The sequence below is a fragment of the Sphingopyxis sp. L1A2A genome, from assembly GCF_005502465.1.
GTDB lineage: Bacteria > Pseudomonadota > Alphaproteobacteria > Sphingomonadales > Sphingomonadaceae > Sphingopyxis.
Genome location: NZ_SCOT01000020.1, coordinates 1 through 52,419, shown reverse-complemented (window position 1 = coordinate 52,419; position 52,419 = coordinate 1). Strand labels below are relative to the sequence as shown.

At 65.4% G+C, this 52,419-nt stretch carries 59 protein-coding genes and 1 riboswitch; of the genes, 25 read left to right on the top strand and 34 right to left on the bottom strand.

Features of this window, described 5'->3' with window-relative positions:
• Positions 1-190: 190 nt before the first annotated feature.
• The 7 genes from FFS68_RS17920 to FFS68_RS12210 all read right to left on the bottom strand — a co-directional run bounded on the left by FFS68_RS17920 (position 191) and on the right by FFS68_RS12210 (position 5,448).
• Positions 191-331, bottom strand: a complete 141-nt coding sequence (locus tag FFS68_RS17920; RefSeq protein WP_171003858.1) for a hypothetical protein — start codon at positions 329-331, stop codon at positions 191-193.
• Positions 328-1,014: a Fic family protein gene (locus tag FFS68_RS12230; protein WP_137753485.1), complete on the bottom strand. Its 687-nt coding sequence runs from the start codon at positions 1,012-1,014 to the stop codon at positions 328-330. Before FFS68_RS12230 ends, FFS68_RS17920 begins: the two co-directional genes overlap by 4 nt.
• A gap of 3 nt (positions 1,015-1,017) precedes the next feature.
• Positions 1,018-1,191 (bottom strand): hypothetical protein, encoded by a 174-nt coding sequence (locus FFS68_RS17915; RefSeq protein WP_171003857.1) that lies wholly within the window; start codon positions 1,189-1,191, stop codon positions 1,018-1,020.
• A 137-nt stretch (positions 1,192-1,328) separates the two neighbouring features.
• Positions 1,329-1,856 (bottom strand): DUF2199 domain-containing protein, encoded by a 528-nt coding sequence (locus FFS68_RS12225; protein ID WP_283214604.1) that lies wholly within the window; start codon positions 1,854-1,856, stop codon positions 1,329-1,331.
• A 61-nt stretch (positions 1,857-1,917) separates the two neighbouring features.
• On the bottom strand, positions 1,918-2,427 hold the full coding sequence (locus FFS68_RS12220) for a hypothetical protein (protein WP_137753483.1): 510 nt from the start codon (positions 2,425-2,427) through the stop codon (positions 1,918-1,920).
• Between the two features lie 17 nt (positions 2,428-2,444).
• On the bottom strand, positions 2,445-4,346 hold the full coding sequence (thiC, locus tag FFS68_RS12215; RefSeq protein ID WP_137753482.1) for a phosphomethylpyrimidine synthase ThiC: 1,902 nt from the start codon (positions 4,344-4,346) through the stop codon (positions 2,445-2,447).
• 40 nt (positions 4,347-4,386) lie between these two features.
• A riboswitch (TPP riboswitch) is annotated at positions 4,387-4,498 on the bottom strand.
• Positions 4,499-4,542: 44 nt separating this feature from the next.
• The gene (locus tag FFS68_RS12210) at positions 4,543-5,448 is read right to left on the bottom strand and encodes a DUF4189 domain-containing protein (RefSeq protein WP_137753481.1); all 906 of its coding nucleotides are present in this window, start codon (positions 5,446-5,448) and stop codon (positions 4,543-4,545) included.
• A gap of 220 nt (positions 5,449-5,668) precedes the next feature.
• Between FFS68_RS12210 and FFS68_RS12205 the strand changes: the two genes are divergently transcribed.
• Positions 5,669-7,975 carry a TonB-dependent receptor gene (locus FFS68_RS12205; RefSeq protein WP_137753480.1) on the top strand — a complete coding sequence of 769 codons (2,307 nt, stop codon included), beginning with the start codon at positions 5,669-5,671 and terminating at the stop codon, positions 7,973-7,975.
• A gap of 9 nt (positions 7,976-7,984) precedes the next feature.
• Here FFS68_RS12205 and FFS68_RS12200 read toward each other — a convergent pair whose 3' ends face one another.
• On the bottom strand, positions 7,985-8,671 hold the full coding sequence (locus FFS68_RS12200; protein WP_137753479.1) for a helix-turn-helix domain-containing protein: 687 nt from the start codon (positions 8,669-8,671) through the stop codon (positions 7,985-7,987).
• Between the two features lie 99 nt (positions 8,672-8,770).
• On the opposite strand from FFS68_RS12200, the gene FFS68_RS12195 reads away from it, so the two are divergent.
• The 3 genes from FFS68_RS12195 (at position 8,771) to FFS68_RS12185 (ending at position 10,436) form a co-directional block, all read left to right on the top strand.
• Positions 8,771-9,214, top strand: coding sequence for a DUF6265 family protein (locus FFS68_RS12195; protein ID WP_137753478.1), 444 nt, complete (start codon positions 8,771-8,773; stop codon positions 9,212-9,214).
• A 45-nt stretch (positions 9,215-9,259) separates the two neighbouring features.
• Positions 9,260-9,952, top strand: coding sequence for a YafY family protein (locus FFS68_RS12190; protein ID WP_137753477.1), 693 nt, complete (start codon positions 9,260-9,262; stop codon positions 9,950-9,952).
• 79 nt (positions 9,953-10,031) lie between these two features.
• The gene (locus FFS68_RS12185; protein ID WP_137753476.1) at positions 10,032-10,436 is read left to right on the top strand and encodes a GFA family protein; all 405 of its coding nucleotides are present in this window, start codon (positions 10,032-10,034) and stop codon (positions 10,434-10,436) included.
• 190 nt (positions 10,437-10,626) lie between these two features.
• Here FFS68_RS12185 and FFS68_RS12180 read toward each other — a convergent pair whose 3' ends face one another.
• Genes FFS68_RS12180 through FFS68_RS12165 form a run of 4 tightly spaced genes read right to left on the bottom strand, consistent with a single transcriptional unit; the run spans position 10,627 to position 12,540 of the window.
• Positions 10,627-11,082, bottom strand: coding sequence for a DMT family transporter (locus FFS68_RS12180; protein WP_137753475.1), 456 nt, complete (start codon positions 11,080-11,082; stop codon positions 10,627-10,629).
• Positions 11,079-11,300, bottom strand: coding sequence for a 4-oxalocrotonate tautomerase family protein (locus FFS68_RS12175; protein ID WP_137753474.1), 222 nt, complete (start codon positions 11,298-11,300; stop codon positions 11,079-11,081). The genes FFS68_RS12180 and FFS68_RS12175 overlap by 4 nt, the downstream gene beginning before the upstream one ends.
• Positions 11,300-11,911 carry a glutathione S-transferase N-terminal domain-containing protein gene (locus tag FFS68_RS12170; RefSeq protein ID WP_171003856.1) on the bottom strand — a complete coding sequence of 204 codons (612 nt, stop codon included), beginning with the start codon at positions 11,909-11,911 and terminating at the stop codon, positions 11,300-11,302. The genes FFS68_RS12175 and FFS68_RS12170 overlap by 1 nt, the downstream gene beginning before the upstream one ends.
• Positions 11,912-11,913: 2 nt before the next feature.
• Positions 11,914-12,540: a pyridoxamine 5'-phosphate oxidase family protein gene (locus FFS68_RS12165; protein ID WP_137753472.1), complete on the bottom strand. Its 627-nt coding sequence runs from the start codon at positions 12,538-12,540 to the stop codon at positions 11,914-11,916.
• 136 nt (positions 12,541-12,676) lie between these two features.
• On the opposite strand from FFS68_RS12165, the gene FFS68_RS12160 reads away from it, so the two are divergent.
• A complete protein-coding gene (locus FFS68_RS12160; protein ID WP_137753471.1) occupies positions 12,677-13,567 on the top strand; it encodes a LysR substrate-binding domain-containing protein in 891 nt (296 codons plus the stop codon).
• A 139-nt stretch (positions 13,568-13,706) separates the two neighbouring features.
• Here FFS68_RS12160 and FFS68_RS12155 read toward each other — a convergent pair whose 3' ends face one another.
• The gene (locus FFS68_RS12155) at positions 13,707-14,726 is read right to left on the bottom strand and encodes a MipA/OmpV family protein (protein WP_171003855.1); all 1,020 of its coding nucleotides are present in this window, start codon (positions 14,724-14,726) and stop codon (positions 13,707-13,709) included.
• 204 nt (positions 14,727-14,930) lie between these two features.
• On the opposite strand from FFS68_RS12155, the gene FFS68_RS12150 reads away from it, so the two are divergent.
• Genes FFS68_RS12150 through dxs form a run of 3 tightly spaced genes read left to right on the top strand, consistent with a single transcriptional unit; the run spans position 14,931 to position 17,678 of the window.
• Positions 14,931-15,194 (top strand): hypothetical protein, encoded by a 264-nt coding sequence (locus FFS68_RS12150; RefSeq protein ID WP_137753469.1) that lies wholly within the window; start codon positions 14,931-14,933, stop codon positions 15,192-15,194.
• A complete protein-coding gene (locus FFS68_RS12145; RefSeq protein WP_137753468.1) occupies positions 15,181-15,693 on the top strand; it encodes a hypothetical protein in 513 nt (170 codons plus the stop codon). Before FFS68_RS12150 ends, FFS68_RS12145 begins: the two co-directional genes overlap by 14 nt.
• A 56-nt stretch (positions 15,694-15,749) precedes the next feature.
• Positions 15,750-17,678, top strand: a complete 1,929-nt coding sequence (gene dxs / locus FFS68_RS12140; protein WP_137753467.1) for a 1-deoxy-D-xylulose-5-phosphate synthase — start codon at positions 15,750-15,752, stop codon at positions 17,676-17,678.
• Here the strand turns inward: dxs and FFS68_RS12135 are convergent.
• The 13 genes from FFS68_RS12135 to purE form a co-directional block, all read right to left on the bottom strand.
• On the bottom strand, positions 17,675-17,953 hold the full coding sequence (locus FFS68_RS12135) for a hypothetical protein (protein WP_137753466.1): 279 nt from the start codon (positions 17,951-17,953) through the stop codon (positions 17,675-17,677). The two genes, dxs and FFS68_RS12135, sit on opposite strands and share 4 nt — an antisense overlap.
• Positions 17,937-18,455: a hypothetical protein gene (locus FFS68_RS12130; RefSeq protein WP_137753465.1), complete on the bottom strand. Its 519-nt coding sequence runs from the start codon at positions 18,453-18,455 to the stop codon at positions 17,937-17,939. Before FFS68_RS12130 ends, FFS68_RS12135 begins: the two co-directional genes overlap by 17 nt.
• The gene (locus tag FFS68_RS12125) at positions 18,452-18,715 is read right to left on the bottom strand and encodes a type II toxin-antitoxin system RelE/ParE family toxin (protein ID WP_137753464.1); all 264 of its coding nucleotides are present in this window, start codon (positions 18,713-18,715) and stop codon (positions 18,452-18,454) included. Before FFS68_RS12125 ends, FFS68_RS12130 begins: the two co-directional genes overlap by 4 nt.
• Entirely contained in the window at positions 18,699-18,917 is a 219-nt protein-coding gene (locus FFS68_RS12120) for a DUF6290 family protein (RefSeq protein ID WP_137753463.1), read from the bottom strand. Before FFS68_RS12120 ends, FFS68_RS12125 begins: the two co-directional genes overlap by 17 nt.
• Positions 18,918-18,980: 63 nt before the next feature.
• A complete protein-coding gene (locus FFS68_RS12115) occupies positions 18,981-19,400 on the bottom strand; it encodes a DUF3035 domain-containing protein (RefSeq protein ID WP_137753462.1) in 420 nt (139 codons plus the stop codon).
• 23 nt (positions 19,401-19,423) lie between these two features.
• Positions 19,424-19,945, bottom strand: coding sequence for a signal peptidase II (lspA, locus tag FFS68_RS12110; RefSeq protein ID WP_137753461.1), 522 nt, complete (start codon positions 19,943-19,945; stop codon positions 19,424-19,426).
• Positions 19,942-22,893 (bottom strand): isoleucine--tRNA ligase, encoded by a 2,952-nt coding sequence (gene ileS / locus FFS68_RS12105; RefSeq protein ID WP_137753460.1) that lies wholly within the window; start codon positions 22,891-22,893, stop codon positions 19,942-19,944. Before ileS ends, lspA begins: the two co-directional genes overlap by 4 nt.
• Positions 22,894-23,103: 210 nt before the next feature.
• On the bottom strand, positions 23,104-24,150 hold the full coding sequence (locus tag FFS68_RS12100; RefSeq protein ID WP_171003854.1) for a glycerophosphodiester phosphodiesterase family protein: 1,047 nt from the start codon (positions 24,148-24,150) through the stop codon (positions 23,104-23,106).
• A gap of 91 nt (positions 24,151-24,241) precedes the next feature.
• On the bottom strand, positions 24,242-25,171 hold the full coding sequence (locus tag FFS68_RS12095; RefSeq protein ID WP_137753458.1) for a bifunctional riboflavin kinase/FAD synthetase: 930 nt from the start codon (positions 25,169-25,171) through the stop codon (positions 24,242-24,244).
• Complete coding sequence (locus FFS68_RS12090) at positions 25,168-26,349, bottom strand: dipeptidase (protein ID WP_137753457.1); 1,182 nt, start codon at positions 26,347-26,349, stop codon at positions 25,168-25,170. Before FFS68_RS12090 ends, FFS68_RS12095 begins: the two co-directional genes overlap by 4 nt.
• Positions 26,350-26,351: 2 nt before the next feature.
• A complete protein-coding gene (locus tag FFS68_RS12085; protein WP_137753456.1) occupies positions 26,352-26,843 on the bottom strand; it encodes a dihydrofolate reductase in 492 nt (163 codons plus the stop codon).
• On the bottom strand, positions 26,840-27,913 hold the full coding sequence (locus FFS68_RS12080; RefSeq protein WP_283214603.1) for a 5-(carboxyamino)imidazole ribonucleotide synthase: 1,074 nt from the start codon (positions 27,911-27,913) through the stop codon (positions 26,840-26,842). The genes FFS68_RS12085 and FFS68_RS12080 overlap by 4 nt, the downstream gene beginning before the upstream one ends.
• A gap of 4 nt (positions 27,914-27,917) precedes the next feature.
• Positions 27,918-28,415 carry a 5-(carboxyamino)imidazole ribonucleotide mutase gene (purE, locus tag FFS68_RS12075; protein WP_137753454.1) on the bottom strand — a complete coding sequence of 166 codons (498 nt, stop codon included), beginning with the start codon at positions 28,413-28,415 and terminating at the stop codon, positions 27,918-27,920.
• Positions 28,416-28,824: 409 nt separating this feature from the next.
• Here purE and FFS68_RS12070 point away from each other — a divergent pair, with 409 nt between their 5' ends.
• From FFS68_RS12070 to FFS68_RS12055, 4 genes are all read left to right on the top strand, one after another.
• Positions 28,825-29,469 carry a GGDEF domain-containing protein gene (locus tag FFS68_RS12070; protein WP_137753453.1) on the top strand — a complete coding sequence of 215 codons (645 nt, stop codon included), beginning with the start codon at positions 28,825-28,827 and terminating at the stop codon, positions 29,467-29,469.
• 63 nt (positions 29,470-29,532) lie between these two features.
• Complete coding sequence (locus FFS68_RS12065; protein ID WP_137753452.1) at positions 29,533-29,862, top strand: hypothetical protein; 330 nt, start codon at positions 29,533-29,535, stop codon at positions 29,860-29,862.
• Between the two features lie 43 nt (positions 29,863-29,905).
• Positions 29,906-30,463, top strand: coding sequence for a hypothetical protein (locus FFS68_RS12060; protein WP_249340141.1), 558 nt, complete (start codon positions 29,906-29,908; stop codon positions 30,461-30,463).
• 114 nt (positions 30,464-30,577) lie between these two features.
• Positions 30,578-31,039 (top strand): DNA starvation/stationary phase protection protein, encoded by a 462-nt coding sequence (locus FFS68_RS12055; RefSeq protein WP_137753450.1) that lies wholly within the window; start codon positions 30,578-30,580, stop codon positions 31,037-31,039.
• Positions 31,040-31,229: 190 nt separating this feature from the next.
• On the opposite strand, the gene FFS68_RS18210 is transcribed toward FFS68_RS12055, so the two are convergent.
• Positions 31,230-32,027, bottom strand: coding sequence for a cold-shock protein (locus FFS68_RS18210; protein ID WP_137753449.1), 798 nt, complete (start codon positions 32,025-32,027; stop codon positions 31,230-31,232).
• Positions 32,028-32,290: 263 nt separating this feature from the next.
• Between FFS68_RS18210 and FFS68_RS12045 the strand changes: the two genes are divergently transcribed.
• The 4 genes from FFS68_RS12045 (at position 32,291) to FFS68_RS17910 (ending at position 34,395) form a co-directional block, all read left to right on the top strand.
• Positions 32,291-32,908, top strand: coding sequence for a ribonuclease H-like domain-containing protein (locus FFS68_RS12045; RefSeq protein WP_137753448.1), 618 nt, complete (start codon positions 32,291-32,293; stop codon positions 32,906-32,908).
• Between the two features lie 18 nt (positions 32,909-32,926).
• Positions 32,927-33,565, top strand: a complete 639-nt coding sequence (gene lptC / locus FFS68_RS12040) for an LPS export ABC transporter periplasmic protein LptC (protein ID WP_137753447.1) — start codon at positions 32,927-32,929, stop codon at positions 33,563-33,565.
• Positions 33,562-34,140: an LptA/OstA family protein gene (locus tag FFS68_RS12035; protein WP_137753446.1), complete on the top strand. Its 579-nt coding sequence runs from the start codon at positions 33,562-33,564 to the stop codon at positions 34,138-34,140. The genes lptC and FFS68_RS12035 overlap by 4 nt, the downstream gene beginning before the upstream one ends.
• A gap of 105 nt (positions 34,141-34,245) precedes the next feature.
• Positions 34,246-34,395: a hypothetical protein gene (locus tag FFS68_RS17910; protein WP_171003853.1), complete on the top strand. Its 150-nt coding sequence runs from the start codon at positions 34,246-34,248 to the stop codon at positions 34,393-34,395.
• A gap of 195 nt (positions 34,396-34,590) precedes the next feature.
• Here FFS68_RS17910 and purH read toward each other — a convergent pair whose 3' ends face one another.
• Together purH and FFS68_RS12025 are read right to left on the bottom strand one after the other, a co-directional pair.
• The gene (purH, locus tag FFS68_RS12030; protein WP_137753445.1) at positions 34,591-36,183 is read right to left on the bottom strand and encodes a bifunctional phosphoribosylaminoimidazolecarboxamide formyltransferase/IMP cyclohydrolase; all 1,593 of its coding nucleotides are present in this window, start codon (positions 36,181-36,183) and stop codon (positions 34,591-34,593) included.
• Between the two features lie 178 nt (positions 36,184-36,361).
• Complete coding sequence (locus tag FFS68_RS12025) at positions 36,362-37,387, bottom strand: phytase (protein WP_137753444.1); 1,026 nt, start codon at positions 37,385-37,387, stop codon at positions 36,362-36,364.
• A gap of 183 nt (positions 37,388-37,570) precedes the next feature.
• Here FFS68_RS12025 and FFS68_RS12020 point away from each other — a divergent pair, with 183 nt between their 5' ends.
• Entirely contained in the window at positions 37,571-39,928 is a 2,358-nt protein-coding gene (locus FFS68_RS12020; RefSeq protein WP_137753443.1) for a TonB-dependent receptor, read from the top strand.
• A gap of 111 nt (positions 39,929-40,039) precedes the next feature.
• On the opposite strand, the gene FFS68_RS12015 is transcribed toward FFS68_RS12020, so the two are convergent.
• The 4 genes from FFS68_RS12015 to FFS68_RS12000 form a co-directional block, all read right to left on the bottom strand.
• Positions 40,040-41,818: a heparinase II/III family protein gene (locus tag FFS68_RS12015; protein WP_137753442.1), complete on the bottom strand. Its 1,779-nt coding sequence runs from the start codon at positions 41,816-41,818 to the stop codon at positions 40,040-40,042.
• A 3-nt stretch (positions 41,819-41,821) separates the two neighbouring features.
• Positions 41,822-42,493: a ribulose-phosphate 3-epimerase gene (rpe, locus tag FFS68_RS12010; RefSeq protein ID WP_137753441.1), complete on the bottom strand. Its 672-nt coding sequence runs from the start codon at positions 42,491-42,493 to the stop codon at positions 41,822-41,824.
• 225 nt (positions 42,494-42,718) lie between these two features.
• A complete protein-coding gene (locus FFS68_RS12005) occupies positions 42,719-42,922 on the bottom strand; it encodes a toxin-antitoxin system HicB family antitoxin (protein WP_137753440.1) in 204 nt (67 codons plus the stop codon).
• A 20-nt stretch (positions 42,923-42,942) separates the two neighbouring features.
• On the bottom strand, positions 42,943-43,845 hold the full coding sequence (locus tag FFS68_RS12000; RefSeq protein WP_137753439.1) for an SPFH domain-containing protein: 903 nt from the start codon (positions 43,843-43,845) through the stop codon (positions 42,943-42,945).
• Positions 43,846-44,303: 458 nt separating this feature from the next.
• Here FFS68_RS12000 and FFS68_RS11995 point away from each other — a divergent pair, with 458 nt between their 5' ends.
• The 5 genes from FFS68_RS11995 (at position 44,304) to FFS68_RS11975 (ending at position 48,304) form a co-directional block, all read left to right on the top strand.
• Positions 44,304-46,118 (top strand): ABC transporter ATP-binding protein/permease, encoded by a 1,815-nt coding sequence (locus FFS68_RS11995; protein WP_137753438.1) that lies wholly within the window; start codon positions 44,304-44,306, stop codon positions 46,116-46,118.
• A gap of 198 nt (positions 46,119-46,316) precedes the next feature.
• Positions 46,317-46,664 carry a metalloregulator ArsR/SmtB family transcription factor gene (locus tag FFS68_RS11990; RefSeq protein WP_171003852.1) on the top strand — a complete coding sequence of 116 codons (348 nt, stop codon included), beginning with the start codon at positions 46,317-46,319 and terminating at the stop codon, positions 46,662-46,664.
• A complete protein-coding gene (locus FFS68_RS11985; RefSeq protein WP_137753436.1) occupies positions 46,661-47,140 on the top strand; it encodes an ArsI/CadI family heavy metal resistance metalloenzyme in 480 nt (159 codons plus the stop codon). The genes FFS68_RS11990 and FFS68_RS11985 overlap by 4 nt, the downstream gene beginning before the upstream one ends.
• 1 nt (position 47,141) lies before the next feature.
• Positions 47,142-47,648, top strand: coding sequence for an arsenate reductase ArsC (locus tag FFS68_RS11980; protein ID WP_137753435.1), 507 nt, complete (start codon positions 47,142-47,144; stop codon positions 47,646-47,648).
• Complete coding sequence (locus FFS68_RS11975; protein ID WP_137753434.1) at positions 47,645-48,304, top strand: MIP/aquaporin family protein; 660 nt, start codon at positions 47,645-47,647, stop codon at positions 48,302-48,304. Before FFS68_RS11980 ends, FFS68_RS11975 begins: the two co-directional genes overlap by 4 nt.
• A 10-nt stretch (positions 48,305-48,314) precedes the next feature.
• Here FFS68_RS11975 and FFS68_RS11970 read toward each other — a convergent pair whose 3' ends face one another.
• Complete coding sequence (locus FFS68_RS11970) at positions 48,315-49,223, bottom strand: LysR family transcriptional regulator (RefSeq protein ID WP_137753433.1); 909 nt, start codon at positions 49,221-49,223, stop codon at positions 48,315-48,317.
• Positions 49,224-49,342: 119 nt separating this feature from the next.
• Here FFS68_RS11970 and FFS68_RS11965 point away from each other — a divergent pair, with 119 nt between their 5' ends.
• The 3 genes from FFS68_RS11965 to FFS68_RS11955 form a co-directional block, all read left to right on the top strand.
• Positions 49,343-50,107: an SDR family oxidoreductase gene (locus tag FFS68_RS11965; RefSeq protein ID WP_137753432.1), complete on the top strand. Its 765-nt coding sequence runs from the start codon at positions 49,343-49,345 to the stop codon at positions 50,105-50,107.
• Between the two features lie 162 nt (positions 50,108-50,269).
• Entirely contained in the window at positions 50,270-52,054 is a 1,785-nt protein-coding gene (recQ, locus tag FFS68_RS11960; RefSeq protein WP_137753431.1) for a DNA helicase RecQ, read from the top strand.
• Between the two features lie 66 nt (positions 52,055-52,120).
• Positions 52,121-52,419 (top strand): sulfur transferase domain-containing protein (locus FFS68_RS11955; RefSeq protein WP_249340140.1); only part of this gene is annotated, 299 nt, incomplete at its 3' end.

The following is a 52,419-nucleotide window of genomic DNA, read 5'->3' as shown; positions in this document are numbered from 1 at the left end:
ATGATCAAATCGGAATGGTGCGCAGCTTCAAATCGGAATGCTGCGCGAGATCACGTCGGAATGCTGCGCACGATCAAATCGGAACACTGCGCGTGATGACCTCGGAATCCGCAGTAGGAGTCAAATCCAAGAGAATCCGAAGAGGCTAAAACTGGCAGCTCTAAAATTCCGTGACGGGTGCAACGATCCCTTAGCCTAACTCCCTATCCGGGCGCTCGCGGTCGAACCAATATTTCTTGTCGCCCAATATCTGGCGCAGGCGCGGCGGATCGTCCAGCGCCTCGGCATGAATTACGGTGACAGGTGCAACAACCCCCAAACCCTCGATCAATGTAGCTTCTTGTCCCTCGGCATTCCGGCCTCTGGATTGTTAGCGTCATCGTAGGCTGACAGGAGCTGCGTCGCGAGGCAGGCATCGAGGAGTTTTTCCAGCGCCGTCAAATCCAGCTGATCGGCAAGCCAATGCTCGTCGGCCTGTTCCAAGGCCTCGTAGTACGGGGCCTTGTCCGCAGCAATCTGCTCGGGAAGCGTCTGGTGGCCGGGCAGGCGATAGCCGACTTTGGCGCAGAGGACGAAATAGGCGAGCGCGCGGGATGTCCGACCGTTGCCGTCGGTGAACGGGTGGATCCAGTTCAGGCGCCACATGACATAGGCGCAGAGATGGAGCGCCTTCGCCTCGGCGAAATTGTCCATTACGAAATCGCACATCTCCTCGATCAACGATGGCACGAGATGCGCGGGTGGCGGCGTATGCTTGCTCTGCCCGATCGATACATTGGCGGGCCGGAAATTGCCGGCATGGCTGGACAATCCGTCGAGCGCGATGCGATGCAGGTCGAGGATCATTGACGTGCGCAACCGGAACGGGCGAGTGTCGCGCACGACTTCGTCAATCAGGTCGAGCACCCGGTCGAATTGCGCGACGGCGTTTTCCGATTCGCGCTTCGCTTCCTCGATCGGGTCGTCGATGAGCGACGGTTGTTCAGCGATGCTGTGGCGGTCCCCGTCGCTCATCGATCAGTGCGATTTGCCGATTTTTTCGGCGGCTTCATCGACCATCTCGCGCGTCACGCGATCATTTTCGATGTGGGCATTGCCATAGGCAAAGCTCCGCCGTTGCGCCTCTTTTTCGGCATCCGACATCGGGCGTCCGCGCGAGGCATCGATCAGCTTTTGCAAGTCTTCGCTCATGATGGCCTCCTTCTTATTTGAACATCTGCCGATCGGCCCGGCAGGTCAACCGGGTAGCGGCAAATGATGGCAGCATTGGGCCGGGTTAGCCCTGCCGAGGAAATTCATTTCACCAAATGTGGGTGGATCGATCAACGCTACTCCGATGGCCGATGGCCATAGTGGCCATAAATCTCCAGCACCCGCTCGGGCGAAATGCCGTTGTCCTGGTCGATCGCCAAGGGATGATTGTCGTCCTGCACATAGAGCCGTGGACGCTGCCGGCCGGCTTGCGGGACGAGCCAGATGGCGAGCGGGTCGTTGCCGATGTAATGTTCGATCCTGTTGCAGAGCCAGCCCGACCAGGGACCCATGTCCGGATAGTCGCCGTCGTCGAAACCGACCAGATATTTGTCGAAATTGTCGCGCGACAGCGTCGACCAGACCCCGAAACTGAGTACCTCGTGGGTTCCGAGGACGGGTATTTCGAGGCAGGCACGGACCATGAAATATTTGCCGTCGAGGACGCAGAAATCTTCGGACAAGAAGTCGCCTTCGAGGCGGATGGCGCCGTTGGGCTCATATCTTTCGGCGCCGGGCCAGGGATCGGGGGCGAAGGAGGCCAGCGCGAACATGCCTTGGTGCGCCTCATCGCAGCTCCCGCAGCGCCACTGCGCCGAAGACAAGAGCTCCAGAGCGGTGGGCTTTCGGCCGCCCTTCAGGATTTTCGGAATCCACGACAAAGGGCTACTCCCGATCGGGTCGCTTGCGGTCGAACCAATATTGCTTTTCGCCCAATATCTGACGCAAGCGGGGCTGATCGTCTAGCGCTTCGGCATGCGGTAGCCGGTCGAACTTGTGCGACGCATAATAGCCGTCGAACTGCACATCGGTCGAGTCGACCGTCCAGTAGGCGCCGTCGAGATAAACGACGATGTCGCCGACCTCGAACTTATCCAGTGTTTCGGCCATGCCTTCGGCCCATTCCGCAATGTCTCGTTCGGTCACCGTCTTGAGGCCTCTCGCCGCGGCTTCGCGGCGGCCGAGTTCGATGAGCGGAATGTCGGTTTCGCGCACCTCGGCGAAGACGAACGACTTGGTGCATTTGGAGCAGGCGATCATCCAGCCGCAGCCGCACCATGGGCAATCGAGTTGCGCTTCGGACATCGCCGGCGCATTCTCGCACTGGCAGAAGGAGAGGACGTCATCGTTCGCCTTGAAGAAGAATTTCTGCTTCTTCTTTTTGCGCCAGAACATCCGCCCCTCCTGTTTCGTCAATCATGCTCGCGGCCGCCAGCGCCCATATACAGCTCGCTGCCGGTTTCCCTGAACAGCTCGCTCATCTCTTCCATCCCCTTTTGCGCTTCGGCGGGGGCGAGGGTGTCGCCGCTGCCCAAGATACTGTTGGGGTTGTTCGCCGCGAACTCCCGCACCTCCTGGCTGATCTTCATCGAACAGAACTTAGGCCCGCACATGCTGCAGAAATGCGCGGTCTTGGCGCCTTCCGCTGGCAAGGTCTGGTCGTGATATTGCTCCGCCGTGTCGGGGTCGAGCGACAGGTTGAACTGGTCGCGCCAGCGGAATTCGAAGCGGGCTTTCGATAGCGCGTCGTCGCGGACCTGCGCCGCGGGGTGGCCCTTGGCGAGGTCGGCGGCGTGGGCGGCGAGCTTGTAAGTGACGACGCCGACCTTCACATCGTCGCGGTCGGGGAGGCCGAGATGCTCCTTGGGCGTGACGTAGCAAAGCATCGCGGTGCCGTACCAGCCGATCTGCGCGGCGCCGATGCCGCTGGTGATATGGTCGTAGCCGGGCGCGATGTCGGTGGTGAGCGGCCCGAGCGTGTAGAAGGGCGCCTCGCCGCACGCCTCCAGCTGCTTTTCCATATTCTCCTTGATCTTGTGCATCGGGACGTGGCCCGGACCCTCGATCATCACCTGAACATCCTGTGCCCAGGCGCGCTTGGTGAGCTCGCCCAGCGTGTAGAGCTCGGCGAACTGCGCCTCGTCGTTCGCGTCATAGATGCTGCCGGGGCGCAGGCCGTCGCCGAGGCTGTAGGCGACGTCATAGGCCTTCATGATCTCGGTAATCTCGTCGAAGCGTTCGTAGAGGAAGCTTTCCTTGTGATGCGCGAGGCACCATTTCGCCATGATGCTGCCGCCGCGCGACACGATGCCGGTCATGCGCTTTGCGGCGAGGGGGACGTAAGGCAGGCGGACCCCGGCGTGGATGGTGAAATAATCGACGCCCTGTTCGGCCTGCTCGATCAGCGTGTCGGCGAAGATTTCCCAGGTCAGATCCTCGGCGACGCCGCCGACTTTCTCCAGCGCCTGATAGATGGGGACGGTGCCGATCGGGACGGGCGAGTTGCGGATGATCCATTCGCGCGTGTCGTGGATGTTGCGCCCGGTCGACAGGTCCATGACGGTGTCGGCGCCCCAGCGGATCGACCAGACCATCTTGTCGACCTCGGCCGCGACGTCGCTGGCGACCGCGCTGTTGCCGATATTGGCGTTGATCTTGACGAGGAAATTGCGGCCGATCGCCATCGGCTCGCTCTCGGGGTGGTTGATGTTGCTGGGGATGATCGCGCGGCCCCTTGCCACTTCATCACGAACAAATTCGGGGGTGACATAGTCGGGGATGCTGGCGCCGAAGCTTTCGCCGTCGCGCTTATATTCGGACAGGCGCGCGCGGCCGAGATTTTCGCGCTCGGCGACATATTCCATTTCGGGGGTGATGATGCCGCGGCGGGCGTAGTGCATCTGGCTGACGTTCTGGCCCGGCTTGGCGCGCAGGACGGTGCGGCGGACGTTGGGGAAGGCGGGGACGCCGCCGCTGCGGTCGGGGCCGAGCTGGCCGTTATCCTCGGGGCGAACCTCGCGCTGGGTGACATCGACGACGTCGCCGCGGCCGCGGATCCACTGGCTGCGGATTTCGGGGAGGCCGGCGTTGATGTCGATCGTCGCATTGACGTCGGTGTAGGGGCCGCTGGTGTCATAGACGCGGACGGGGGGCTCGCCCGAATGCGGGTCGAGGTCGATCTCGCGCATCGCGACGCGGATGCCGCTGCCGGTCTGGGTCGCGACGTGGATCTTGCGGCTGCCGCGGATCGGGCCGGTGGTGACGCCGATGGGGGTCGCGGCGCCCTTGTCGAGGCGGGAATCGATGTCGGCCATTGTCGTCGCTCCAAAATGTCGGAGCGAAGACGGTTCCCACGCGGTGAAAGCCGACCCTCCCTCCGCCGGTATTAGCCGGATCAGGTTCAACGGGTCGCGGTCTATTCCGCTCTCAACCGGCCATTACAGACGCGGCTCCCCGGGGATGCGCAGACTATAGGCGGCGGCGCGCGCGCTGTCCATCGGCGCAGCGCGGCTATTTCGCCGCGGCGCCCATGAAGTCGTGGACGAATTCGCCGGGGGTGCGGCTGTCATAGGCGCGTTGCAGCGTGCACACTTGCGCGCGCTTCTTGCAGTTCACCTTTGCCGCCTGGGCGGCGCGCTTGGCGCTGGTTTCGACCGTCGCGCTCTGGTCATTGGTGCCGAGGCGATAGGTCTGGATAAAGCCGTTGCCGGCGAAGGCGAGAATTTCGCAGCGCCGCGCGGTTGCCTTGGCGCATGCTTCGAGCGCCAGACGTTCGGCGACGCGGGGATCACGCTGGCCGCTGGCGATATAGAGACGGCTGTCAAAACCCTCGGTCCCCTCGACCCACGCGCCGACGGCGTAGAGCTTGCGCGCGGTGGCAAGATCGGGCGCATGGCGACGCTTGCCCGACGAAAAGGTGGCGAGGACTTCGCAGGGGACATGTTGTTTGGCGCTGCATTCGGCGAGCGTGCGTTTGCGCGCCGCGCCGCCGTTGCCGGTCCAGGCGTTCCACAGCACGCCGGAGCGATCGCGGATGATCGCCATCGACGAATTATGCCATTCGCCGATCGAGCTGCAGCCGCCGCCCATCGCGCCGTTGCACGCCGCCAGTGCCTCGCGCTCGGCGATATAGGGCGCGTCGTAGCTGCCGATCATCCAGACATCGTCGGCGTCGGGGTGCCAGGCGATCGAGCCATAGATATAATAGACGCCGCCGCCGTCGCTGTCGCCGCCGCCCTGGGCGCGATCGCACACCGGGATCGCGGCCACGCCGTGGCTGCCCCCCGTCACGCCGACCTGTACTTCGCCCGGGCCGGGGCCACCGGGGCAGGGATAGGCGGCAGCGGCCGGCTGCGACAGCATGAACAAGGCAAAGGCGAAAACGGCGACGAGGCCAAGAACAAGACGCGCGATCATGGCGATGATATATCAGCGGCTTCGCGCCCCGCACAATCGGTTGGTGTACTAGTGCAGCCGCGCCGCGCCGACGTCGCGCCCGCGCTGTCACAATCGCGCGCGCAACCGTCATCGCTGTGTCGCCGCGCCGACGCGGAAACGACGCCGTGAGGCGCCAAAGGGCAGGCGACGTCCGCCGTTTCGTTTCCGAACAAAACCCAAAACAAAAAAGGTCTCTCTCATGGCTCGCTCCGTTCGTGCGCTTACCCTGTTGCTGCTCGCCGCCTCCGCCACCCCCGCGCTCGCGCAGGCCGATACGGCGCCCGTCGCCGACGATACGGCGGCATCTGGCGGCGACATCGTTGTCACCGCGCAAAAGATCGAGCAGCGGTCGATCGACGTGCCGATCACCATTTCGGCGACCAGCGGCGCGCAGCTGCGCAATCTGGGGGTCGGCGACCTCGACGAGCTGTCGAACTATGTCCCCGGGCTCAACATCCAGGAACAGAGCGCCAACAATCCGGGGGTGGTCATCCGCGGCATCACGTCGGACAGCGGGTCGGCGCAGCAGGCGGCGCGCGTGACGCTCTATTATAACGGCACCGATATCTCGCGCTCGCGCGGGTCGTATCAGGCGATTTACGACGTCGACCGGATCGAGGTGATCAAGGGGCCGCAGGCGACGCTGTTCGGTACCGCGTCGGCAGTCGGCGCAATCAGCATCATTTCGGCGCGGCCCAAACCGGGCGTTTCGGGCGAAGTCAGCGCCAGTTACGGCAATTATGACGCGATGACGCTGGCCGGGTTCATCAACCTGGGGTCGGACAAGATTGCCGGGCGCGTCGCCGCCGAATGGAAAAAGCGCGATGGTTATGTGCGTAACCTCGCCGCGGGGCAGGAGGATCTCTACGCGCAGGATCAGCTGGGCGTGCGCGGCTCGTTGCGGCTGACCCCGACCGAGATTTTCACCGCCGACCTGATCCTGACCTATGACCGCCAGCGCCACAGCGGCACGCCGTTCATTTCGGGCACCTATCCGACCGCGTCGGGGCCGGCGAACCCGTTCGGCGATGCGGCGCTGGGCGGTTCGCCGGTGTCGCAGGCGGTGCTGGGGCTCGCGAAGCTGGGGCTGCGCCGCGACGTTTACGACGCCAATCTGACGCTGGGTTGGGAGGTCGCCGACGATTGGACGATCACGATGATCAACAGCTATCGCGATTTCGATTCGCTCGAGATTTTCGACGCCGACGGCAGCGCCGCCTGGTATCTGGAATTCGCCGAGGATGCTAAGGGGTGGCAATATAATCACGAGACGCGCTTTTCGTACAACAGCGACGCGTTTCGCGGTTCGTTCGGGTGGAACGGCTTTGTCGAGGATGGCTCGCAGGTCGTGCCTTTCTCCAGCGAAGAGGGCATTTTCCTGCAATGCGCGGCGCGGCTGGTGCCGAACCTGCCGTGCATCGCCCCCGACGGCAGCGTCGCGGCGGCGGCGGCGACCGCGATCCTGACCCGCGGCGCGGCGACCGCGATCCCCTACAGTTCGACCTTTGGCAATATCGGCAAGAATCAGAGCTATTCAGTGTTCGCCGACGGGACGTGGATCGCCAGCGCGGCGCTGGAAGTGACCGCCGGGGTGCGCGCGCTGATCGAAAAGCGCCGCTCGGGCTTTTTCGCGGTGGTGCCGCGGTCGGTGATCACCGGCGGCGCGTCGCTGATCCCGGGGCAGGTCGATACCGGCGGCCAGACCTATTATAGCGAGGATAGTTTTCAGGCGTTTTTGCCGCGCTTCAACATCCTCTATCGGTTCGGCGACGGCTTCAATGCGTTCGCCACCGTGTCGAAGGGGCGCCGGTCGCCCACCGTCAATCTGGGCGCGCGCAGCACGCCGACCGGTCCGGTGCCGAACCGCAGCCAGATCGCTGAAGAGAATGTGTGGAATTACGAGGTCGGGTTGAAAGCGTCGCGCGGGGCGTTCGCGGGCTCGCTGGGGGTCTATTACCAGACCTATGACAATTTTCAGGTGTCGGTGACCCAGCCCAATGGCACGACGATCACGCAGAGCGCGGGGACCGCGAGCAATCTGGGGGTCGAGGCCGAGGCGAGCTTTGCGGTGGCCGACTGGTTCCGGCTGTTCGGCAACGTCGGCTATATCGACGGCGGCATCGACGACAAGGCCGCCAACGGCGTGTTCGCGGGCAACCGCTTCCGCCTTCAGCCCGAATGGCAGGCGGCAGCGGGCTTTACGATCAATGCCGATCTGGGCGGCGGGATGCGGCTGTTCGCGACCCCGACGGTCACCTATCGCAGCAAGATCTTCTTTGAAGTGCCGAACCGCGAGGCGATCAGCCAGGATGCGGTGACGTTGGTCAATGCGCGCGCCGGGGTGAGCTTTGCCGACGAGCGGTTCGAGATCGCCGGGTTCATCCGCAACGCGGGCGATGAGGATTATCTGCTCGACGCGGGCAACACCGGCGGCGCGTTCGGCATCCCGACCTTCATCCCCGCCGAACCGCGGCTTTATGGGGTGCAGGTCGTCGGGCGCTTCTAGGTCAGGGTTTTAGGTCAGGAATGGGCCGCGCGCGCGGCGGCGCGCGGTCCCGGCAGGGACGCCCGCGAGGGTGCGAAAGGTGCGCGCCATATGCGCCTGGTCGGCAAAGCCCTGCGCCGCGGCATGGTCGGCCAGGCTGGCTTCGCCGGGCAGGGTTTCGAACGCGCCCTGAAAACGCAGCAGTTGCAGGTAGCGGCGCGGCGCCATCCCGACGTGGCGCGCGAACCAGCGTTGCAGCGCGCGCGGACCCATGCCGGTGGCGGCGCTCATCGCCGCGACGCTCGGTGCGGCGATGAGCGCGGTGCCGATCCGCCTCATTTCGGTCGCGGCGGACAGGCGGGTTTCGATCGCGGCGAAATCGGCGCCGGGCAAGGCCCGCCAGCGTCCGTGGAGCGCGCTAAGCGGAATGTCGCTGATCAGACGCCACGCCCAAGGCCAGAGCCGCAGCGCCGCAAACGCCGCGTCGCCGCTGATCGCGAACGGCTGTGGGCGGTCGACCAGTCCGACGACAAAGCTGGCGGGCTGCTCGCCGTCCCAGCGCGAGCGCCCGCGGGTGCGGTGAATGATCTCGATACAGCCGTCGGGGGTTGCCTGTTGTTCGGCCCACCGATCTGCCGCGCCATCGCCGGTCAGCGTCCAGCGGGTCTTGACCAGCCCGGCGAGATGCGGCGGCGGCAAAGTTTCGCGATAGTCCATCGGATCGGTTAGACGATGATTGTCGCGTCGGTGCAAGACAGCGGGCGCGGCGACCGGCACAGCGGGGACGCCAGCGTGGCAAGGTTGGGAGAGGCACCGATGAAGGCATGGATCGCAGCGGGGATGGGGATGTTGCTGGTCGCAGCCAGTCCGGCGGCGAAGGTCGACGATCTTGGCTGGCTGGCGGGGCAATGGGTGCGCGAGGCGGACGATCGCTGGACCGAGGAAAGCTGGACGCCGCCGCGCGGCGGAGTGATGCTGGGGCACAGCCGGTCGGGGCGCGGCGACAGCTTGCGCGAGTTCGAGTTTTTGCGGGTGCAGGCGGGTGCCGACGGCGTCCCCGCTTATGTTGCGCAGCCGGGGGGTGGTGCGCCGGTCGTGTTCCCGCTGGTCGAGCGCGACGCGACAAGCGCGACGTTCGAGAATGCGGCGCATGATTATCCGCAGCGCATCCACTATGCCCGCGACGGCGACGCGATGACTGCGACGATTTCGCTGATCGACGGGTCAAAGTCGATGCGCTGGACCTTTCGCCGCCGCTGATCCCGCCTTATGCCGGTCCGACGACGCGGCAGGCGAGAGGATGGCATGGACAAGACGGGGCGGCTCTTTGCGATCATCGACAGCCTGCGCCGCCGCCGGCGGCCGGTGACCGCCGAGATATTGGCCGACGAGCAGCGCGTGTCGGTGCGCACGCTGTACCGCGACATCCAGGCGCTGATCGCGCTGGGCGCGCCGATCGACGGCGAGGCGGGGGTCGGTTATGTGCTGCGCCCGGGATTTTTCCTGCCGCCGTTGATGTTCACCGCCGACGAGCTGGAGGCGCTGGTGCTCGGCGCGCGCTGGGTCGAGGGGCGGCAGGACGGGTCGCTGTCGCGCGCTGCGGGGCTGGCGCTGGCGAAGATCGCGGCGGCGAGCCCCGACGAGCTCAAGCGGCGGATCGACGAAGCGGGGCTGTGGCCGGTGAGCAGCCGCTGGCGCGAAACCAACGCGCCGCTGCTGGCGACGGTGCGCGAGGCGATGCGCGCCGAAAAAGTGCTGCACATCGCCTATGCCGACGAACGGGGGACGGTCACCGAACGCGCGATCTGGCCCGCGGCGCTTGCCTATTATGAAGAGAAGCAGGTGATCGCCGCGTGGTGCCTGCTGCGCCAGGATTTCCGCAGTTTTCGCATCGATCGGATCGGCGCGGCGCGGATCGGCGACACCGGCTTTGGGCGGCGGCGGGCGGTGCTGATGGCCGATTTCTGGCGGCACAGCGGCTATGACGCATCCTCCTGACAGGATCTGTCAGGGGGGCGGGCTAATCCCGCCGGGTGAGCGGCGCCGGTGGGCGGCGCGCCAGACCGGAGGATTTTCGATGCTCAAGACCCATCATGGTTCGTGCCATTGCGGCGCGGTCAAATTCGAAGCTGACATTGATCTGGAAGCCGGGACGGGCAAGTGCAATTGCTCGATCTGTACCAAGAAGCGCGGCTGGAGCGCGCAGATCAAGCCCGACGCCTTTCGCCTGCTGACCGACCCCGCCGCGCTGTCCGACTATCAGTTCGGATCGTCGAGCGTGCATCACCTGTTCTGCACGAAGTGCGGCGTGGCGCCCTATGGCCATGGCTATGTCGAGGAGATCGGCGGCGCCTATGTGTCGGTGGCGATCGCGTGCCTCGACGATCTGGATCACGCCGCGATGGCGGCGCTGCCGGTTCAGCATATGGACGGCGCGGGGAATAATTGGTGGAACCCGCCCGCCGTTACCGCGCATATGTGAGCGGCGGGGTGGCTTTAGGGTGAGGAATTGCTCACATGTCTTCGCCACCCCGGACCCTTCGACAAGCTCAGGACAGGCTTGATCCGGGGTCCATGATCCCTTGCATCGCCCTAAGCTGCGAGGGCGGATGGATCCCGGATCAAGTCCGGGATGACGAAATTGTGGGTCGCCAACCGCCGGAAAATGGCTTTCAGCCCGTCCGCCGCGCCAGATACACCCCGGCGACCATCAGCGCGATGCCCGCGAAGCGCTTGGCGTCGATCGGAAAGCGCGCGGCGCCGAACAGTGCGAAATGGTCGATCACCGCGGCGCTGATGAGCTGGCCGACGAGGACGAAAAAGATCGCGTTGCCGACCCCGAATTTGGGCGCGATGAAGGTCACCGCGATCACGTAGAACGCAACGAACAGCCCGCCGAAGTAGAAATGAAACGGGATGTCGGACGAAAAGCGGATCTGGCCGACCGACCCGGTCGCCAGCGCGCCGGTGGTGGCGATCAGGAAGGCGACGCCGAACAGGATCATCGACGCCGCCAGCGGGCTGCCGAGCCGCGCACCGAGCCCGCCGTTGAGCGCGGCAAGGATCGGGATGCCGATGCCGGTCAGCAGCATGATGATCGCGAACGTCGGGGCGTTGCTGCTGGTCATTGCGGCGGGGCTTTTGCGGCTTGGGCAGCGCGAAATTCGGTGACCGGCAGGCCGCCGATGCCCCAATTGTCGAGCTCGACCTCGTCGATCGTGACCACCGTGGTCGCGGGGTTCTTGCCGAGGATGCGCTGGAGCAATTCGGTGACCCCGCCGATCAGTTCGGCCTTTTGTGCGGGCGTCGCGCCCTCGCGGGTAATCTTGATGTTCACATAAGGCATCAGTCGGCTCCTTTGGCGGCGGGCCAGCCCGGCATTGCCGGAAAGCCGGGCAGCGCCGCGATCCGGTCTGTCCATTCGCCGATTGCCGGCCAGTCGGCAAGGTCGATGTCGGCCTCGCCCGCCAGCGCCAGATAGGGGCTGACGGCGAGGTCGGCGATGGTCAGCCGGTCGCCGACGAGCCAGCGGCGCTGCGCCAGATGCGCCTCGATGACGGGCAGGAACCGCGCGGTGACCGCCTGCGCGTGCGCTTCGGCGATCAGGATATCGAACTGGCGTGCAAGGCGCAGCGTCGCCGGACCATTGGCGATTTCATTGGCGGCGTGCGACAGCCAGACGCCAATCTCGCCGCGCTCCTCGGCGGTGTAGCCGTCCCAGTCGCCGGGGCGGTGGCGCGCCGCCAGATAGGCGAGGATCGCCTGGCTGTCGCGCAGGTGAAAATCACCGTCGATGAAGAAGGGAATCTGTGCCATCGGGGTCAGGGCGCGAAAGGCGTCCGATTTCCGCGCCGCAGCGTCGGTCGGCTGCTCGTTCCACGGCAGGCCGAGGAAGGTCAGCGCCATGCGGACCTTGTGGGTGTTGCCCGACCGCGGGGTACCGTGAAGCTGGATCATCGTCATTCTCCTGATGAAGGGGCGCGCAGCGCCGCGAGTTCGGCGCGGAGCTGGGTAAGTTCGGCCGCCATCGGTTTGATCGCGGCGGCGATTTCGGCTTCGGTGAAGCGCGGGGTGATATGCTGCGAACAATTCCACTCCCACCCGATCACGTCGATCAGGAAGGCGCGTTCGGGGGTAGCGCGATAGCCCGCGGGCATCAGCGAGGTCACCAGTGCGGGATCATCGGCGAGCTCGATGCTGTGCGCATGACCGACCAGCTTCAGCCGGTCCTTGTTCGGATAGTCCATCAGGAACAGCGAGACGCGGTCGTTGCCCGCGAGGTTGGCGGTGCTGATATATTGCCGGTTGCCGCGATAGTCGGCGAAGCCGATGCGGTTGCCGTCGATGGGACGGAGGAAACCCGCGGGGCCGCCGCGGTGCTGCATATAGGGCCAGCCATCGGCGGTGACGCTGGCCATGTAGAAGCTGTCGCGGAGCGCGATATAGTCCAGTTCCTTGGCGGTCAGCGCATCGGGAGTGCCGTCGGCGCCGGCGTCGAGCTTGAGATAGGCGGCGCGTGAACCGTGGCGCTCCTGCAGCGCTTTGACGGGTTCGCTGAACAAGGTGTGCCGGTAATTTTGCGCCATGACGGACCTTCCGCAACCGAAGCGAACAAAGGCCGAGGGGACATGCCTTCGTTCGCCGGACCGGATTTAGATTATTGCAACAGACGTGATAACAAGCGAAGATTGAACAACTCTGTTCCGGTATATGGAATAATCAATGGACCGCTTGCTGACCCTGGAAATGTTCGTTGCGGTCGCGGGCGAGGGCGGGTTCGCGGCGGCGGCGCGCAAGCTGAACAGTTCGCCGCCCGCGGTGACGCGCGGCATCGCGGCGCTTGAGGCGCGGTTGGGGACGGTGCTTTTTCACCGCTCGACGCGCGCGGTCGCGCTGACCGATGCGGGGGCGGCGTTTCTGGAGCAGGCGCGGCGCATTCTGACCGACCTGGCGGGCGCCGAGCGCGAGCTGCGCGGGGCGGCGGCGCAGCCGCGCGGCCAGCTGTATGTGACCGCACCGGTGATGTTCGGGCGGCTGCACGTGCTGCCCGTGGTTGCCGACCTGATGGCGCAGCATGGCGCGCTGGCGGCGCGGCTGATGCTGATCGACCGCAATGTCCGCATCGTCGAGGAAGGGATCGACGTCGCAGTGCGGATCGGCCCGCTCGCCGATTCGGGGCTGAAGGCGGTGCGGATCGGCTGGGTGCGCCAGATGCTGGTCGCGAGCCCCGCCTATCTGGCGCGCCGCGGCGCGCCGCAGGCGATCGCCGAGCTGGCGGGGCACGCGCTGATCGGCACGATGGGGCCGCGCGCGGCGGGCGAATGGCAGCTGGCGAGCGGGCGCTGGCGGCTCGACCCGCGGCCGCGGCTGGTGCTCAACACCGTCGATGGGGCGCTGGCGGCGGCCGAGGCGGGGTTGGGGATCGCCAATTTGCTGAGTTACCAGCTGGCCGATGCGCTCGATGCCGGGCGGTTGATCGCGCTGCTCGCCGACGAGCAGCCGCCCGCGCTGCCGGTCCATCTGCTGTTCGAGCCGTCGCGCGCCGGGCTGCCCGCGGTGCGGTTGTTTGTCGAGGCGATGCAGGCGCGGGCGCGGACGGCGGGGCTGGGGTGAGGGGGCTTTTCGGGGAGCCTGCCCTATGACTTCGTCATTCCCGCGAAAGCGGGAATCCAGTTGCAACGCTGGCTCGCTGGGTTCCCGCTTTCGCGGGAATGACGAAGTGATAACAAGCTAAGAGGTCAACCGAACCCGCTCAGAACTGATACGCCAACCCGCCGCCAAGCAGCCATTGGTCGGCGCTGCCGACGTCCTTCACGACCGGCGAATCGGCGTAGCGCGACAGCAGGCGGCCATATTGGGCGCCGCCGATCATCACGAACCCCTTGCGAAGGTCGCCCGACAAGGCATAAGCGCCCGCCATCCCCAGCGTATATTTGCCCGCTGTCGCCTTGGCCCCCGCGCCGGTGTAAACGGGCAGGCCGCTCGCGGCGCTGCCGACCGGGTCGATATCGTAATAATAGCGGCCAAAGCCCTTGCCGTAGAAATTGACCGACGCCGACACCCCGATGAACGCGCGTTTCGACAGGGGGGTGCCATAATCGATCGTCGGCGACGCCGCCCAGCTGCCATGGCGGCCCGAAATGTCCTTGAGCGCGACGAGGCGAAAGCCGATCTGGTCATAATCGCTGGTGATCACCCCGGTGTGGGTCACACCGGTGAAAAACCCCGCCTCGACCGCGAGCTTGCGCTTGCCGAGCGCCTCGACCTGCGGATCCTTGACGCTGCCGGTGCGGTCGGCGCGCAGGCTGATGATCGGGCCGAATTTGAAGTCGGTTTTCTGGCCGCGGCGGTGGCGGATCAGGTCGACCTGGAAATTGGTGCCGCGGGTCGAGAAAGAATAGCCCTCATACCGCCCGCGCACGTAAAAGGCGGGCAGGATGCGGCGATCGTCCGAGCCGTTATAATCGGGTGAGCTGAGCACCCCGCCGGCGACCGCGATATAGTCGCGCGACCATTTGCGTTCGCTATCGTCATCATCGTCGCGCGCCGCCGGGAGCAGGATATTGTCGTCGATGTCGCCGCTGTCCTGGATATAGCGTGCCGGTTGTTCGCCGACCGGCATCGGCGCGGTGTCGCCATAGTCCCCCAGCGCATCGGCCAGCGGCGCCTCTGCCGCCGCCGCAGGCGTCGCGGCGAGACCGGCGAGAGCGAGCGGGGCGAGGAGCGGGAGCGCCGGGCGGGCGATACGCAACAGCGGCGTCAAATCGGGCATAAACATCCTATATTCTTGCCCCTCTTGCCGGGGGTGTAGGCGAAGGTCGAGATATTGCAAAGGCTTCGTCTTGCCGAAACATGGTTTTGGTCGCATCGTGCCTTTCATGCATCACCGCGCCGTCGCCGTTTCCCTATCGCACCGCAGCATCGTTGGTTCCCCGCGCGCCGCGTTCGACCCTGCCCCAGCCATGCTGTCACGCGCATGAACCGCACCCCGCGCCTGATCGGTTATGCGTTGATGGCTATCGCGGCGGCGCTCGCGGTGGCGCTGCGGCGCGGGGTGATCGACAGTTTCGGGCCGTTCCCGGTCGCCGCGGTGGCGCTGCTGATCGGAATGATCGGGGTTATGATCGTGTTCACAGACCTGATGGTGCGCGGCCTTTATGCGCAGGTCGGCGCGGCGAAAAACGCCGCGCCCGGCAATGCCGCGTCCCATGAGGAGATGAAATGCGATGACGAAGGGTGATGGGCGGATGCGCTGGGCGCTGGCGGCGACGCTGATGGCGCTGGCGCCGGTGGGCGCTGCGGCTGCCGAGACGCTGAGCGACAGCGATCGCTTTTTTCTGGATGAAGCCGCGAGCGCGTGCCGCAGCGGCGATTTCCCGGCGTTTCTGTGGCCGTTCGCCAACAGCCAGGCGGTGCGCACGCTTTATGGGTCTAGGGACGCCAGCGATTTTCCAATCGTGATGATGGATTACAGCTATGTCACGCGCGCGTCGGAGCGGTTGTTCGAGACGACCGGCGGCGACCCGCGCCAGCTGGTTTATGTCCAGGTCGATTTCAGCACCCGCGACGGCGGCATCCAGCGCGTCGATTGGGTGCCCGGGCGCTTTGAGCCCGGCGAGGGCGACGGGGCGGGAACCTTGATCGAAAAAACCGGGCCGGGTGGTTCGTTGACCTTTCGGCCGGGCGGCGGATGCTGGCAGCTCGCCGAGGATATTCGGAACCCGGCGCGGCCGCGCTGACTGCGCCCAACCCCTTTTCGTTCGACAGTATCGGCGGTTACCATTATGACGGCGGCATGACCGATCGTCCGTCAACGCCGCTGCTCGACACGGTGGATGTCCCCGCCGACCTCCGCAAGCTGAAGCCCGAAGACCTCCGCCAGTTCGCCGACGAACTGCGCGCCGAGATGATTTCGGCGGTCGGCACCACCGGCGGGCATCTGGGGTCAGGGCTGGGCGTCGTCGAGCTGACCACCGCGCTCCATTATGTGTTCGACACCCCGCGCGACAAGATCGTGTGGGACGTCGGCCACCAATGCTATCCGCACAAGATCATCACCGGGCGCCGCGACCGGATTCGCACCCTACGCACCGGCGGCGGCCTGTCGGGCTTCACCAAGCGCAGCGAGAGCGAATATGATCCGTTCGGCGCCGCGCACAGCTCGACCTCGATCAGCGCGGCGCTGGGCTTTGCGATCGCCAACAAGCTGAAAGCCCAGCCCGGCCGCGCGATCGCGGTGATCGGCGACGGGTCGATGTCGGCCGGCATGGCCTATGAGGCGATGAACAATGCCGCTGCGGCGGGCAACCGGCTGATCGTCATCCTCAACGACAATGACATGTCGATCGCGCCGCCGGTGGGCGGGTTGAGCGCCTATCTGGCCAAGCTGGTGTCGTCGCGGCCGTTCGTCGAGCTGCGCGAAATCGCGCGGCGCTTTGCGCGCAAATTGCCCGAGCCGCTGCACAAGGCGGCGAAAAAGACCGACGAATATGCGCGCGGCATGGCGATGGGCGGGACGTTGTTCGAGGAACTCGGCTTTTATTATGTCGGGCCGATCGACGGCCATAATCTCGACCATCTGATCCCGGTGCTGGAAAATGTCCGCGACAGCGACCATGGCCCGGTGCTGATCCATGCGGTGACGATGAAGGGCAAGGGCTATGCCCCCGCCGAGGCCGCCGCCGACAAATATCATGGCGTCCAGAAATTCGACGTCATCACCGGGCAGCAGGCAAAATCGCCGCCGGGACCGCCCGCATATCAGAATGTCTTCGGCGAAACGCTGGCCAAGCTCGCCGACAACGATCCGCGCATCGTCGCGATCACCGCGGCGATGCCGTCGGGGACCGGGGTCGACAAATTCGCGGATGCGCATCCGACGCGCAGCTTCGACGTCGGGATTGCCGAGCAGCATGCGGTAACCTTTGCCGCGGGATTGGCGGCGCAGGGGATGCGGCCGTTCTGCGCAATCTATTCGACCTTCCTTCAGCGCGCTTATGATCAGGTCGTCCATGATGTGGCGATCCAGAATCTGCCGGTGCGCTTTGCGATCGACCGCGCCGGGCTGGTCGGCGCCGACGGATCGACCCATGCGGGGTCGTTCGATGTGACCTATCTGGCGACGCTGCCCAATATGGTGGTGATGGCGGCGGCCGACGAGGCCGAGCTGGTCCATATGACCTATACCGCCGCCGAATATGACGCGGGGCCGATCGCCTTCCGCTATCCGCGCGGCAACGGCACCGGGGTGGCGCTGCCCGAGGTTCCCGAGAAGCTGGAGATCGGCAAAGGGCGCGTCGTCCGCAGCGGCAAGACGGTAGCGATCTTCTCGCTCGGCACGCGATTGGCCGAAGCACTGAAGGCCGCCGACACGCTGGAAGCGCGCGGGCTGTCGACGAGCGTCATCGACCTGCGTTTCGCCAAGCCGCTCGACGAGGAACTGATCCGCAGGACGCTGGCGAGCCATGAAGTGTGCGTGACGGTCGAGGAAGGCAGCGTCGGCGGGCTCGGCGCGCATGTGCTGACCCTGGCGAGCGACGAGGGGCTGATCGACGCCGGGCTGAAGCTGCGCACGCTGCGCCTGCCCGATGCGTTTCAGGATCAGGACAAGCCCGAGGTGCAATATGACGCCGCGGGGCTGAACGCGCCGCAGATCGTCGATTGCGTGCTGAAGGCGCTGCGGCATAATAGCGCGGGCGTTGAGGAAGCGGGCGCCCGGGCTTAGCTTGCCGGTTTATCCGGTATGCCGTCGATTGCGCCGATCATTCGGATCAGCATATCTCGCCCAATATTCATTGTTTGATCCGAGTAGGGGCGCTGATTGAGCAGATCAACCGAAGATGCAATGACGGCCTTCGCTTCATTTTTCGTGATAAGGCCCTTGGAAACCTGAAGCGACAGCAAGGTGCAAAACATTCCGGCAATCGGATTCATTACAACATCGAAGAACTGCGTTGCTAAGGTCTCAAAATCTGCGACAATTTTATTGTCGGCCGCCAAATGATGCTCGTCTTCCAATGTCGGCTCCCCCTTCAAACCCTCGAATCAGAGCTTTGAGTCGATCTTGCAGATTGAAATGCTTTCCGAACATTGACTGCATTTCCAATGCCAGATTTTGAAGCGTTTCAACGGATAGGTTATTCGCGTCGGCTATATGGCCGGTCGAAGCGGCCCGGATGATAATCTGATCGCCCCCTGTCTCGCCATGCCATTTGATGAAAGCTCCATGCATTATGTCATTTCGCTTCCGAGACAGTGCGAGTGTTTCGTCTAAAGCGGCATAAAATTCCGGTCTAAGATGGACAAAAAGTGGCTCGCCTAGCGATCGCCGAAGGAATTTCACGCGTTGACTGAATGCAGTCGGCGTGGGGTGTGCCGCGCTCTGCGATGCCTGATATTTGAGTAGATAGGCGCAACTGATTTCGATGATGGTTTCAAGGCCGGCCCACCGAACGGCAACAAGTCCGATCGCCTCCAAGAGTTTCGGCGGTGGGTCGCTCATCGATACACTTCGCGGCGGTGACCAATGGTGACTACGATGATGACCATTCGGCCGTCCTCTATTTTCGCGATCACACGATAGTCGCCGATGCGGTAGCGCCAATGCCCGCCATAGTCGCCAGCCAGCGCATGTCCGCGTTGGCGTGGGTTATCCAACTGCGCCACATCGGTCATGGTCTGAGTGATGCGGTCTGCTTGCTTCGTGTCGATCTTGCGAAGCTGTTTGCGTGCTTGGTCCGAGACCTCAAGCTTCCAGGCCAAGTTCCCGCCTCATCTGCTCCATCGAAATATTCTTGCTGGGATCATAATTCGTGAGCGCCTCTTCGAGCAGCGCAATATCTTCGAGGTCTTCGATATATTCCTCGATCGCCTTGCGCGCGAGCGCGGTCTTGGTCCGGCCCGACCGCTTGGCCGCGGTGGATAGCCGTTCTTCGAGTTCCTTGTCGAGGCGAATGGCTAACATGGCAGCGCTCCTTCGCTATACATGTATAGCGAATTTGCCAATTTTGCAAGATGACGGGTTGCCTTACGCCCCCGGGATCGCCGCCTGCGCGTCGCGGCCGTCGCCTTCGGGGGCGGCGAGGATGTCGCGGGTGACCAGGCCCTTGTCGACGACCTGCGTGTCAGGGCTGCCGACCTGGCTGCGGATGCCGGGGTCGGCGCGGGCGCCGTCGGCGCTGCTGATCACCGCCGCTTCGTTGGGGCTGCGGGCCGAGGGGCCGCCGAACAGCGCGCGCAGCGTCTGCTCCGCGGTCGTTTCGCCACCGGGACGCGCGGTGCCGGGAGCGGGCGGGGTCAGCGCGAAATCGGGCGGCACGACGAGCGGCGCCTGACGCGACACCGCAAATTCATCGGGGCGGTCGCGGTTGAACAGATTGTTCGACCCGCAGGCCGACAGGGTGGTGGCCAGAATCGAGGCGGCCAGGATGGCGGTGGTCCGGTTCACTGTAAAAACTCCTATGCGCCCCGTTAATCGGTGGACGGCGACCCGTCCGTGCTGGCCGCCTTTTCGCCGAAGAGCAGCGCGCGCGCAACCAGCAAAAGCACCCCGAGCGTGATGCACGCATCGGCGACGTTAAAGATCATGAAAGGTCGGAAATCGCCGAAATGCAGGTCGGCAAAATCGACGACATAGCCATAGCGCACCCGGTCGACGATATTGCCCAGCGCGCCGCCGAGGATCATCGCGAGCGCAATGACGTCGCCCTTGGCCTGTTCGCGCGTCATCCAGATGCCGACCGCGCCCGCAACCAGTGCGGTGACCGCCACCAGCGTCCAGCGCGTCGTGTCGGTGCAATTGGCGAACATCGACAGCGAAATGCCGCAATTTTCGGCCCAGGTCAGGTTGAAGATGTCGATCAGCTCGATCTCGCGCTTCGCTTCGAGCGACAGCGGGGTGATGAGCACCCACTTGGTGACCTGATCGAGCAGGAAGGCGAAGGCCGCGATCAACAGGCCGAAACGCAGGTGCGGCGAACGAGAGCTTGTCATGCCGGGTTCAATACCGTGTCACAACGATTGCACAAGTTGCCGTCCTCGGTAACTTCGGGAAGGTGGCGCCAGCAGCGGCCGCATTTGTGGTCGGTGGTGGGGGTGATCGTGATGCCTTCATGGCCCGGAACCAGATGCACGGTCCCCGAGATGAATGTTTCCGCGAGATGATTGCGGTCCAAGTCTTGAAGAATGACGTCGAGATCGCTCATCGTGATTTCGGCCTCAAGGCTTGATCGAACCTGCTTATCGCGGCGCAAGGGTTCAATCGCTTCCGTAACTTGTCCACGCAGCGCGCGCAGTTCTGTATTGCGGATCACAAGTGCCTTGTTGCGCTCGAATGCCGGAAGCTCGGGCCACTCTAGCAGATGCACGCTGCCCGCATCGGGATCGCGCGTCCCCCACACTTCTTCGCTGGTGAACACCAGCACCGGGGCGGCATAGCGCACCAGCGCGTGGAACAGTGTGTCGAGCACGGTGCGGTATGCACGGCGCTTCGCTGTCCCTAACGGCTCGGCGGGGCCGAGGTCGCAGTAGAGGCTGTCCTTGCGGATGTCGAAATAGAAGGCCGACAGGTCTTCGTTGCAGAAATCGGCGAGCAGGCGCGTGTAGCTGTTGAAGTCGAAATCATCGACAGCCTGCGCCAGTTTGGCGTCGAGGTCGGCGAGCAGCGACAGCATATAGCGTTCGAGCTCGGGCATCGCCGCGACGTCCGCAACGCGTTCCTCTTCGCTAAATCCTTCGAGCGCGCCCAGCAGGTAGCGGAAGGTGTTGCGCAGCTTGCGATACTGGTCGGCGACGCCTTTCAGGATTTCATCACCGATGCGGTGATCCTCGGTAAAATCGACGCTCAGCGCCCACAGGCGGATGATGTCGGCGCCGTTGGTTTGCATCACCTTCACGGGATCGGTGGTGTTGCCGACCGACTTCGACTGTTTGAGGCCCTTGCTGTCCATCGTGAAGCCGTGGGTCAGCACCGCCTTGTACGGCGCCTGGCCGCGGGTGCCGCAGCTTTCGAGCAAGGACGACTGGAACCAGCCGCGATGCTGGTCGCTGCCTTCGAGATAGAGGTCGGCGCTGTGGGTGCCGCCGTCGTGGCGGACGAGCGCGGGCCAGCGGCCGCTTTCGAGGACGAAGGCGTGGGTGCAGCCCGAATCGAACCAGACGTCGAGAATGTCGACGATGCGCTCGTAATCGGCGGCGTCATAGGCGTCACCGAGATATTCTTGCGCGCGTGCGTCGCTCCAGGCGTCGACGCCGCCCGCCTTCACCGCCGCGACGATGCGGTCGTTGACGATGGGGTCGTTGAGATATTGGCCGGTCTTGCGGTCGACGAACAAAGTGATCGGCACGCCCCAGGCGCGCTGGCGGCTGAGCACCCAGTCGGGGCGATCCTTGACCATGCTGCCGATGCGGTTGCGGCCCTTTTCGGGGACGAAGCGGGTGCGGTCGATCGCGTGCATCGCCGCCTGCCGCAGCGTCGGCGCGGCGCACAGGCCTTCCTCGGCGGGGTTGATCGCGCCGCCTTCGCTTTCCCAGCGCTGCTCGCGCGGCGCCTTGGGCTCGATATGCGTCATCACCCGGTCCATCGGCACGAACCATTGTGGGGTGCAGCGATAGATGACCTTCGCCTTCGAGCGCCAGCTGTGCGGATAGCTGTGCTTGTAATCGGCGCTGGCGGCGAGCAGTCCGCCGGCTTCGCGGAGGTCGGTGCAGATGGGGCCGTCGGGGGCGTTGAACTTGGGATTGATTACCGACCCCTGACCGCCGAGCCAGCCCCAGTCTTCGCGATATTTGCCGTCGTCCTCGACCGCGAACACGGGGTCGATGCCGTTCGCCTTGCACAGGTCGAAATCATCCTCGCCATGGTCGGGCGACATATGGACGAGCCCGGTGCCGCTGTCGGTGGTGACGAAATCGCCCGCGAGGAAGGGGCGCGGGCGCGCGAAAAAGCCGCCGAGCGCGTGCATCGGATGGCGGGCTGACACACCTGCCAATTCCGAGCCTTTGCCCTCCCAATCGATTGAATAGGAATCGATCCTATATCGCTTGCTCACCGCTTCAACCAAATCGCGAGCGATAAGAAGATGGGTTGGAGCCGGTTCGCCGCTCCCACTGTTTTCACCACCCTGCCAAGCGTTCAGGTGCAAAACGACATAGTCAACGTCAGGACCGTAGGCGATCGCCTGATTGACCGGAATAGTCCAAGGGGTCGTTGTCCAGATCACCGCATGGACACCGTCGAACCGACCATCCGGCCCGCCGACGATCTTGAAAGGCACGTCGATCTGGGTCGAGACGATATCTTCATATTCGATCTCGGCTTCGGCGAGCGCGGTTTTTTCGACCGGCGACCACATCACCGGCTTGGCGCCGCGATAGAGCATGTCGTTGGCGGCGAATTTGAGCAGCTCGCGGACGATGGTGGCCTCGGCCTCATAATCCATCGTGAGGTACGGATGGTCCCAGTCGCCGCCGATGCCGAGACGCTTCAGCTGCTCGCGCTGGGTGTCGACCCAATGCTGCGCATAGGCGCGGCATTCGGCGCGGAATTCCTCGACCGGCACTTCATCCTTGTTGAGCTTTTTCTTGCGATACTGCTCCTCGACCTTCCACTCGATCGGCAGGCCGTGGCAGTCCCAGCCGGGGACGTAAGGCGCGTCCTTGCCTTTCAGCGTCTGGGTGCGGACGACCATGTCCTTCAGGATATGGTTGAGCGCATGGCCGATGTGCATGTCGCCATTGGCGTAGGGCGGGCCGTCGTGGAGGATGAACTGGTCGCGCCCGGCGCGCGCGGCGCGGATCTGGCCTTCGAGATTGCCCTCGAGCCATTTGGCGAGAATCAGCGGCTCCTTCTGCGGCAGGCCGGCCTTCATCGGGAAGTCGGTCTTGGGCAGGAAGACGGTGTCGCGATAGTCGCGTTGCTCGGGTGCGGGCGTGTCGGTCATGGGGGCGGCGCTTAGCGCAGATTTGCGTGGGAGCAAACCTCGGGTTTCCCTCTCCCCTTGGGGGAGAGGGCAGTGAGACTTGCGAGCTTGCTCGCTAGTCGCAGCGGGTGAGGGTGTGCTGACGCAAGCGTCCATGCCCTCACCCAGCTTCAGCTAGGCAGCAAGCTGCCAAGCTTGCGCATCCCTCTCCCCCAAGGGGAGAGGGTTTGGCTATTTCTGCCGCGACCTTAGCGCTGGCCCCACCGCACGAATGTCTTCGACCCAGATATAGCCGTTGAAGCTGGCGGGGATTTTGGCGAGTTGCTGGGGGGTGGTCAGGCCTTCGTTCGACTTGCCGCGTTCATAGGGGCCGAAGACGATGACGCGCGCGCCGACGCGGTCCATGCGCGCGATCAGGCGGTCGGGCCAGCCCCAATACGCCCATTGATAGTTGATCGGGATCGCAAGCACGCCGTTTCGGCAGCTGTCGGGGACGATGCCGGTCCAGCCGTACATCACATAGTCTTTTGAGCAGGCCAGCGCCTCGCGCCGTAAGTCGAACGACCAGTTATTCGGCAGCAGTTCGCGCATCCGTTTGACCGGACGTTCGGCGCCGTAGAAGGCGTCGCCGCGTTGTTGGCTGTCGCGGCCCGCGGCTTTGAGGATCGCGAACAGCTGGTCGGCCTCGCGCGGGTTTTTCGATTTGAAGTTGAACAGGATCGGGTGGACGGGCAGCGCCGCGAGGCCTTCCTCGACGGTCGGCAGCTTGCCGACGCCCTTGCCGCGCAGCGGGAAGGTCTGGCCGCCGTCGGCGGTGTAACCATAGCCGATGTCGAGCGCCTTGAGCTCGGCCAAGGTCAGGTCGCGGGTGGCGCCCTTGCCGTCAGTGCGGCAGTCGACGGTCCAATCGTGGAAGAGGACCATGCGGCCGTCCTTGGTGGGCGCGACGTCGATCTCGACCATGTTGGCGCCAAGGCCGACCGCCCATGTCATCGATTCGGGCGTGTTTTCGAATATCTCATGCGTCGGCGGATAGGCGAAGGCGGCGGTGCAGGTGTCGCGGCCGACCGCGGCGCGCTTGTCATAGAGGTGATAGACGCCGCGGTGCGCGATGAGTTTGGGTTTGCCATCGGGCGAGGGGGCGAGCCAGCTGGCGTTGCTGAGCACCGCCCAGGCGACGAAGGCGGCGAACAGCCACAGCGCGATCTTGGTGCCGCGGCGCAGCGGCTTTTTGGGCGGGGGTTCGAGGGCTGATGCCCAATCCGGATCGTTCGTCATCATTCCCCCATCTCGTCACCCCGGACTTGATCCGGGGTCCATTCCTGCGGCGCCGCATGGACCCCGGATCAAGTCCGGGGTGACGATGAAATTATAGATCGGCGAGCAGTCCATTGGCCGCATCGCAATCCTTGGCAATCTGCGCCATCAGCGCGTCCATGCTGTCATATTTCGCCTCGGGCCGGATGAAGGCGTGGAAGGCGACGTCGATGTCCTGTCCGTACAGATCCTCGGCAAAATCGAAGAAATGCGGTTCGAGCAGCTCCTTCGGCGGGTCGAAGCTGGGGCGGATGCCGAGGTTGGCGGCGCCTTTCAGGATGCGGCCGTCGGGGAGTTTTCCGGTCACCGCATAGATGCCGTAGCGCGGGCGCAGGTAATTGCCCATGTCGATATTGGCGGTGGGAAAGCCAAGCAGGCGGCCGTTCTTGTCGCCATGTTCGACCCGCCCGCGCACGGTGAAGGGGCGGGTGAGCAGGCGCGCGGCGGTGGCGCAGTCGCCCGCTTGCAGCGCCTCGCGGATGCGGCTCGATGAGATCACCTCCTCGGCGTCGTCGACCGGGGCGACCATTTCGGTGAAGAAGCCGCGGCGGCGGGCGTGGTCGGCCAGCGTCACGACATCGCCGCCGCGGCCCTTGCCGAACACGAAATCGCTGCCGGTCACGACCCCGGCGGCGCCGTAGCGACCCAGCAGCAGGTCGGTGATGAAATCCTCGGCGCTCGTCCCCGCGAGCGCGGCGTCGAAGGGCAGGACGAGCATCGCGTCGGCGCCCGCGGCGGCGAACAATTCCTGCCTTTGGTCGAGCGTGGTGAGGCGAAAGGGCGGCACGTCGGGCTTGAAGAAGCGCACCGGATGCGGGTCGAAGGTGGCGACGATCGCGGGGCGATCCTCGTCGCGCGCATGGCGCACGGCTCGGCCGACGACCGCCTGATGCCCGGCATGGAAGCCGTCGAAATTGCCAAGCGCGATGACCCCGCCGCGCAGCGGGCCCTCGATGTGCGTGTGGCCGTCGAGGCGGATCATGGCGCCGGAGGCGTTAGCGGGACGAGGCCGGCACTGAGCACGCGAACCGCGTTGCCGCCCATCGCGGCGCGGATTTCGTCGTCGCTGAACCCCGCGTCGATCAGCGCCTGCGTCACCTGCGCCAGTTTCGACGTGTCGAAGCGCACCGTGGTGGCGCCGTCATAATCGCTGCCGAGCGCGACATGCTGGATGCCGACAAGGTCGCGGACATGCTTCATCGCCTTGGCGATGCTGGCGGGCGATGTGTCGCAGATCGCGGCGTCCCAATAGCCGATACCGACGAGGCCGCCGGTCGCCGCGACGCCGCGAATCTGCTCGTCCGACAGGTTGCGGTTGACCTTGCACGTCGCCTGCACCCCGCCATGGCTCGATACCACCGGGCGGCGCGCCATATTGAGGATGTCGGCGACGCAGGCGTTCGAGCAATGCGCGATGTCGACGACCATGCCCTTCGCCTCCATCGCGGTGACGACTTGGCGTCCGAACGGCGTGAGCCCGCCTTTCTTGAGCCCATGCATCGATCCGGCGAGGTCGTTGTCGAAGAAATGGGTGAGCCCCGCCATGCGGAACCCCGCGGCGTAGAGTTTGTCGAGGTTGGCGAGCCGGCCTTCGAGCGGATGCAACCCCTCGATGCTGAGCATCGCGCCGGTGGCGAGCGGCTTGCCGCGCCGTGCCGCGAGCAGCGCATCGAGATCGGCGGCGGTGGCGACCGCGCGCAGCTTGCCGTCCGACGCCGCGGCGGCGCGGTGCAGCTTTGTCGCATGCCACAGCGAGCGTTCGAGCAGCGAGGTCCATGTCCGCACCGGCTGCAACTGCGCGATCACCAGGCTGGTGATATTGTCGGTGTCGCCGCTGTTCGCATCGTAATTCTGGCCCTTGGGCGATTTGGTGGTGCTGGCCAGGACTTGCAGCGCGACATTGCCGTCCTCGAGCCGGGGCAGGTCCATATGGCCGCGGTCGGCGCGGTCGAGGATGCTCCGTTTCCACAGTAACGTGTCGCTGTGCAGGTCGACGATCGTCAGCGTCGCGTGGAGTGCCTTGGCGCGTTCGCTCACCGTGGGGAGCGGCTTGCCGTCGATCTGGTTGGTGCCGCGCTCGATGACGCCGGGGGCAGCCAAGAAAAAGGCGATGGCGGCGAGTGCGACGACGAGCAGGATAGCGGTCAGCCAGCGGCGCATGTCTATGTCCTTGTCAGCGTGACGAAGCTGTACGCGGGGCGCCCGGCATCGTCGGCGGGATGATCGTCGCGCGCCACTTCGCGCCATGCCCCGGTATCGGGATAGGCGATCACCGCGTCGCCCTGGGGCTCAAGCGCGACTTCGGTCAGCTCGATGCGGTCGGCGAGGGGGAGGAACAGGCGGTAGATTTCGGCGCCGCCGATCACCATGACATGCGGGGCATTGGCGAGTTTCAGCGCCTCCTCGACACTTGCGACGGGCTCGGCGCCTTCGTCGTGCCAGTCGGCATCGCGGGTCAGGACGATGTGGCGCCGCCCTTCGAGCACCGCGGGCAGGCTGTCGAACGTCTTGCGCCCCATGATCATCGGGCGCCCCATCGTCAGCTGTTTGAAGCGGCGCAGATCGGCGGGCAGGTGCCAGGGCATTTTGCCGTTCGCGCCGACCACGCCATTGGCGGCGCGCGCGAGGATCAGGGTGATTTCGGGGTGGCTCATGCGGGAGAGGTTCCAACCCAGGTGACATGGCCCAGCTTGCGGCCCTGACGGACCTCGGTCTTGCCATAATGATGGACATGCGCGCCGGGGTCCGCGAGCAGGTCAGGAACTTCAGCAATCGAAGCACCGATCAGATTGTGCATGACGACGGGCAGCACCGGGCTGGCGGTGCTGCCGAGCGGCAGCCCGGCGACGGCGCGGATATGATTTTCGAACTGGCTGGTCACCGCCCCCTCGATCGTCCAGTGGCCGCTGTTGTGGACGCGCGGCGCCATCTCGTTGAAAATCGGGCCATCGTCGGTGGCAAAAAACTCGCCGGTGAGCACGCCGACATAGTCGAGATCGTCGGCGATGCGCGCCATCAGCGCGCGGGCTTCGTCTTGCTGGTCGAGGATGATCGGCGGCGACGGCAGCGCCGACGTCGCGAGGATGCCGCCGTCGTGAACATTGACGCTGCTGTCCCAGAAGCGCGTCTCGCCGTCGATGCCGCGGACCAGCAGCACCGAAAATTCATGCGCGAAGGTGACGAAGCCTTCGAGGATCGCGGCGTGGCGGTCGATCGCGTCCCATGCGGCGTCGGCGTCGGCGGGGGTGGTAAGCCGCGCCTGCCCTTTGCCGTCATAACCCATCCGCAGCGTCTTAAGGATCGCGGGGGCGCCGATCGCGGCGAGCGCGGTGTCGAGCGCGGCGCGGTCGGGCACCAGGGCAAAGGGGGCGGGCCGTCCGCCAAGTCCGGCGACGAACGTCTTTTCGGTCAGCCGGTCCTGCGCGATTTCGAGCGCCTGCGCGCCGGGGCGCACCGCGACATGCCCCGACAGAAAGCGCACCGTGTCGACCGGCACATTTTCAAACTCGATCGTCACCGCGTCGCAGCCCGCGGCAAAGGCGGCGAGGCGCGGTTGGTCGTCCCACGCCGCCTGGACATGCTGCGCCGCGACCTGCGCCGCCACGCTCTCGCGGTCGGGGGCGTAGATATGAACCTGGTAGCCGAGCTGCGCCGCGGCGACGGCGAGCATCCGGCCGAGCTGGCCGCCGCCGAGGATGCCGATCGTCGAACCCGGTGCCAGCAAGCGATCAGCCCTCGCGCACGGGGGTTGGAGCGACGCTGTTCGTCTGTTCGTCGCGCCAGGCGTTGAGCTTGTCCGCGAGCCCCGGGTCATTGTTCGCGAGCAGCGCGGCGGCGAACAGCGCGGCATTGGTCGCCCCCGCCTTGCCGATCGCAAAGGTCGCGACCGGAATGCCGCCGGGCATCTGGACGATCGAATAGAGGCTGTCGATGCCGCTGAGCGCCGCCGACTGGACGGGGACGCCGAGCACCGGCACCCGCGTCATCGATGCGACCATGCCGGGCAGGTGCGCGGCGCCGCCGGCCCCGGCGATGATCGCCCGCAGGCCGCGCTCGGCGGCGCTTTTGGCATAGGTGACGAGGCGGTCGGGGGTGCGATGCGCCGACACGATCTGCACCTCGTGCGCGATGCAGAAATGTTCGAGGATCTGGACCGCGTGCGCCATCGTCGGCCAGTCCGACTGGCTGCCCATGATGACGCCCACCTGCGGCGCGCTTTCGCCCATCCCTCGACCCTCCTGTACCGGCGTCCGATCCACGGATGAATCGCTGCCGCATACCCCCTAGCGACAAGGCCGCGCGCGGGCAACGCCGCCCGTTCGGCAACGGGCGCGATCCGCCGTTCAGCCGATCGGGGTAGGGCGTGATTTCGTTCGGGGTGCGCGCCGCCCACCTTTGGATTATTCCGCCGCGCCCCTGTCCGGCGCGCTGGCCCGGTGCGCCGCAATCGCCTGCAATTCCGTCACAACCGGCGGTGCGGCGGCACCGGGATCGTTGCCGTTCCGGCACCTCGAACGGGTAATTGTGGTTCGCTACCTCAGCGTTTACCGATTGGTATCAAGTCGCGTTTAGGGTTGTGGCTCGATAATCATCGGCATCGGGCCGGGGAGCGAGCGTAGGTTTCGGGGACGTTGAATGGACAGCGTAGGGGGGGCGCGGATTGCGGTCGATCAGTTCGCCGCATTAGCCGTTGACTCCATCGAGGACCAACTGCGTGAAATACGCCGGGAACGCGACGCTCTGCGCCGCGAGAACCGCGTATTGAAGATCGCCGTGGCCGAGCTGGAACGGGTGTCCGAGCGCGATACGCTGACCCCGTTGTTCAACCGCCGCTATTTCCTGACCGCGATCCATCACCGCATCGCGCGCTTTGAACGCCACGCCGAACGCGCCGCGGTGGTGTTTGTCGACGTCAACCAGCTGAAATTGATCAACGACAGCTTTGGCCATGCCGCGGGCGACTTTGCCCTGATGGAAATCGCCAAGCGTCTGGCCGAATCGATCCGCGCCACCGACGTCGCGGCGCGTATCGGCGGCGACGAATTCGGGCTGATCCTCGATCAGTCGAGCGAGGATGGCGCCCGCGCCCAGATCAACCGCCTGTGCGACGTACTGACCGCGGCGCCGGCGGACTATGACGGTCACCAGATCGCGCTGTCCGCCTGCTTCGGCATCGCGATGCTCCAGACCGGGATGACCGAATCGGACATATTGGCCGCCGCCGACCGCGACATGTATCGCAACAAGCAGGGCCAGGGCTCGGCGCCCGGACATCGCTGACACTCGGCTAACCTCGTGTTAACCAAATGAGCGCATCGTCCCCGATAGGACAGGGGGTGGACGATGCGTACCCAAGCCGACCCATATCATGACATTCGGGACCGGATTACCGGCCAGATCGGCGCGCTCGCCGAAGCCTTGCCGCACTGCGCGCTGGCGCAGATCGTCCAGGGCATCGACGACATTCGCTGTCTGGCGCGCGACAATGGCTTTGCCGCGGTCGAAACTTTGGCCAGCCGGCTGGAATCGGCGGTCGCCGGCGGCGGGTATCGTGCCGCGATCCTGACCTATCTCGACGCGATGAGCGACGCCGCCTGCGTACCGCGCGGGCCCCTGCCCGCCGCGGCGCAAGAGGCGTGGCTGGCGTCGGTCGCGATGCGGCTGGGGCATTGACCGACCCCGGCTGACGATCCAGACCAGTTCCATGGATGCAATCATGCTTGCGCTGGTGGCGGTGCTGCTGGCCAATGCCGACGGGCGCAGCGGCATATTGCTGTCGCGGCTGCTGAGCGCGCGCGCCGACCGGCGGGTGGTCGTGGGCATCGCCTTTGGCGCCTTCATGCTGAATGCCATCATCGCCGCCACCGCCGGCGCGATCGCCAACCGCATGATCGGCCAGGGGGTGGCGGCGTTGCTGGTGGCGTTCGCGATGCTGTCCGCCGCCGCGGCTTTGCTGTGGCGCGGGCGACCGTCGCTGTTCGATGACAAGGCGCTGGCGGCAACCCCGACGATGTTGGCGGGGCGGGTGCTGATCGCGCAGTTCGGCGACCGCAGCCATTTCCTGATCGGCGCGCTCGCGGCGACCAGCGGTGCCGGGCAATGGGCGGCGGCGGGCGCGCTGGTCGGCTGGACGCTCGCGATGCTGCCGTTCCTGGCGTTCGGTCCCGACCTTGCGGCGCAGCGCGGCGCGGCGGTCATCCGCTGGGTGAGCGCCGCGATCCTGACCATCTGGGGACTTCGCACCGCGATGGGGACGTTCGGATTGATCGGATAGCCGCCGCGATTTTCGGAAAGTCATCGTTTTTATCGATGAGCGCGACCGACAGGTTCAATGGGAAAATATCGTCGCGCCACGCTATATGGGGGCGGTCAACGAAAGGATGCTCCCATGTCCGATAAGAACAACAATGCCCCTGCCGTCGCCGACGCGCTCAACGCGCTGCTCGCCGACAGTTTCGCGCTCTATCTCAAGACCAAAAACTATCATTGGCACGTCCAGGGGCCGCGCTTTCGCGAACTCCACCTGTTGTTCGACGAACAGGCCATTCAGATTTTCGCAACCACCGACCTGATCGCCGAACGGGTCCGCAAAAATGGCGCGCGAACGTTGCAGTCGATCGGCGACATCGGCCGCCGCCAGTCGATTCGCGACGATGATGCGGCGGGGCCGGACGCCGAGGCGATGATCCGCACGCTGGCGGACGACAACAAGATTTTGCTCGGCCAGCTGAAAGCGGTGAAGGCCGCCGCCGAAGCCGATGGCGACATCGCGACCAGCGGCTTGGTCGACACATGGGCCGACGAGACGCAGCAGCGGATCTGGTTTCTGGAAGCGACGCTGGGGTATTGATGATTCCCCTCCCTTCTTCAGGGAGGGGTTAGGGGTGGGTCGCCGCAGGCGTTCTGCATGGCCGCACACCTACCCCGCTGCGACTAGGCAGCAAGCTGCCAAATCTTCGCACCCCTCCCTTGCAGGGAAGGGAAACCAACAGAAAAGGGCGGCCCGTGAGCCGCCCTTTTCATTTTGCTGGTCCCGCCGATCAGTCCTGATGCGGCTGGATGTTCACGGCCGCGAATTTGCCGCGATCGTCGACTTCGATGTCGAACGCGACGCGGTCGCCTTCGTCGAGGCCGGTCATGCCGGCGCGCTGCACCGCGCTGATGTGGACAAAGGCGTCGGCCTGTCCGTCGTCGCGCGCGATAAAGCCAAAACCCTTCGTCGTGTTGAAGAATTTGACCGTGCCCGAGGTGCGTTCGCCGGTCAGCTGACGCCGTCCGCGGGCGCCGCCCGGGGCCCCACCGGGCGCACCGCGATCGTCACGTGCACGCGGCGCGCTGTCTTCGATCGGCATCGGTTCGCCTTCGATCTTGATATCGATGGCCGACACCTTGCCGTTGCGTTCGACGAGGGTGAAGCCCAGCGGCTGGCCCGAGGCAAGACCCTGAAGCCCTGCCTGTTCGACCGCGCTGATGTGGACGAACACGTCCTCGCCGCCATCGTCGCGCGCGACAAAGCCGAAGCCTTTCGCCGCGTTGAAGAATTTGACCGTGCCATTGCCTTCACCGACGACCTGCGCCGGCATGCCGCCGCCACGTCCGCCGCCAAAGCCGCCGCCGCCACGATCGCCGCCGCCAAAGCCGCCTCGGTCACCGCCGCCAAAGCCGCCACCGGGACGATCACCACCGCCAAAGCCGCCGCGATCGCCGAAGCCACCCCCACGATTGCCGCCACCATAGCTGTCGCCGCCATAGGGTGCAGGTTCGAAGCTGTCGAAATTGCCGAAATCATCGCGCTTGCCGCGCCCCCGCTGGCCGCGGCGATCCTTGTTGAAACTCATTGTCTAATAGTCGCTTTCGGTTCGTCCATACCCCATTCGATCGGCGCCTTGCGCCGGACGGGGGACGCAGTTCACCATAGGCACGGACTCGCCCCATGCCTCTAACGGCGCAATATATAGCTTAAATCCATGCCGCCTGCGAACGGAAAATTCAAAGCCGTCCGCCTTGGTAAAGCGCGCTTTGCCGCGGGCTGGCGGCGGATGGGCTGGCGGCGCCAAAACCAGTCATTGAGCGGCACCGCCGCTTCGCCTAAGGCGGGCCAATGACTGTATATTTCCACGAAGAAGATTTGCCCGCGGGCGCGCTGGGTCCGGGCGCCGTCGCGATCGACACCGAAACGATGGGATTGAACCCGCTGCGCGACCGGCTGTGCCTGGTGCAGATCAGCGACGGGTCGGGCGACGAGCATCTGGTCCGCTTCGCGCCCGGCAGCACCTATGACGCCCCGGTCCTCAAAGCGATATTGACCGATCCCAACCGGTTGAAATTGTTTCATTTTGCCCGGTTCGACATTGCGGCGCTGCAGCAGGCGCTCGGCGTCGTGACGGCGCCCGTCTATTGCACCAAGATCGCCTCGAAGCTGATCCGCACCTACACCGACCGCCATGGGCTGAAGGAATTGGTCCGCGAGCTTTTGGGCCAGGAAGTGTCGAAACAGCAGCAGTCGAGCGACTGGGGCGCCGCCGAACTCAGCGATGCGCAGCGCGACTATGCCGCGAGCGACGTGCGCTTTCTGCACGCGATGAAAGACATTCTCGACATGCGGCTGGCGCGCGAGGGGCGCACCGAGCTGGCGCAGGCCTGTTTCGATTTTCTGCCGACGCGCGCCGCGCTCGACCTGGCCGGCTGGCCCGAGGTCGACATTTTCGCGCACACATAAAGGGCGATTCGCAAAAGCATGTCCGAACGCGCCGATCTTGATCGCACGATGCGCCGCCTGTGGGCGGCGAGCGGGTCGAGTCACGACCGCGTCGTGCGCATCCTGCGCTTTGGGTTGCCGCTGGTCATCGGGGTGGTCGCCGCGGTGCTGATCTTTTCGCCCTTCACCCAGCGCGCCGAGGTCAGCTTCCTGCTCGCCAAGGACAAGGTCGAGGTGGCGCAGGAGCGGATGAAGGTCACCCGCGCCGAATATCGCGGCCAGGATGCCAAGGGCCAGCCCTTTGCCCTGCTCGCGGGCAGCGCGGTGCAGAAAAGCTCGGCCGAACCGATCGTGCGGATGAGCGACCTGTCGGGCGCGATCCGCCTGGCCGACGGACCGGCGACGATCGTCGCCCGCAACAGCGCCTATAATATGGAAACCGAAAAGGTCGCGGTGCCGGGGATGGTGCAGGTCAAAAGCGCCGGCGGCTATCGCATCGATGCCAGCAACGTGTCGATCGACCTCAAGACCCGCACGCTGAGCGGGCAGGGCGGGGTCGACGGGACGTTGAACATCGGTAGCTTTTCGGCCAACCAGCTGACCGCCGACCTCGACCGGCGGATCGTGCGCCTGCAGGGCAATGCGCGGCTGCGGATCAATCAGGGAGTGATCAAATGAACCGGCTTTGGACCATGAAGAGCATGGCGCTTGCGGGCGCGGGGTTTGTTTTCACCAGCCTTGCTTTGCTGTCGGTCGGTACCGGCGGCGACACCGCGCAGGCGCAGGCGCTGGCCAACCACAACAGCAACGCCCCGGTCGATTTTGCCGCGAACAGCATCGAGGTGCAGGACCGCGCCGACCGCGTCGTCATCGCCGGCAATGTCCGGGTGACGCAGGCCGGCATGACGCTGACCGCGGCGCGGATGACCGTCGCTTATTCGCGGTCGGGCGGCACCGACGTCAACCGGCTCGACGCGACCGGCGGGGTCGTGGTGACCAAGGGCGACGAGCGCGCGTCGGGCAATGTCGCGATCTATGACCTTGACCGCCGCCTGATCACGATGGTCGGCAATGTCCAGCTGACCCAGCGTGGCAACCGCCTGTCGGGCGGGCGGATGGTCATCGACCTGAACAGCGGTCGGGCGACGGTCGACGGGCGCGGCGCGGCGCGCGGTCCCGACGGCAATCCGATCGCGGGCGGCACCGGCGGGCGCGTCACCGGCACCTTCACGGTACCGGAAAGAAAACAGTAACCAAAGCTTTTGACGGACCGGCAACCCTGCTCCTTCACCAAGGGGCAGGGACCAGATCCATAGCGGTGCCGGGGGGCGACGCTGCGCAATGAAGGCGAGCCCCCGATGCGTTTCTCTCCCCTTGTCCCGCCGCGACGTCCGTTGTTCGGCCGCCGGATCGAGCCACCCGCGGCGATCATCCCCACCCCGACGTCCGAAGAACGGCGCCTGATCGACCGCATCATGCGCCACGCGGGGTATCGCGAGTCGCGATAGCGCCTCCCACTTTAGATCGTCATCCCGGCCTTCGCCGGGATGACGATATAGATGCTATTCTAGAGCGTGATGGATTCAGTTAGAGTCGTCATTGCGAGGAACGAAGCGACGCGGCAATCCAGCGTGGCGTAAACCGCCCTGGATTGCTTCGCTTCGCTCGCAATGACGAATGCAGTAACTCAAACTCATCAGGCTCTAATGCCTGAAATGCCGCATCCCGGTGAACACCATCGCCAGTCCCGCGTCGTTCGCCGCGGCGATCACCTCATCGTCGCGGATCGACCCGCCCGGCTGGATGACGCAGGTCGCGCCCGCCTCGACCGCCGCCAGCAGGCCGTCGGCGAAGGGGAAAAAAGCATCGCTCGCCACCGCGCTGCCGACGGTGCGGGCTTCTGCCCAGCCATGCGATTCGGCGGCTTCGCGTGCCTTCACCGCGGCGATCCGCGCGCTGTCGCGGCGGTTCATCTGCCCGGCGCCGATGCCCGCGGTCGATCCGCCCTTGGCATAAACGATCGCGTTCGACTTCACATGCTTGGCGATCGTCCATGCGAACAGCGCGTCGGCCAGCTCCTCCTCGGTCGGCGCCCGGTCGGTGACGATTCTCAGGTCGGCGCGGGTGATGCGGCCATTGTCGCGGCTCTGGACCAGCCAGCCGCCGGCGATCGTCTTCATCATCAGCCCGCCGCGCGCCGGATCGGGCAGCTCGCCGGTCAGCAACAGGCGCAAATTCTTCTTCTTCGCGAACACCGCGCGCGCATCGGCGTCGGCGTCGGGAGCGCAGACAACCTCGGTAAAGATGCTGCTGATCGCTTCGGCGGTCGCGCCGTCGAGCGGCCGGTTGACCGCGATGATGCCGCCGAACGCCGAGACATCGTCGCATTTCAGCGCCGCGTCATAGGCCTCGGCGATCGTCGCCGCGGTGGCGACGCCGCAGGGGTTGGCGTGCTTGACGATGACGCAGGTCGGGTCGGCTGCGCGGAATTCGGCGACCAGTTCGAGCGCCGCGTCGGCGTCGTTGATATTGTTGTAGCTGAGCTCCTTGCCCTGCACCTGTTCGGCCTGTGCAATGCCGCGCGCGGCCGGACCGGCGGGCAGGTAGAGCGCCGCTTGCTGGTGCGGATTCTCGCCATAGCGCAGCTCGGCTTGCAGCTTGGCGGTCAGCGGCAGCGTATCGGGGAACAGCTTGCCCTGATCGGCAAAGGCGAACCAGCTCGCGATCATCCCGTCATACGTCGCGGTGTGCGCGAACGCCGTTGCGGCGAGGCGTTTGCGTAAGCCCAGCGTGGTTGCGCCGCCGTTGGCGTCCATCTCGGCGATCACCGCGGCATAGTCCTCGGGCTCGGTGACGATGCCGACAAAGGCGTGGTTCTTGGCCGATGAGCGCACCATCGCGGGACCGCCGATGTCGATATTCTCGATGATCTCGTCCCGCGCTGCGCCCTTCGCGACGGTCGCCGCGAAGGGGTAGAGGTTGACGACGACCAGATCGATCGCGCCGATGCCATGTTCTTCCATCGCCGCGACATGCGCCGCGTCGTCGCGCACTGCCAGGATGCCGCCGTGGACGGTCGGGTGCAGCGTCTTGACGCGGCCGTCCATCATCTCGGGAAAGCCGGTGAGGTCGGCGACGTCGAGGACATTGTGACCCGCTTCGCGCAGCGCCTTGGCGGTCCCGCCGGTCGACACCAGTTCGACGCCATGTTTGACGAGGGCGGCGGCAAGCTCGGTCAGCCCGGCCTTGTCGCTGACGGACAAGAGGGCGCGACGGACGGGAATCAGGTCGGTCATGGGAAAGGGCGGCCTTTGCAGGATGGGAAAGACGCCGCCCCCCTAGGCGGGTCGCTCCACAAGAGCAAGCATCGTCGCCCCCGCGAAGGCGGGGCCGCTGGCAACCTTGCGTTACGCCTATGGCGGCCGCGTTCAGAGGCGCGTGACTCTGAAACGCCCTTCGCGGGGGCGGCGGATGTTAAAGCCCCAGCGCCGCCGCGATCTGGTCCCAGCGCACCAGCTTGAAATTCTGGGCCTTGGGCGCGTTGTCGCCGTCCTGCGCCAGAAAGAGGCCGTCGGGATAGGCGGGGCCGAAATTGCCTGCGACGGCCTCGATCCCGTCGGTTTCGCTCGTCGCGCCGAATGCGCCGGCGGTCACCGCAAAGCGTCCGACATATTCGACCGACGGCAGGCGGAACACCGCATAGGCGTTATCACCCTGGCTCGACGCGATCAGGTAGCGCTGATCCTTGTGATCGATCGTCGCCAGCCCTTCGAGGTCGGCGACGAGCCGCTGGTTGTCGATCGGCGCGACCAGCCGCGCTGCGGCGCCCTCGCCGTCCTGTTTCAGCTCCCATAGCCCCCCGACTTCTTCGCCGACATACAGCGTGTCGCCGTCGAACACACAGCCTTCGGACTGGGTTGCAATCTTGTGCTCCCACTGCACTGTGAAGCTGGGCGTGCCATCGACCGTCAGCGTCCCGACGCGCACCGTGCCGTCCTTGACGATCAGCGCCGCGGTGATCGGCGTGCCCGGCGCGCTCTTCTTCAGGCACAGGCCATAGGCTTCGCCGCTGCCCGCCGCGGCGCGGCCCAGCGCGGTCAGCGCCGGTTTGGCGCCGTCGAGGCGGTAGACCGCCAGATGCGCGTTCAGCCCGTCGTTGCGGTCGCTCGCGACAACGATATCGCCGACGATATCGACATTGTTGACCAGGCCGCTTTTCAGAAACGCCAGATCCTTGCCGGTCAGGTCATAGACGTGCAGCCCGGCTTTCTTGTCGGTGGCGACAATCAGCGCGCGGCCGGGATTGGCGGGGTCGACCCAGATTCCCGGATCGTCGGCGGCATCGGCGCGGCCGGTGCCGACCGGCGCGGTCTCGCCGCTCGCGGTGACCGCCACCGGCGGCAGGCCGGTGATGACGGGCGCCGCTTGTCCAGCGCATCCGCTCAGCAGTGATGCAAAAGCGAACGAAGTCAGCAGCTTCGATGTGCGGACGGCGGTCATGACGATTTCCCCTGTTCCCGATGGCGCCAATGGCGATTGGCGCGCCCCGTCCCAGCAAACTCCGGCGGCGTCAATCCCACAATATTTCCGTCACTTAAGCGTCATTTAAACGTCATGCGGCTCGCCGCAAACTGTCACATGGCCCCCCTAGAGGCCCGGCAACGATCAAGGGGGTTATGACACATGATTCGAGCTTTCAACCTGCATTCTGCCGCCGCGCTGGCGCTTGCCGCGGCGCTCGCCGCGACCCCCGCCGCCGCGCAGGACGCGGCACAGGATATGGCACCGATCCAGAATGAGGACGGCACGATCACGACGTCGCAGGACATCGTCGTGCTCGGCAGCATCGGCTATCGCAACCGCAATGACGATCAGGCCGAACCGATCCTCACCTATGACAGCGAATTTTTCCAGCGCTTCGAACCGCTGACCGCGGGTGACGCGTTGAAGCGCGTGCCGTCGGTGACCTTTCTGTCCGACGTCATCGAAAGCGACGGGGCGCGGTTGCGCGGTCTGCCGCCGGGCTACACCCAGATCCTGATCAATGGCGAAAAGGTGCCGGGATCGAACGCCGACCGCAGCTTCTTTCTCGATCGTATCCCTGCCGAGCTGATCGAGCGGGTCGAAATTGTCCGCTCATCGTCGGCGCGTCGGTCGGGCGATGCGGTGGCGGGCACGCTGAATATCAAACTGCGCGATGGGTATGAACTCGATGGCGGATACCTGCGCGCCGGCGGCCTCTATTTCGACGACAAGGAGCTCGAACCCAGCGTCGGCGGCGTCATCGGCGGGGCGCTTGGTCCGGGCCGTTTCTTGCTCGGCGCCAATTTCCAGGGTCGGCACAATCCCAAAAAGAAATTCTCGCTGCGCTACGCCAATCAGGAAGATGCCAACGGCGATCCGACCAATGTTCCCATATTCGACAATCGCGAGGACCAGGTCGATACCCGGGATGGCAAGGATTATTCGTTCAACGCGACCTATGACATCAAGGGCGACACGACCGATTTTTCGATCAACGGCTTTTACGTTCACACCGACCGGATCGAAAACGAGCGCAGCTTTGAATATAATGATCTGACCGCGATCAACGGGCCGGTCCGCGCCACGCCGCCGGGCAATCTGACCGTCGACAACGCCAATGTCGCCAAGATCAATCAGGACAATTACAGCGTCAACGGCAAGGTCGCGCACCGCTGGTCGCTCGGCGAAACCAGCCTGAAATTTGGGCTGTCGCAGTTCGACGAAGACGTGTTTGAAACCGAATATGAGGTCGAGTTCGACCGGTCGGCACCGCGTTTCACGGGCGACCAGACGCGCAGCGCGATCAAGGACAAGGAATTTTCGGTCAAGCTCGAGCATGCGTTCGATCTGGGCGAAGACACCAGGCTGATCTTCGGCGGCTTCTGGCAGGACAAGGACCGCTCGACCGCGATTACCGAAGCGCCGCGCGATCGCTACAATCTGCCCGTCGCGACGCGCCAAGGCTACGACCAGTTCACCCGCAACCCGACCGAATTCGTCCGCACGTTCGGCGCTTTCGTGCCCGCGACCGGCGGCGTGAATTCGATCGAAGAAGAACGGCTCGACGGCTTTGTCCTGATCGAGGGCAAGGCAGGCGCCTTTGCGTGGGAAGCCGGGGTGCGGTACGAAACCACCGACCTGACGATCGACGACCTCACCCCGCCGGCGTCGCGCTTCACCAATGATTATGAAAAATTTCTGCCGTCGGCGTCGTTCAAGTTCGACGTCGGCAATGGCGGCCGGATCACCGGTTCGGTCGCGCGCACCAGCCGCCGCCCCGAATTCAACTTTCTGTCGCCGGCGCTGCTCGAGGCCGAGCTCGGCGACAACGACCTGCTCGGCAACCCGCTGCTCGACCCCGAAACGGCGTGGGGTGCGGACCTTGGCTATGAACAGCGCATCGGCCGTTCGGGCATCGTCGGGATCAATGTCTTTTACCGCAAGGTGCAGGATCTGATAGAAGTGACCAACACGCTGGAAGAGGGATCGGAAGGCGACGGCACATTCGTGCTGCAACCCTTCAATGTCGGCGACGGCAAAGTCTATGGGATCGAGTTCGACCTTTCGACCGATCTCGGCTTCATCGGGCTGCCCGACACCGGCATCTTCGGCAACCTGTCCTTGCTCGACAGCGAGATCACCGACGACTTTGGTGAGCGCCGCTTCAACGGCCAGTCGAAATATGTCTATAATTTCGGCTTTATCCAGGACGTCAAATCGGTCGGCGCGGCGTTCGGCGCCACCTATCGCAAACAAGGCCGCGCGTTTGATCGCACCGTCGGTGAAGAGGTGTTCACCAGCTATGGCGCCGATCTGGAAATCTTCGTCGAAAAGCGTTTTGGCAAAAGTTTCACGATCCGCGCCGTAGGTTCGAACCTGTTGAACGGCGCGAAGCGCGAAGTGTTCAACAAATTCACGACGATCGATACCCAGAGCACGGGCACGTTCGACGAATATGAACTGGAAAGCGAAAAGGCCGGCCCGGTGTTCCAGCTGATGGCGCGTTACGCTTTCTAAGCCACTAGGCAGCCGGCGTTCAGTCCCTTTGGGCGCCGGCTGTCCTCGCCGCTCTGGATTGCTTCGTCGCTTCGCTCCTCGCAATGACGAGAGCGGCGTGACGCCGCTTCCCTACCCGATATGCTTGAAAATCCAGCCGATGCTCGCGCCGCCCGCCGGCGCGGTGCCGGTGACGACCAGCTGTTCGGTGGGGTGCGGGCGGCCTTCGCCGTCGACCCACAGGCTTTCCTCGACGCTCAGCGCGCCCTCTGAGGTGCGAAACTGCCACAGCGGCCCGCCGTTGATACGCAGCAGCGCGCCCAGCTTGTCGGCGGTCAGGCTCGCCGAAATGTGGCGGCCAAGGTGAAAGCGCAGCGCGAACCCTTTGTCGCCCTTGCGCCGGGTGCGCGGGGCGGGCAGCAGCATGTCCTCGCCGCGTAGCTCGCGCCCGTTGGGGGACAGGATCAGCAGGCGGCGGTGGATCAGCCCGTGGCGCCGCGCATAGCCGTCGTGGCTCATCTCGACGCGGCTGCCCTGCGGCGTCTCGCGCCGGTCGAGCTCGACCTCGGTCACCCCGCGGCCCAGTGACCCGCTGGCCAGAATCGCGGTCGAATTGGTGTCGGCCAGGATCAAGGTCGAATGCGCCGCGGTGGTGCGGAGGCCGCGCGCCAGGTCGGCGGGGATCGTCGCCCCGGTCAGCGCCGCACCGCCGCAATTTACGACGATGCGCTCGTCGCCGTCGGACAGCTCGAACGCCAGCGTTGAGGCGCAGCCCGCCTCGGTCACCCGCGCGATCGGGGGCGGCGCCGCGTCGGTCAGCAGCACGACCTTGTTCGCGACCAGCCGCTGATAGCCCCAGTCGCGCGCCTGCTTCAGCGGCCGGGTGCGCACTCCGCTTGCGGCGACGATCGCCTGGACATAGGCCGCCGACGTTGCGCCGCTGCCCTGCCAGCTGCCCATGCCGCCGTCGCTGTGGAGCAGCCCGAGCAGCGCCGGGACCGCGCGCGTCAGCACTTCCTGCACGAAGGGCGGGACTTCCATCCGGCGCATGTCATAAACCTTGGCAAGCATCGACAGCGCCATGATCGCGTCGAGCTGCGCCTGCGGCGAGCGCGAGATATTGCCGCCGTCGGCATAGAAGCTCGTCTCGAGCACCTTGCGCAGCCCCGCTTCGCCAAAGATCTGCCGCGGCTCGCCGCCGGGCATCAGCAGCGACGCGGCGACGATGCCGACCCACGCGACCATCTGGCCGGTGCCGGGGCGCGTCTTGTCGGCGACACGGTCGAGGTGGCGTGCGGCGCGCGCGAGGTGGTTGAGCACCGCCGAGCGATAGACCAGGTCGCTCGACGACAGGATCAGCGGCGCGTGGCTCGCCCAGAACAGGATGCGCCACGCGGTGTTGTCGGCCTTCCACGCCGGTTCGCTCACCGTCTCGCCGTGGGTGCCGAGCCAGTGGCGGACGACCGCTTCGGCGATCGGCACCCCGTCGGCGCGGGTGCCGGTGGCACCAAGGTCGCGCAGCCAGGCAAAGCTGTGCAGATAATCGGCAAAGGTCGGCGCGACGTCGAGCGCGGCAAAATCGAGCTCGCCGAGCGGCAGCTTTAACCCGCGGTGGAGGAAATGGCCGGCGCGGATCGCGGTCCCGGCGCGGGGGTCGCCGGGCACCGGGTCGGTCGGCACCCCCAGCAATTTGAGCGGAAAGCGGCCTTTCAGGCGAAAGGCGTGGAGCGGCGTGCGCCAGGTCAGCCGGGTGATCGCATTGGCGACGCGATCGCCGAGCGACAGCCCCTTGTCGGCGGGCAGGCGGATCAGCCGTTTGCCGGGCTCGATCGAATCGTCGATCGGCGGCGCGTCGTCAGCCAGGTCGAGCGGCGGGTCGGCAGGGGCCGAAGTTAACGGTCTCCCCTCCATCGGTCAGGCGCCCCGCAGCCGCCGGATATTGTCGGCATAGGCATCCGGGCCGCCCTTGAAGGTCGCGGTCCCCGCCACCAGCACATCGGCGCCCGCGGCGATCGCCAGCGGTGCGGTCGCAGCATCGATGCCGCCATCGACCTCCAGCCGGATGTCGCGGCCGGTCTTGTCGATCATCTTGCGCACCGCTTCGATCTTGCGCAGCTGGCTGGTGATGAAGCTCTGGCCACCGAACCCCGGATTGACGCTCATGATCAGCACCAGGTCGATGTCGTCGATCAGATAGTCGAGCATCTTTGCCGGGGTCGCGGGATTGAGCGACACCCCTGCCTGCTTGCCCAGCGATTTGATGTGCTGGATGCTGCGATGGATATGCGGCCCTGCTTCGGGGTGCACGGTGATGATGTCGGCGCCCGCCGCGGCAAAGGCGTCGAGGAAATGATCGACCGGCGAAATCATCAGATGGACGTCGAAGGGCAGGGCGCTATGCGAGCGCAGCGCTTTGACCACCGCCGGGCCGATCGTCAGATTGGGGACAAAATGGCCGTCCATCACGTCGATATGGACCCAGTCGGCGCCCGCAACCTCGATCGCGCGCACTTCCTGCCCCAGCGCGGCGAAATCGGCGCTCAGAATCGACGGGGCAATACGGACGGGGGCGAGGGTACTAGTCATGACCATCGGCCTTAACCATCAACTACTGGTGGGGCAAGCGGGGCGCGGACGCTATCGGTGGAAAAGCTGTCTGACGGCGAGCAACGACCGAATACGGGACATTAAGCCCCTCGATATTCATCCATCGTCATTCCCGCGAAAGCGGGAACCCAGGTCGTGCGCTGGCTCGCTGGGTTCCCGCTTTCGCGAGAATGACGAAAGAGGGATGTCGCAGCTTGTTACGCTTCAACCGTTCGCTTTCGGCGGTCGCCCGCGCCGCGCGGGTGCGGCGGCCTTGGGCTTCACCCCGCGCCGTGCCAGCGCCTCGCGCAGCAGTATTTCGATCTCGGCATTGGCGCTGCGCAGTTCGTCCGCCGCCAGCCGCTCGACCGCCGCGTAGAGCGCGGGGTCGAGACGGAGAGCAAAGGCTTTTTTGGCGGACGCGGGCATCATCTATCTCACCGGACGGCTCAGTAGAGCGAGCCGGCGTTCACCACAGGCTGGGTGTCGCGTTCGCCGCACAGCACGACCATCAGGTTCGACACCATCACCGCCTTGCGCTCGTCGTCGAGGTCGACGACGCCCTTTTCGGACAATTGGGTCAGCGCCATTTCGACCATCGTCACCGCGCCCTCGACCAGTTTCTTGCGCGCCGCGATCACCGCTTCGGCCTGCTGGCGGCGCAGCATCGCGCCCGCGATTTCCTGTGCATAGGCGAGGTGGGTCAGCCCGCATTCGTCGACGGTGATCCCGGCGACGTCCAACCGCTCGATCAGCGCCTTGCGCAGCTCGACCCCGACCTCCTCATGGTTGCCGCGCAGCGTGACTTCCTGATGTTCGATGTCGTCATAGGGGTAGCGTGAGCCGATTGAGCGCACCGCGGCCTCGATCTGCGCCATTACGAATTCCTTGTAATCATCGACGTCGAACAAAGCCTGCGCGGTGTCGGTGACGCGCCACACGACCTGCGCCGCCATCTCGATCGGATTGCCGCGCAAATCGTTGACCTTGATCTTGTCCGAAATGACGTTGTTGGCGCGCACCGCGATCTTTTTGCGCATCAGCCACGGCAGCACCCAGCGCAGCCCCTCCGCGCGATCGGTGCCCTTGTACGCGCCGAACAGCTGGATCGCCGCGGCTTCATTGGGGTTGATCATGTAAAAGCCGCACAGGATCAGAAAGCCGACGATCGCCGACAGCGCGACGACCGCCCATTTCCACGCGACCTGGTATTCGGCGGTGGCATTGCTGATCCCCGCCCACGCCGCGACGCCCAGCAGCAGCATCCAGATCAGCAGCATCAGATAACCGCTCTGCGTCAGCGCGCGCGTTTCGCGACTGCGGTTCAGCGCGGGAGTCCCTCCATCAACCATCTTACCCTCCGACTCGATATAAAGATGATATCATATTTATATCGAAAATGATGCGGGTCAATCGGATTCGGACGGTGGGGTCGCGATGTCGGCTTTGGGGCTGCGATCCGGTCGGCGCATGGACCGGCCATCACGCCAAAGTTCAGGAAAGTTCAGCCTAGTGCAGCGCCCGATTTGTTGTGTTCGGTGGACACATGGCGACCGGTTCTTGGCCGTGTCCGCAATCCGGGCGGCGACCGCTTTTGCCTGTGAATTAAAAGAGCTGAGACGAAGGCTGGCACAGCGGAATAATGTAGGACAGCATTTTTTTTGAGCGCGGATCGCAGCTTTGGGGTGGAGAGCGGACATCACCCACCTTCGTCATTCCCGCTTTCGCCGGAATGACGAACGGGCGAGAACAGCGATGAACCGCGAGACTCGCTTGGCGTTCCGCGCCCGCGCCCCTACATGGGGCGCGCATGCCGCCCGATACGCTCACCTCCGCCGACGCGGCCAAAGAACCGCCGGTTCTCGACACGCTCAAGCGTTTCCTGCCCTATCTGTGGCCCGCCGGGCACACCGAGCACAAGGTTCGCATCGTCCTGGCGGGGCTCATCATTCTGGCGTCGAAGGGCGTCCAGCTGTCGATGGGCTTCCTCTATGGGGCCGCGATCGACAAGATGGTGCCGGGGATGGAGGAAGGCGTCGCGCTCGCGATCGGGCTGGTGCTCGCTTATGCCGGAGCGCGTTTTGCCGGGGTGCTGTTCGACAACCTCCGCAATGTCGTGTTCGAGCGGGTCGGGCAGGATGCGACGCGCGAGTTGGCGATCGCGACCTTCAGCCACCTCCACGCGCTGAGCCTGCGCTTTCATCTGGCGCGGCGGACCGGCGAGGTGACCAAGGTGATCGAGCGCGGGACCAAGAGCATCGACACGATGCTGTATTTCCTGCTGTTCAACATCGCGCCGACGATCATCGAATTGCTCGCGGTGCTGATCATCTTCTGGACCAAATTCAGCTTCGGCCTGGCCAGCGCGACCGCGCTGATGGTCGTGGTCTATATCGTCTTCACGCGCAAGGTGACCGACTGGCGCAACGCGCTGCGCACCCAAATGAACGACCTCGACACGCTGACCATCGGGCGCAGCGTCGACAGCCTGCTCAATTACGAAACGGTCAAATATTTTGGCGCCGAGGATCGCGAGGCGGCACGCTATCGCGACGTCGCCGACCGCTATGCGCGTGCCGCGGTGAAAAGCGAAAACAGCCTGGCGTGGCTGAACATCGGGCAGAGCCTGATCACCAATGCCGCGCTGGCGGGGGCGATGGCGTACACCGTGTGGGGCTGGTCGGAGGGACAGTTTCAGGTCGGCGATGTGGTGCTCGTGAACACCTTGCTCGCGCAGCTGTTCCGCCCGCTCGACATGCTCGGCATGGTCTATCGCGTCATCCGCCAGGGGCTGATCGACATGGAGGCGATGTTCCGCCTGATCGACACCCCGCCCGAGATCTCGGATGCGCCGGACGCGCCGCCGCTGGTCGTGCACGGCGGCGCGGTGGCGTTCGAGAATGTGGTGTTCGGCTATGAGCCCGACCGCACGATCCTGAACGGCGTCAGCTTCGCCGTGGGCGCGGGCGAGACGCTGGCGATCGTCGGCCCGTCGGGCGCGGGCAAATCGACGATCGCGCGGCTGTTGTTCCGCTTTTACGACCCGCAGGGCGGGCGGATCATGATCGACGACCAGGATATTGCCGCGGTGACGCAGGCCAGCCTGCGCGGCGCGATCGGCATCGTGCCGCAGGACACGGTGCTGTTCAACGACAGCATCGGCTATAATGTCGCCTATGGTCGTGAAGGTGCGAGCGCGGCAGAGATTGCGGCGGCGGTCGAAGGTGCGGCGATCGACGGCTTCATCGCGATCCTGCCGCAGGGCTATGACACCGAGGTTGGCGAACGCGGGCTAAAGCTGTCGGGCGGCGAGAAACAGCGCGTCGCGATCGCGCGCACCCTGCTCAAAAATCCGCCGGTGTTGATTTTGGACGAGGCGACGAGCGCGCTCGACAGCCGCACCGAGGCGGCGATCCAGGACACGCTCGAACGCATCGCGGCGCGGCGGACAACCCTGGTGATCGCGCACCGCCTGTCGACGGTGACCGGCGCCGACCGGATCATCGTGCTCGACAAGGGCCGGGTGGCGGAGACCGGGACGCACGACCAGCTGCTGCGGATGCGCGGGCTGTACGCCGATATGTGGGCGCGGCAGCAGGCAGAGGTGGAAGAGGGGACGGTTTAGGGCCATCCCATCCGTCATTGCGAGCGACGCGGCAATCCAGAGCGGCTACCGCCGCGCTGGATTGCCGCGTCGCTTCGCTCCTCGCAATGACGACATTTATGAGATTCCCAAGACAACATTTCGATAATCGTCGAAATATGTCTTGACGCCGATCGCTGATTTCCATAATTCGACGATTATCGAATCATGGAGGTCCAGATGTTATCGGAGCATGTCGTTCGCGCCTTGAGCGCGCTGGCGCAGGAGCATCGGTTGGCGCTGTTCCGGTTGCTCGTCCAGGCCGGGCCGGAAGGCCTTGCGGCGGGGGCGATTGCCGAGGCGCTGGGGGTGCCCGCGTCGTCGCTGTCCTTTCATCTGGCGCAGCTGACCGGCGCCGGGCTGATCGTCCAGCGCCGCGATGGGCGGTCGCTGATCTACACCGCCGACTATGCCGCGATGAACGCGCTCGTCGGCTTTCTGATGGAAAATTGCTGTGGCGGCGGGGCGGTTTGTGCGCCCGCGGCCGCCTGTGTTGCCGAAACGAAGGACGAAAGGAAAAGCGCATGAGCCGGTTTCATATGCATGTCGGGGTTGCCGATCTGGACAGGTCGATCGCCTTTTATTCGGGATTGTTCGGCCACGCGCCGAGCGTGACCAAGCCCGATTATGCCAAATGGATGCTCGACGATCCGCGGATCAATTTCGCGATTTCGGTGCGCGACGGCGCGCATCGCGGGATCGAGCATGTCGGGTTGCAGGTCGAGGACGCCGCCGAACTCGCGGCGGTCTATGGGCGGCTGAAGGACGCCGGGGCACCCGTGCTGGAGGAAGGCGCGACGACCTGTTGTTATGCGAAATCCGAAAAAAGCTGGATCGCCGATCCCGACGGGGTGGTGTGGGAAGCGTTTCTGACCGAAGGCGAGGCAACGGTGTACGGCGACAGCCCCGATTTCGCGCCGCTGGCGTCGGCCGATGCTGCCGATGGCGCGTGCTGCGTGCCGACGCTGCCGCAGGCAGCGCCCGCCCAGACCGCCTGCTGCTGACATGACCGCGGGGGAGGGGCTGGCGGTGCTGATATTGTGCACCGGCAATTCGGCGCGCAGCATATTGGGCGAGGCGATTGTCGGCCGGATGGGCGAAGGGCGGCTCAGCGCCTATAGCGCGGGCAGCCAGCCCAAGGGCGCGCCGCACCCCGGGGCGCTGCGGCTGCTGGCGCGGAAGGGCTATGACACCGGCGGCGTCCGCTCGAAAAGCTGGGACGAATTCGCCGCGCCTGATGCCCCGCGCATCGACATTGCGATCACCGTGTGCGGCAATGCGGCGGGCGAGGCTTGTCCGCTGTTCAGCGGCGCCCCGGTGCGCGCGCATTGGGGGCTCGCCGACCCCGCCGATGCGGTCGGTGAAGCCGCGGAGGACGCGGCGTTTGCCGAAACCTGGCGGTTGCTGGAGTTGCGCGTCGGAGCAATGCTGGCGCTGCCGCTCGAAATCATGACGCCGGCCGAGCGGCGCGCGGCGCTCAACGACATCGGGCGGATGGAGGGCGCGGCGTGAGGCGCGCGCTGCTCGCCGAAGCGATCGGCAGCTTCTTTCTGTTCGCCGCGGTCGTCGGATCGGGGATCATGGCCGAGCGGCTCGCGGGCGGCAATGTCGCGGTCGCGCTGCTCGCCAATTCGCTGGCGACCGGCGCGATCTTGTTCGGCCTGATCGCGATGCTGGGGCCGGTGTCGGGCGCGCATTTCAACCCCGCGGTCAGCCTGGTGATGGCGCTGCACCGCGATTTGCGGTGGGGTATGCTGCCGCCTTATGTCGCGGCGCAGATCGGCGGCGGCATCCTGGGCGTGTGGGCGGCGCATGTGATGTTTGCGCTGCCGATCGTGCAATTTTCGGATCATGCGCGCAGCGGCACCGGGCAATGGGTGGGTGAGTTTGTCGCGACCTTTGGCCTGATCCTGACGATCATCGGCATGGTGCGCCACCGCCCCGAATGGACCGCCCCCGGCGTCGCGCTCTATATCGTCGCGGCCTATTGGTTCACCTCATCGACCAGCTTTGCGAACCCGGCGATCACGATCGCGCGCAGCCTGAGCGACAGTTTTGCGGGGATCGCGGCGGCCGATGTGCCGGCCTTCGTTGCAGCGCAGATTGCGGGCGCCGTCGCGGCGTGGTTTGTTGGGCAAAGGCTCTTCGTCGAGCGGCCCTCGGCCTGAGGCTCTGCCCCTACCCTGCAACCGGGTCCCAATAGGGCGGATCGCCGAAACTCTCCCGCAAATGCTCCCTGAGCGCCCGCAGCTTTGCCGACGGGTTCCGCCCCTGTGCGTGCGCCATATAGAGAAATTCTTCGTCGGGTTCGACGTCGAGGGCGACTATCTGCAATTCCCCTGCCTTTACCACCGGCCCCGCGATAAACGCGGGAAGCATCGCCAGCCCGAGCCCGGCGATGGCGGCGTCGCGCATCATGTCGCCGTTGTTGACGCCGAACATCGAGTGCGCCTGTATCGATACCGGCCCCGAACTCGTGCGGAAGCGCCAGTCGGCGGCGCCGCGGTTGGTGTAGAAGATGCCGCGGTGGTGGCGGAGATCTTCGATCGTCTGCGGTGTGCCACGTTCCGCGAGGTAGGCGGCGGAAGCGGTGAGCAGGCGGTGGCTCCTCGCGAGCGTCCACGCGACAAGACGCGTGTCGTCGATCGTGCCATGGCGGATGATCGCGTCGTGGCCGCTCGACGCGACGTCGATGCGGCGGTCGTCGAGGTCCAGCGTGAGCTGGATTTCGGGGTGGTCTTTCAGGAACGGGTAGAGCGCGGGGCCGAGGTGGAGGCGGGCGAAGGTCACCGGCGCGGCGATGCGCAGCGGGCCCGACAAGGTGCCGCGTCGCTCGGCCATGTCGGCGGCGGCCTCGGATATGTCGCGAGTGATACGCAGCGCGCGCAGCAGGAAGGCGGTGCCGTCCTCGGTCAGGCTGAGCTTGCGCGTGGTGCGATGGAGCAGCGCGCCGCCCAATGAGCGTTCGAGTTCGGCGAGGCGTTCGCTGACCACCGATTTGGAGAGGCGGAGCTGGCGCGCGGCGCCGCTGATCGAGCCATTTTCGACCGTCGCGACAAATGCCATTATGCCTTCGATCCGGATCATCGTTCGGTATTCCCGAATTATAGAACCAAGATATGCTGTCTATTCCGAACGGGGTGCCAAGTCCATCTTCGCTTCATCGACACGGGCATTTGAGCCCGCCGCCGAACAGGAGAAAGATCATGAACCGTTTGTTGAACAAGGTTGCGATCGTCACCGGCGCCAGCTCGGGCATCGGCCGCGAAACCGCGAAACTCTTTGCCGCGGAGGGCGCCTCGGTCGTCGTCGGGGCGCGCCGCCAGGCCGAACTCGACGCGCTGGTTGCCGAAATCACCGCCGCGGGCGGCAAGGCCATCGCCGTTGCCGGCGACGTCCGCGACGAAGCCTTTCACGAAGCACTCGTTCGCGCCGTGACCCAAAATTACGGCCGGCTCGACATCGCGTTCAACAATGCCGGGGTGTTCGGCGAAGCAGGGCCGAGCACCGAGGTATCGGGCGCGGGCTTTGCCGATGCGCTAGCGGTCAACCTCACCGGCTCGTTCCTCGGCGCGAAACACCAGATCGCCGAGATGGTGAAGCATGGCGGCGGCTCGGTGATCTTCACCTCGACCTTCGTCGGCTACAGCTTCGCCTTCCCGGGCAGCGCCGCTTACTCGGCGAGCAAGTCGGGGCTGATCGGGCTGACGCAGGCCCTCGCCGCCGAGTTCGGACCTCAGCAGGTGCGCGTCAATGCGGTGCTGCCAGGCGCGGTCGAGACCGACATGTATCATGATGTGAACGACAGTGCCGACAAGAAGGATTTCGTGACGAACCTGCACGCGCTGAAGCGCGTCGCGCAGCCGATCGAGATCGCGCGCTCGGTGCTATATCTCGCCTCGGACGATGCGAGCTTCATCACCGGCACGGCATCGCTACTCGACGGCGGAGCGTCGATCACGCGCAGCTAAGGCTGACTCAAACATCTCGTCGTTCTAGCGAAAGCGGGAACCCGGTCGCGGCGTTGCGGTCGGGCTCCCGCTTTCGCGGGAATGACGAGGAATGGTATTTGCCGCCATTATTGAAGGGACTGGGGCTTCCCTCGCCGCCGTGTCCGCCCTATCGCCATCGCAATGTCTGCCGCCACGCTCCTCCCCCTCCTGAAATCGACCTTCGGCTTCGACCAGTTTCGCGGGCGGCAGGCCGATGTCGTCGACCGGGTGATGGCGCGCGAGCGGACGTTGGCGGTGATGCCGACGGGGGCGGGCAAGTCGCTGACGTATCAGCTGCCCGCGGTCGCGCTGAACGGTTGCGTCGTCGTCGTGTCGCCGCTGATCGCGCTGATGCACGACCAGCTGCGCGGGGCGCGCGCGGCGGGGATTCGCGCCGCCAGCCTGACCAGCGTCGATGCCGACGGCGCCGAGACGCGGCAGCGGTATCGCGACGGCGAACTCGACCTCTTGTACGTGGCGCCCGAGCGCGCGACGGGCGAGGGCTTTCGCGCGCTGCTTGAGGCCAAGACCCCGGCGCTGTTCGCGATCGACGAGGCGCATTGCGTTTCGGAATGGGGGCATGATTTCCGCCCCGACTACCGCTTGCTGCGCCCGTTGCTCGACGCGTTTGCCGAGGTGCCGCGGCTCGCGCTGACTGCGACCGCCGACAAGCACACGCGCGAAGATATCCTCTTTCAGCTCGGTATTCCCGACGACGGGCTGATTCTTGCGGGCTTCGACCGCCCGAACATTCGGTATGCGATCCGCCCGCGCGTCACCGCGGCGCGCCAGTTGGTCGAATTTATCGCTGCCAATCCGGGGCCGGGGATCGTCTATTGCCCGACGCGCAGCGGGACCGAGCGGCTGGCGGAACAATTGGCGAAGGCGACGGGGCGTCCGGTTGCCGCCTATCATGCCGGACTCGATGCCGAGGTGCGGTCGCGCGTCCAGCATGATTTTGTCGCGTCGGAAGACGGCATCGTCACCGCGACGGTCGCCTTCGGGATGGGGATCGACAAGCCCGATGTGCGTTTTGTCGCGCACGCGGCGCTGCCCAAATCGATCGAAAGCTATTATCAGGAAACCGGGCGTGCCGGGCGCGACGGCGACCCGGCCGAGGCGATGATGCTGTGGGGCGCCGACGATTTCGCCAAAGCCAGAATGCGGCTGTCCGAACTGCCCGAGGCGCGGGTGCCGGGCGAGCGGGTGCGGCTGAACGGCCTCGCGACGCTCGTCGAAACCGTCGAGTGCCGCCGCGCCCAGCTGCTGCGCCATTTCGGCGAAAGCCCGCCGCCCCGTTGCGGCAATTGCGACAATTGCCTCGACCCCGCGGCGCAGGTCGACGCGACAGTGCTCGCGCAAAAGCTGCTGAGCGCGGTCTATCGCACCGGCCAAAGCTATGGCGCCGGGCATATCGAGGCGGTGCTGACCGGGCGCAGCGACGAACGGATCGCCCAGCGCGGCCATGACAAATTGTCAGTGTTCGGGATCGTCGCGGGCGAAGAGGCGCGGCTGATCAAGCCGCTGGTGCGCACGCTGGTCGCGCGCGAGGCGCTCGAGACGACCGAGCATGGCGGGTTGATGCTCGGCCCCACCGCGCGCGCGATGATGAAGGGCGAGGCGGCGGTGCTGATCGCCGAACCGCCGGTGAAACGCACCAAACGCGAGGTCCGCGGCGGCGCGGGGGCGGGGGGGGTCGCCAACCCGATCGGCGATCCGCTGTTCGACGCGCTGCGCGCGACGCGGCGCGAGCTGGCCGCCGAGGCGAATGTGCCGCCCTATGTGATCTTTCACGACGCGGTGCTGCGCGCGATGGCGACCGACCGCCCTGCGACGCTGGACGCGATGGGCGCGATTCCGGGGGTTGGCGCGAAAAAACTGGAGGCGTGGGGCGATGCGTTTCTGGCGGTGATCCGGCAGTTTTAGACGGGGCGCGCAAGCCGCGGGCTTTCGCGCTTGTCAGCCAAGGCGCGCGGTTTATACATCGCGGCCATGAGCGATTTTCGTACCCTGTCCGCCGACTATAGCGTCGCCCCGCAGATTGGCCTCGAGGATGTCGCCGAGGCGAAGGCCGCGGGCTTTGCGACGATCGTCAACAATCGCCCCGACGGCGAGGAGCCCGACGCGCCGCAGGGCGATGATATTGCCGGGGCCGCCGCCGCCGCGGGGCTGGCCTATGCGGCGATCCCGGTCGGCCATGCCGGGTTCAGCCATCCGCAGCTCGACGCGCTCGATGCGGTGCTGGCGGGGGCGGCGGGGGCGGCGGCCCCGGCAATATCATCGCCCCTGTC

Coding starts and splice junctions, on each gene's coding strand:
- FFS68_RS12230 (WP_137753485.1), bottom strand. CDS start 1,014: ATGAGCGACGGGGACCGCCACAGCATCGCTGAACAACCGTCGCTCATC.
- FFS68_RS17915 (WP_171003857.1), bottom strand. CDS start 1,191: ATGAGCGAAGACTTGCAAAAGCTGATCGATGCCTCGCGCGGACGCCCG.
- FFS68_RS12220 (WP_137753483.1), bottom strand. CDS start 2,427: ATGTTCTGGCGCAAAAAGAAGAAGCAGAAATTCTTCTTCAAGGCGAAC.
- thiC (WP_137753482.1), bottom strand. CDS start 4,346: ATGGCCGACATCGATTCCCGCCTCGACAAGGGCGCCGCGACCCCCATC.
- FFS68_RS12210 (WP_137753481.1), bottom strand. CDS start 5,448: ATGATCGCGCGTCTTGTTCTTGGCCTCGTCGCCGTTTTCGCCTTTGCC.
- FFS68_RS12205 (WP_137753480.1), top strand. CDS start 5,669: ATGGCTCGCTCCGTTCGTGCGCTTACCCTGTTGCTGCTCGCCGCCTCC.
- FFS68_RS12200 (WP_137753479.1), bottom strand. CDS start 8,671: ATGGACTATCGCGAAACTTTGCCGCCGCCGCATCTCGCCGGGCTGGTC.
- FFS68_RS12195 (WP_137753478.1), top strand. CDS start 8,771: ATGAAGGCATGGATCGCAGCGGGGATGGGGATGTTGCTGGTCGCAGCC.
- FFS68_RS12190 (WP_137753477.1), top strand. CDS start 9,260: ATGGACAAGACGGGGCGGCTCTTTGCGATCATCGACAGCCTGCGCCGC.
- FFS68_RS12185 (WP_137753476.1), top strand. CDS start 10,032: ATGCTCAAGACCCATCATGGTTCGTGCCATTGCGGCGCGGTCAAATTC.
- FFS68_RS12180 (WP_137753475.1), bottom strand. CDS start 11,082: ATGACCAGCAGCAACGCCCCGACGTTCGCGATCATCATGCTGCTGACC.
- FFS68_RS12175 (WP_137753474.1), bottom strand. CDS start 11,300: ATGCCTTATGTGAACATCAAGATTACCCGCGAGGGCGCGACGCCCGCA.
- FFS68_RS12170 (WP_171003856.1), bottom strand. CDS start 11,911: ATGATCCAGCTTCACGGTACCCCGCGGTCGGGCAACACCCACAAGGTC.
- FFS68_RS12165 (WP_137753472.1), bottom strand. CDS start 12,540: ATGGCGCAAAATTACCGGCACACCTTGTTCAGCGAACCCGTCAAAGCG.
- FFS68_RS12160 (WP_137753471.1), top strand. CDS start 12,677: ATGGACCGCTTGCTGACCCTGGAAATGTTCGTTGCGGTCGCGGGCGAG.
- FFS68_RS12155 (WP_171003855.1), bottom strand. CDS start 14,726: ATGCCCGATTTGACGCCGCTGTTGCGTATCGCCCGCCCGGCGCTCCCG.
- FFS68_RS12150 (WP_137753469.1), top strand. CDS start 14,931: ATGAACCGCACCCCGCGCCTGATCGGTTATGCGTTGATGGCTATCGCG.
- FFS68_RS12145 (WP_137753468.1), top strand. CDS start 15,181: ATGACGAAGGGTGATGGGCGGATGCGCTGGGCGCTGGCGGCGACGCTG.
- dxs (WP_137753467.1), top strand. CDS start 15,750: ATGACCGATCGTCCGTCAACGCCGCTGCTCGACACGGTGGATGTCCCC.
- FFS68_RS12130 (WP_137753465.1), bottom strand. CDS start 18,455: ATGAGCGACCCACCGCCGAAACTCTTGGAGGCGATCGGACTTGTTGCC.
- FFS68_RS12120 (WP_137753463.1), bottom strand. CDS start 18,917: ATGTTAGCCATTCGCCTCGACAAGGAACTCGAAGAACGGCTATCCACC.
- lspA (WP_137753461.1), bottom strand. CDS start 19,945: ATGACAAGCTCTCGTTCGCCGCACCTGCGTTTCGGCCTGTTGATCGCG.
- ileS (WP_137753460.1), bottom strand. CDS start 22,893: ATGACCGACACGCCCGCACCCGAGCAACGCGACTATCGCGACACCGTC.
- FFS68_RS12100 (WP_171003854.1), bottom strand. CDS start 24,150: ATGACGAACGATCCGGATTGGGCATCAGCCCTCGAACCCCCGCCCAAA.
- FFS68_RS12095 (WP_137753458.1), bottom strand. CDS start 25,171: ATGATCCGCCTCGACGGCCACACGCACATCGAGGGCCCGCTGCGCGGC.
- FFS68_RS12090 (WP_137753457.1), bottom strand. CDS start 26,349: ATGCGCCGCTGGCTGACCGCTATCCTGCTCGTCGTCGCACTCGCCGCC.
- FFS68_RS12085 (WP_137753456.1), bottom strand. CDS start 26,843: ATGAGCCACCCCGAAATCACCCTGATCCTCGCGCGCGCCGCCAATGGC.
- purE (WP_137753454.1), bottom strand. CDS start 28,415: ATGGGCGAAAGCGCGCCGCAGGTGGGCGTCATCATGGGCAGCCAGTCG.
- FFS68_RS12070 (WP_137753453.1), top strand. CDS start 28,825: ATGGACAGCGTAGGGGGGGCGCGGATTGCGGTCGATCAGTTCGCCGCA.
- FFS68_RS12065 (WP_137753452.1), top strand. CDS start 29,533: ATGCGTACCCAAGCCGACCCATATCATGACATTCGGGACCGGATTACC.
- FFS68_RS12060 (WP_249340141.1), top strand. CDS start 29,906: ATGCTTGCGCTGGTGGCGGTGCTGCTGGCCAATGCCGACGGGCGCAGC.
- FFS68_RS12055 (WP_137753450.1), top strand. CDS start 30,578: ATGTCCGATAAGAACAACAATGCCCCTGCCGTCGCCGACGCGCTCAAC.
- FFS68_RS18210 (WP_137753449.1), bottom strand. CDS start 32,027: ATGAGTTTCAACAAGGATCGCCGCGGCCAGCGGGGGCGCGGCAAGCGC.
- FFS68_RS12045 (WP_137753448.1), top strand. CDS start 32,291: ATGACTGTATATTTCCACGAAGAAGATTTGCCCGCGGGCGCGCTGGGT.
- lptC (WP_137753447.1), top strand. CDS start 32,927: ATGTCCGAACGCGCCGATCTTGATCGCACGATGCGCCGCCTGTGGGCG.
- FFS68_RS12035 (WP_137753446.1), top strand. CDS start 33,562: ATGAACCGGCTTTGGACCATGAAGAGCATGGCGCTTGCGGGCGCGGGG.
- FFS68_RS17910 (WP_171003853.1), top strand. CDS start 34,246: ATGCGTTTCTCTCCCCTTGTCCCGCCGCGACGTCCGTTGTTCGGCCGC.
- purH (WP_137753445.1), bottom strand. CDS start 36,183: ATGACCGACCTGATTCCCGTCCGTCGCGCCCTCTTGTCCGTCAGCGAC.
- FFS68_RS12025 (WP_137753444.1), bottom strand. CDS start 37,387: ATGACCGCCGTCCGCACATCGAAGCTGCTGACTTCGTTCGCTTTTGCA.
- FFS68_RS12020 (WP_137753443.1), top strand. CDS start 37,571: ATGATTCGAGCTTTCAACCTGCATTCTGCCGCCGCGCTGGCGCTTGCC.
- FFS68_RS12015 (WP_137753442.1), bottom strand. CDS start 41,818: ATGGAGGGGAGACCGTTAACTTCGGCCCCTGCCGACCCGCCGCTCGAC.
- rpe (WP_137753441.1), bottom strand. CDS start 42,493: ATGACTAGTACCCTCGCCCCCGTCCGTATTGCCCCGTCGATTCTGAGC.
- FFS68_RS12005 (WP_137753440.1), bottom strand. CDS start 42,922: ATGCCCGCGTCCGCCAAAAAAGCCTTTGCTCTCCGTCTCGACCCCGCG.
- FFS68_RS12000 (WP_137753439.1), bottom strand. CDS start 43,845: ATGGTTGATGGAGGGACTCCCGCGCTGAACCGCAGTCGCGAAACGCGC.
- FFS68_RS11995 (WP_137753438.1), top strand. CDS start 44,304: ATGCCGCCCGATACGCTCACCTCCGCCGACGCGGCCAAAGAACCGCCG.
- FFS68_RS11990 (WP_171003852.1), top strand. CDS start 46,317: ATGTTATCGGAGCATGTCGTTCGCGCCTTGAGCGCGCTGGCGCAGGAG.
- FFS68_RS11985 (WP_137753436.1), top strand. CDS start 46,661: ATGAGCCGGTTTCATATGCATGTCGGGGTTGCCGATCTGGACAGGTCG.
- FFS68_RS11980 (WP_137753435.1), top strand. CDS start 47,142: ATGACCGCGGGGGAGGGGCTGGCGGTGCTGATATTGTGCACCGGCAAT.
- FFS68_RS11970 (WP_137753433.1), bottom strand. CDS start 49,223: ATGATCCGGATCGAAGGCATAATGGCATTTGTCGCGACGGTCGAAAAT.
- FFS68_RS11965 (WP_137753432.1), top strand. CDS start 49,343: ATGAACCGTTTGTTGAACAAGGTTGCGATCGTCACCGGCGCCAGCTCG.
- recQ (WP_137753431.1), top strand. CDS start 50,270: ATGTCTGCCGCCACGCTCCTCCCCCTCCTGAAATCGACCTTCGGCTTC.